General features: G+C 39.7%; 47 protein-coding genes. 24 read left to right on the top strand and 23 right to left on the bottom strand.

The window, feature by feature from the left end:
• Positions 1–81 precede the first annotated feature (81 nt).
• Positions 82–1,314, bottom strand: coding sequence for a tyrosine--tRNA ligase (gene tyrS / locus HMPREF0023_RS15800; RefSeq protein ID WP_008942570.1), 1,233 nt, complete (start codon positions 1,312–1,314; stop codon positions 82–84).
• Positions 1,315–1,375: 61 nt separating this feature from the next.
• Here tyrS and HMPREF0023_RS15795 point away from each other — a divergent pair, with 61 nt between their 5' ends.
• Positions 1,376–2,509, top strand: coding sequence for an anhydro-N-acetylmuramic acid kinase (locus tag HMPREF0023_RS15795; protein WP_004637302.1), 1,134 nt, complete (start codon positions 1,376–1,378; stop codon positions 2,507–2,509).
• A 54-nt stretch (positions 2,510–2,563) separates the two neighbouring features.
• On the opposite strand, the gene erpA is transcribed toward HMPREF0023_RS15795, so the two are convergent.
• The 4 genes from erpA to HMPREF0023_RS15775 form a co-directional block, all read right to left on the bottom strand.
• On the bottom strand, positions 2,564–2,899 hold the full coding sequence (gene erpA / locus HMPREF0023_RS15790; protein WP_005086061.1) for an iron-sulfur cluster insertion protein ErpA: 336 nt from the start codon (positions 2,897–2,899) through the stop codon (positions 2,564–2,566).
• Positions 2,900–3,020: 121 nt separating this feature from the next.
• Positions 3,021–4,025, bottom strand: a complete 1,005-nt coding sequence (locus HMPREF0023_RS15785) for a putative solute-binding protein (protein ID WP_008942569.1) — start codon at positions 4,023–4,025, stop codon at positions 3,021–3,023.
• 288 nt (positions 4,026–4,313) lie between these two features.
• Positions 4,314–5,324, bottom strand: coding sequence for a putative solute-binding protein (locus HMPREF0023_RS15780; RefSeq protein ID WP_005086066.1), 1,011 nt, complete (start codon positions 5,322–5,324; stop codon positions 4,314–4,316).
• 141 nt (positions 5,325–5,465) lie between these two features.
• Entirely contained in the window at positions 5,466–6,467 is a 1,002-nt protein-coding gene (locus HMPREF0023_RS15775) for a putative solute-binding protein (protein ID WP_005086068.1), read from the bottom strand.
• A gap of 229 nt (positions 6,468–6,696) precedes the next feature.
• Here HMPREF0023_RS15775 and HMPREF0023_RS15770 point away from each other — a divergent pair, with 229 nt between their 5' ends.
• Positions 6,697–8,625 (top strand): ATP-binding cassette domain-containing protein, encoded by a 1,929-nt coding sequence (locus HMPREF0023_RS15770; RefSeq protein WP_008942568.1) that lies wholly within the window; start codon positions 6,697–6,699, stop codon positions 8,623–8,625.
• A 333-nt stretch (positions 8,626–8,958) separates the two neighbouring features.
• The gene (locus tag HMPREF0023_RS15765) at positions 8,959–9,516 is read left to right on the top strand and encodes a VTT domain-containing protein (protein WP_004637309.1); all 558 of its coding nucleotides are present in this window, start codon (positions 8,959–8,961) and stop codon (positions 9,514–9,516) included.
• Positions 9,517–9,605: 89 nt separating this feature from the next.
• Here HMPREF0023_RS15765 and gyrB read toward each other — a convergent pair whose 3' ends face one another.
• The 4 genes from gyrB to dnaA all read right to left on the bottom strand — a co-directional run bounded on the left by gyrB (position 9,606) and on the right by dnaA (position 15,901).
• On the bottom strand, positions 9,606–12,074 hold the full coding sequence (gene gyrB / locus HMPREF0023_RS15760; protein ID WP_004637310.1) for a DNA topoisomerase (ATP-hydrolyzing) subunit B: 2,469 nt from the start codon (positions 12,072–12,074) through the stop codon (positions 9,606–9,608).
• 49 nt (positions 12,075–12,123) lie between these two features.
• Entirely contained in the window at positions 12,124–13,218 is a 1,095-nt protein-coding gene (gene recF, locus HMPREF0023_RS15755) for a DNA replication/repair protein RecF (protein ID WP_004637311.1), read from the bottom strand.
• A 27-nt stretch (positions 13,219–13,245) separates the two neighbouring features.
• A complete protein-coding gene (gene dnaN / locus HMPREF0023_RS15750; RefSeq protein WP_008942567.1) occupies positions 13,246–14,394 on the bottom strand; it encodes a DNA polymerase III subunit beta in 1,149 nt (382 codons plus the stop codon).
• 112 nt (positions 14,395–14,506) lie between these two features.
• Complete coding sequence (gene dnaA / locus HMPREF0023_RS15745) at positions 14,507–15,901, bottom strand: chromosomal replication initiator protein DnaA (protein ID WP_005086074.1); 1,395 nt, start codon at positions 15,899–15,901, stop codon at positions 14,507–14,509.
• A gap of 670 nt (positions 15,902–16,571) precedes the next feature.
• Here dnaA and rpmH point away from each other — a divergent pair.
• The 6 genes from rpmH to HMPREF0023_RS15715 all read left to right on the top strand — a co-directional run bounded on the left by rpmH (position 16,572) and on the right by HMPREF0023_RS15715 (position 21,505).
• The gene (gene rpmH, locus HMPREF0023_RS15740) at positions 16,572–16,706 is read left to right on the top strand and encodes a 50S ribosomal protein L34 (protein ID WP_000831329.1); all 135 of its coding nucleotides are present in this window, start codon (positions 16,572–16,574) and stop codon (positions 16,704–16,706) included.
• Positions 16,707–16,733: 27 nt separating this feature from the next.
• Positions 16,734–17,129, top strand: a complete 396-nt coding sequence (rnpA, locus tag HMPREF0023_RS15735) for a ribonuclease P protein component (protein WP_004637316.1) — start codon at positions 16,734–16,736, stop codon at positions 17,127–17,129.
• 9 nt (positions 17,130–17,138) lie between these two features.
• Entirely contained in the window at positions 17,139–17,462 is a 324-nt protein-coding gene (yidD, locus tag HMPREF0023_RS15730; RefSeq protein WP_005086077.1) for a membrane protein insertion efficiency factor YidD, read from the top strand.
• Between the two features lie 2 nt (positions 17,463–17,464).
• The gene (gene yidC, locus HMPREF0023_RS15725; protein WP_008942565.1) at positions 17,465–19,225 is read left to right on the top strand and encodes a membrane protein insertase YidC; all 1,761 of its coding nucleotides are present in this window, start codon (positions 17,465–17,467) and stop codon (positions 19,223–19,225) included.
• Between the two features lie 91 nt (positions 19,226–19,316).
• Positions 19,317–20,672 (top strand): tRNA uridine-5-carboxymethylaminomethyl(34) synthesis GTPase MnmE, encoded by a 1,356-nt coding sequence (mnmE, locus tag HMPREF0023_RS15720; RefSeq protein ID WP_005091952.1) that lies wholly within the window; start codon positions 19,317–19,319, stop codon positions 20,670–20,672.
• Between the two features lie 134 nt (positions 20,673–20,806).
• A complete protein-coding gene (locus tag HMPREF0023_RS15715; RefSeq protein WP_026056277.1) occupies positions 20,807–21,505 on the top strand; it encodes a DsbC family protein in 699 nt (232 codons plus the stop codon).
• 53 nt (positions 21,506–21,558) lie between these two features.
• Here HMPREF0023_RS15715 and HMPREF0023_RS15710 read toward each other — a convergent pair whose 3' ends face one another.
• From HMPREF0023_RS15710 to guaD, 3 genes are all read right to left on the bottom strand, one after another.
• Positions 21,559–21,810 (bottom strand): GlsB/YeaQ/YmgE family stress response membrane protein, encoded by a 252-nt coding sequence (locus tag HMPREF0023_RS15710; RefSeq protein WP_004637321.1) that lies wholly within the window; start codon positions 21,808–21,810, stop codon positions 21,559–21,561.
• A 224-nt stretch (positions 21,811–22,034) separates the two neighbouring features.
• Complete coding sequence (gene hpt / locus HMPREF0023_RS15705; RefSeq protein WP_005091958.1) at positions 22,035–22,562, bottom strand: hypoxanthine phosphoribosyltransferase; 528 nt, start codon at positions 22,560–22,562, stop codon at positions 22,035–22,037.
• Between the two features lie 226 nt (positions 22,563–22,788).
• Positions 22,789–24,105 carry a guanine deaminase gene (gene guaD, locus HMPREF0023_RS15700; protein ID WP_005091959.1) on the bottom strand — a complete coding sequence of 439 codons (1,317 nt, stop codon included), beginning with the start codon at positions 24,103–24,105 and terminating at the stop codon, positions 22,789–22,791.
• Between the two features lie 182 nt (positions 24,106–24,287).
• On the opposite strand from guaD, the gene HMPREF0023_RS15695 reads away from it, so the two are divergent.
• Positions 24,288–24,878: a nucleotidyltransferase family protein gene (locus HMPREF0023_RS15695; protein ID WP_005091961.1), complete on the top strand. Its 591-nt coding sequence runs from the start codon at positions 24,288–24,290 to the stop codon at positions 24,876–24,878.
• 59 nt (positions 24,879–24,937) lie between these two features.
• On the opposite strand, the gene HMPREF0023_RS15690 is transcribed toward HMPREF0023_RS15695, so the two are convergent.
• Positions 24,938–25,891 (bottom strand): TerC family protein, encoded by a 954-nt coding sequence (locus tag HMPREF0023_RS15690; protein ID WP_005091964.1) that lies wholly within the window; start codon positions 25,889–25,891, stop codon positions 24,938–24,940.
• Positions 25,892–26,183: 292 nt separating this feature from the next.
• Positions 26,184–27,110 carry a LysR family transcriptional regulator gene (locus HMPREF0023_RS15685; RefSeq protein ID WP_005091967.1) on the bottom strand — a complete coding sequence of 309 codons (927 nt, stop codon included), beginning with the start codon at positions 27,108–27,110 and terminating at the stop codon, positions 26,184–26,186.
• 106 nt (positions 27,111–27,216) lie between these two features.
• Here HMPREF0023_RS15685 and HMPREF0023_RS15680 point away from each other — a divergent pair, with 106 nt between their 5' ends.
• Genes HMPREF0023_RS15680 through HMPREF0023_RS15665 form a run of 4 tightly spaced genes read left to right on the top strand, consistent with a single transcriptional unit; the run spans position 27,217 to position 31,039 of the window.
• The gene (locus HMPREF0023_RS15680) at positions 27,217–28,449 is read left to right on the top strand and encodes an acyl-CoA dehydrogenase family protein (RefSeq protein WP_026056276.1); all 1,233 of its coding nucleotides are present in this window, start codon (positions 27,217–27,219) and stop codon (positions 28,447–28,449) included.
• Positions 28,450–28,459: 10 nt separating this feature from the next.
• Complete coding sequence (locus tag HMPREF0023_RS15675) at positions 28,460–29,581, top strand: phosphotransferase family protein (protein WP_005091972.1); 1,122 nt, start codon at positions 28,460–28,462, stop codon at positions 29,579–29,581.
• Positions 29,578–30,276: a histidine phosphatase family protein gene (locus HMPREF0023_RS15670; RefSeq protein WP_005091974.1), complete on the top strand. Its 699-nt coding sequence runs from the start codon at positions 29,578–29,580 to the stop codon at positions 30,274–30,276. Before HMPREF0023_RS15675 ends, HMPREF0023_RS15670 begins: the two co-directional genes overlap by 4 nt.
• A gap of 19 nt (positions 30,277–30,295) precedes the next feature.
• A complete protein-coding gene (locus HMPREF0023_RS15665) occupies positions 30,296–31,039 on the top strand; it encodes an SDR family oxidoreductase (protein WP_005091975.1) in 744 nt (247 codons plus the stop codon).
• 259 nt (positions 31,040–31,298) lie between these two features.
• On the opposite strand, the gene mpl is transcribed toward HMPREF0023_RS15665, so the two are convergent.
• Together mpl and HMPREF0023_RS15655 are read right to left on the bottom strand one after the other, a co-directional pair.
• Entirely contained in the window at positions 31,299–32,660 is a 1,362-nt protein-coding gene (gene mpl, locus HMPREF0023_RS15660; protein ID WP_005086091.1) for a UDP-N-acetylmuramate:L-alanyl-gamma-D-glutamyl-meso-diaminopimelate ligase, read from the bottom strand.
• Positions 32,661–32,795: 135 nt separating this feature from the next.
• Complete coding sequence (locus tag HMPREF0023_RS15655; RefSeq protein WP_005091977.1) at positions 32,796–33,323, bottom strand: hypothetical protein; 528 nt, start codon at positions 33,321–33,323, stop codon at positions 32,796–32,798.
• Between the two features lie 74 nt (positions 33,324–33,397).
• On the opposite strand from HMPREF0023_RS15655, the gene HMPREF0023_RS15650 reads away from it, so the two are divergent.
• From HMPREF0023_RS15650 to HMPREF0023_RS15635, 4 genes are all read left to right on the top strand, one after another.
• Complete coding sequence (locus HMPREF0023_RS15650) at positions 33,398–33,754, top strand: DMT family protein (protein WP_257787235.1); 357 nt, start codon at positions 33,398–33,400, stop codon at positions 33,752–33,754.
• Positions 33,755–33,891: 137 nt separating this feature from the next.
• Positions 33,892–34,404 (top strand): 5-(carboxyamino)imidazole ribonucleotide mutase, encoded by a 513-nt coding sequence (purE, locus tag HMPREF0023_RS15645; RefSeq protein ID WP_005086095.1) that lies wholly within the window; start codon positions 33,892–33,894, stop codon positions 34,402–34,404.
• A gap of 69 nt (positions 34,405–34,473) precedes the next feature.
• Positions 34,474–35,595 carry a 5-(carboxyamino)imidazole ribonucleotide synthase gene (locus HMPREF0023_RS15640; RefSeq protein WP_005091979.1) on the top strand — a complete coding sequence of 374 codons (1,122 nt, stop codon included), beginning with the start codon at positions 34,474–34,476 and terminating at the stop codon, positions 35,593–35,595.
• Positions 35,596–36,164: 569 nt separating this feature from the next.
• The gene (locus HMPREF0023_RS15635) at positions 36,165–37,463 is read left to right on the top strand and encodes a lytic murein transglycosylase (RefSeq protein WP_005086097.1); all 1,299 of its coding nucleotides are present in this window, start codon (positions 36,165–36,167) and stop codon (positions 37,461–37,463) included.
• A gap of 40 nt (positions 37,464–37,503) precedes the next feature.
• Here the strand turns inward: HMPREF0023_RS15635 and HMPREF0023_RS15630 are convergent, their stop codons facing one another.
• The 4 genes from HMPREF0023_RS15630 to HMPREF0023_RS15615 form a co-directional block, all read right to left on the bottom strand.
• Entirely contained in the window at positions 37,504–37,887 is a 384-nt protein-coding gene (locus HMPREF0023_RS15630) for a hypothetical protein (RefSeq protein WP_008942558.1), read from the bottom strand.
• Positions 37,888–37,989: 102 nt separating this feature from the next.
• Positions 37,990–38,793 (bottom strand): matrixin family metalloprotease, encoded by an 804-nt coding sequence (locus HMPREF0023_RS15625; RefSeq protein WP_005091984.1) that lies wholly within the window; start codon positions 38,791–38,793, stop codon positions 37,990–37,992.
• A gap of 369 nt (positions 38,794–39,162) precedes the next feature.
• Positions 39,163–40,077, bottom strand: a complete 915-nt coding sequence (locus HMPREF0023_RS15620; protein ID WP_005091986.1) for a matrixin family metalloprotease — start codon at positions 40,075–40,077, stop codon at positions 39,163–39,165.
• 423 nt (positions 40,078–40,500) lie between these two features.
• A complete protein-coding gene (locus HMPREF0023_RS15615) occupies positions 40,501–41,412 on the bottom strand; it encodes a matrixin family metalloprotease (protein WP_008942555.1) in 912 nt (303 codons plus the stop codon).
• A gap of 163 nt (positions 41,413–41,575) precedes the next feature.
• Between HMPREF0023_RS15615 and HMPREF0023_RS15610 the strand changes: the two genes are divergently transcribed.
• Positions 41,576–42,460, top strand: coding sequence for an MBL fold metallo-hydrolase (locus HMPREF0023_RS15610; RefSeq protein WP_005091989.1), 885 nt, complete (start codon positions 41,576–41,578; stop codon positions 42,458–42,460).
• A 283-nt stretch (positions 42,461–42,743) separates the two neighbouring features.
• Here HMPREF0023_RS15610 and dnaK read toward each other — a convergent pair whose 3' ends face one another.
• The 3 genes from dnaK to HMPREF0023_RS15595 form a co-directional block, all read right to left on the bottom strand.
• Positions 42,744–44,687, bottom strand: coding sequence for a molecular chaperone DnaK (gene dnaK / locus HMPREF0023_RS15605; RefSeq protein WP_005086107.1), 1,944 nt, complete (start codon positions 44,685–44,687; stop codon positions 42,744–42,746).
• A 188-nt stretch (positions 44,688–44,875) separates the two neighbouring features.
• Positions 44,876–45,421: a nucleotide exchange factor GrpE gene (grpE, locus tag HMPREF0023_RS15600; protein ID WP_005091991.1), complete on the bottom strand. Its 546-nt coding sequence runs from the start codon at positions 45,419–45,421 to the stop codon at positions 44,876–44,878.
• 159 nt (positions 45,422–45,580) lie between these two features.
• Positions 45,581–46,474, bottom strand: a complete 894-nt coding sequence (locus HMPREF0023_RS15595) for a LysR family transcriptional regulator (protein WP_017394688.1) — start codon at positions 46,472–46,474, stop codon at positions 45,581–45,583.
• A 107-nt stretch (positions 46,475–46,581) separates the two neighbouring features.
• Here HMPREF0023_RS15595 and HMPREF0023_RS15590 point away from each other — a divergent pair, with 107 nt between their 5' ends.
• The 5 genes from HMPREF0023_RS15590 (at position 46,582) to HMPREF0023_RS15570 (ending at position 50,534) form a co-directional block, all read left to right on the top strand.
• Positions 46,582–47,436, top strand: coding sequence for an MBL fold metallo-hydrolase (locus HMPREF0023_RS15590; RefSeq protein ID WP_004637354.1), 855 nt, complete (start codon positions 46,582–46,584; stop codon positions 47,434–47,436).
• Between the two features lie 389 nt (positions 47,437–47,825).
• The gene (locus HMPREF0023_RS15585; RefSeq protein WP_005091993.1) at positions 47,826–48,056 is read left to right on the top strand and encodes a hypothetical protein; all 231 of its coding nucleotides are present in this window, start codon (positions 47,826–47,828) and stop codon (positions 48,054–48,056) included.
• A gap of 286 nt (positions 48,057–48,342) precedes the next feature.
• Positions 48,343–48,543 carry a hypothetical protein gene (locus HMPREF0023_RS15580; protein WP_005086118.1) on the top strand — a complete coding sequence of 67 codons (201 nt, stop codon included), beginning with the start codon at positions 48,343–48,345 and terminating at the stop codon, positions 48,541–48,543.
• A gap of 235 nt (positions 48,544–48,778) precedes the next feature.
• Complete coding sequence (locus HMPREF0023_RS15575) at positions 48,779–49,849, top strand: alpha/beta hydrolase (protein WP_017396809.1); 1,071 nt, start codon at positions 48,779–48,781, stop codon at positions 49,847–49,849.
• A gap of 130 nt (positions 49,850–49,979) precedes the next feature.
• On the top strand, positions 49,980–50,534 hold the full coding sequence (locus HMPREF0023_RS15570; protein WP_004637358.1) for a peptidylprolyl isomerase: 555 nt from the start codon (positions 49,980–49,982) through the stop codon (positions 50,532–50,534).
• The last annotated feature ends 260 nt before the right edge of the window (positions 50,535–50,794 follow it).

The raw sequence follows: 50,794 nt of genomic DNA, 5'->3' as shown, positions 1-50,794 counted from the left end.
CTAGTGTTTTCGTTGTTTTTATCATCTATTTACGTATAAAAAGCAGGCTCATGGCCTGCTTTTTATTTTTTTCTTTATGGCTTAATCGGTAAAAGTCACACGTGCAATGGCTTTTTTACCAGATTGGATGATTAAAGTGACATTCTCTTTTACAGAATAGCTCATATCGACCACATTCCAATCGACTTTAACAGCACCACGACCCACCGCATCTTTAGCTGATGCTGCATTTGGGTTTAAACCTGCAACACGAAGAATGGTTGCAATAAATAACTCACCACCAAACTCACCACGAGAAATGATTACTTCTGGTGTGTCTTCGGGTACTTCGCCTTCTGTTACACGGTTGCCTGCGCTCTTATGTGCATTTTCAGCCGCTTCTGCATCATGGAAACGCTCAACCAGCTCAAGCGCCAAAATACGTTTGATCTCTTGTGGATTACGACCTGCTGCCATTTCATCAAGTAGAACCTTGATTTCATCGAGTGACTTAAAGCTAAGTAGATCAAAGTAACGTTCAATCAAGCTATCTGGCATCGACAAGATTTTTTGGTACATCGCACCTGGTGTGTCAAATACACCAATATAGTTGCCTAAAGATTTAGACATCTTATTGACGCCATCTAAACCTTCAAGAATTGGCACAGTAATACACACTTGTGATTCTTGACCATAACGACCTTGTAAGGTACGGCCCATCAGCAAATTAAAAGTTTGGTCTGTTCCGCCTAACTCGACGTCTGCTTCAAGCGCAATTGAATCATAACCTTGTACTAATGGATATAAAAACTCATGAATTGCGATCGGTTGATGATTGTTATAACGCTTGGTGAAGTCATCACGCTCTAACATACGCGATACGGTTTGTTGGCTCGCCAATTGAATCAAATCAGCTGCCGTTCTTTGATTAAACCATTCTGAGTTAAAACGAACTTTGGTTTTATTTGGATCTAAGATTTTAAAGACCTGTTCTTGATAGGTTTTCGCGTTAGCAAGAACTTGTTCTTTAGACAAAGGCGGACGCGTTGCACTTTTCCCAGATGGATCGCCAATCATCGCAGTATAATCACCAATCAAGAAAGTGACTTCATGCCCTAAATCTTGGAAGGTTTTTAATTTATTGATGAGAACCGTATGTCCTAAGTGTAAATCAGGTGCCGTAGGGTCAAAACCTGCTTTTACACGCAGTGGACGATTCTCTTTGAGTTTCTTCAGTAAATCTTCTTCAGAAATAATCTCATGCGTGCCTCGTTGGATGAGAGCAAGCTGTTCTTCGGCGGGCAAGAAATTTGACATCACAAAACCTAAACACATCAGTTATTCAATTTGTGCGATATACTAACATTTTTTCAGCATCTTGCAGGGGAAGTTGTTTATGAGCGCAATCTATATTGGTGTAATGACTGGCACGAGCATGGATGGTGTTGATATTGTTGCAACTTCATTCGAACCTTTAACTTTGCACGCCACATTGACCGTCCCATTTGATCCAGAATTACGTGATGAGTTGATGGCATTAACGCTACCAGACGATAACGAAATTGATCGTATGGGAAAAGCAGATGTTGCATTGGCACAAATGATTGGACAGGGTGTCAATCAACTGATTGAAATGAACGGTTTAGACCGATCACGAATCAAAGCCATTGGTTCACATGGGCAAACTATTCGTCATCGTCCTGAATATGGTTTTACCTTACAAATTGGTGATCCCAACATCATTACTGAAATTACTCAACTTCCTGTCATTTCAGATTTCCGTCGTCGCGATATGGCGGCAGGTGGGCAAGGCGCACCTTTGGTTCCAGCATTCCACCAAGCATTGTTCCAACATGACAGCATTCACCGTGTCATTCTCAATCTAGGTGGTATTGCCAATGTCAGTATGCTACCTGCAAACAATCCAAATGCCGTTTATGGTTTCGATACTGGCCCAGCCAATATTCTAATGGATGCATGGTGCCAACGTCATACTGGAAATGCTTATGATGAGAATGGCGATTGGGCAGCTTACGGACAACCAATTCGTTCACTTTTAGATCGCTTACAAAATCATGAATTTTTTGCTAAAGAACCACCTAAAAGCACAGGCCGAGAGGACTTTAATTTAGAATGGCTCGATGACCAAATAAGTGATTGGCGCAATGATCTCGACTATGATGAACTGGAAGATACCCCAGAAAATGTGCAAGCAACGCTGATGAAACTCACCACACGTGCCATTAAAAAAGCCATTTATCGAAGCAAGGATTTAATGCCAACAGGTGAAGTTTATGTCTGTGGTGGTGGCGCATATAACTCGCATTTGCTAGAACAACTACGTTGGCGTTTACGTAAGCATAATTGGTCAGTCCAAACGACGGATGCTTTAGGTTTAGCCCCAACATGGGTAGAAGCAACAGCATTTGCTTGGCTAGCAATGCGCTTTATTCAACAACTGAGTGGTAATTTAGCTACGGTTACAGGTGCATCTGGTGATCGTATTTTAGGAACAATTACGGCGGTCTAAGCATAAAAAAGCCTCTCAGACTTTCTCATCGAGAGGCTTTTAAACAAATCTATCTTAGATTGAAAATGACGAACCGCAACCACAAGTGGTCGTTGCATTCGGGTTTTGCACCACAAAACGCGAGCCTTCCAGACCTTCTAAATAATCAACCACTGAACCCACTAAGTATTGATAACTTAAAGAATCAACCAAAACTTTGACATCGCCATTGCTGAATTCCGCATCATCTTCGTTGACCGTTTCAGCAAAGTTAAAACCATACGAAAAACCCGAACAACCTCCACCCGTGACGTAAACACGTAACATCAGGTCATTATTACCTTCACTTTCGCGCAGTTGGCGAACTTTTTTAGCAGCATTATCTGACAATTCGAGAGCTTGGGCGGTCATGGATGTTCCTCAGACTTCAATATGTCTTTCATAAATAAAAGACCCAATATTTAGTATAGCATACCTAATATCGGGTCGGTCTTTGAACTTTTAAAGTGTCGTTACAGACTTTTTCACAAGATTATTTGTAATTTTCGTCCTGTAAAGCGCACTCAAAATTCTTGGCATCTTCACGGCAACGGAATTGCCATAATAACTTCATCATACGCTTATCGTAGATACCGCGTTTGGTTAAATCAATACGTGCCTCACGCATTAATTTCTGATATCCAGGTTTGTCAGAAGCTGGTATTTCCATCCAATACTTTTGTGGAATGTCAGCTTTCATTTTGCCTAAAATATCAAAGGCCCGTGGTAATTGAGAACTCACCCATTGTCTGGATTTTTGCCCAAAACCTTCTGGGAATTTATCGGAACGAATAATAATATTTCCCGTTACTTGCAAAATTGGATAATTTACAATCGCACCTTTTGTACCTAAGCCTTTATGTAACTCTAATGGTTTAAATGCAGCAGCTGGTGCACCAATGATATCAACCTGACCATTGTTAAATTTTGCCCCGAAGTTAGTCACATCTGAACTTACCGCTTGCGCACCCACTTGAGCTGCCATAATTTTTTGAGCATCATCATAATCTAATACAGCGATTTTCTTGCCTGCAGCCTTCGCGACCGTATTAATATTACGATCATTGACCATCAAATAAGCATCCCCGACAGGAATAACGCCCACCACTTCATATTGACCGTTCACCATTGCTTTAGCAAAGGTTGGGCTGGCTAGACCTTGCATGACTTTGACTGCAAATTTTAGGTCTGTAATCGCGCCAATCGCGTCGAGTGATCCTGTAAATTTGTTAAACTGACGACCACGCATGCCTGTGATACTGACAGCATCACATTTGCCAGCCTTAAAATCTTCTGCAAGTACGGCTTCATTTTGTCCCACACGCAACTCAATGTCCGCACCCCACGATTTGGCAGCAATCTGATAGTCTTTCATCAAAGCATAGACATCACCATTTCGACCCACTAAATCAAATACACAAAGGGTTTGCTTTGCTTGTGTAGCGACAGAAACAGTGGCGATGCTTGACGCAAGTAAAATTGTTTTAAACCATTGCATGTTATTTTTTCCTTTGCATCTAGTTTGAGTGTTGTTGCATAGCCTTAAGCTTGTGAAGAACAAATGAAGTCCCTCAGAAAAAGGCTTTCAAATGAATATATGTTTAAATTCGGTATTGTTTCATCATCCTGATCAAACATATTTTTAAATCATCACGATTTCATCTGATTTTTATGCTTCTATCATCACGGTGTTTCGTCATGAAGACAATGACCTTAATGACATAATCAAAAAAACAAAAAGCCTAGATAAATCTAGGCTTTAAGTATGCTTTTTTGCAATTCTGGATTATTCACCAGGTAATGCACATTCGAAGTTCGCTTTATCAACTGAACAACGTGCTTTCTTTAAAACAGACATCATGCTGGCATCATAAATACCACGTTTGGTTAAATCCATACGACCATCACGTAATAGTTTTTGATATTTAAGTTTGTCTTCAGCACTTAAATCCATTCTGTATTTTGCAGGAATTTCCGCTTCTAAACGCTTGATCATTGCAAATGCTTTCGGCAATTGTTTTACATGCCAATCACGTGACTTTTGACCAAAACCTGCTGGGAATTTCTCAGGACGAATCACTAAATCTGCAGTTACGTGCAAGACAGGGAAGTTAAACATCGCACCATTGGTACCTAGACCTTTGCTTAATTCTAATGGTTTATAAGCATAAGCAGGCGCACCCACCATATCTACCTGACCATTGTTAAACTTAGCAGCAAAGTTAGAAATATCTGAAAGTACGGCTTGCGCACCTACGCGTTGTACCATGATTTTTTGTGCATCATCATAACCAAGCACAGCAAATTTCTTACCTGCTGCTTTTTCAATTGAGTTGATACTCTTATCACGCACAAAGATATACGCAGAACCTAAAGGTGCAATACCAGCGATTTCGTATTTATTGTTTCCTAAGTTGGTGGTCATTTTAGCAGCATTACGTGCATCTAATACAAACGTAATTGCGCGTTGCGCAATTTCATTGCTCGTTACACCACCTAATGAGTCAATTGAACCAGCAAATTTATTGTATGGACGTGCACGCATTGAAGTCATTGCTACAGCGTCACACTTACCAGCTTTGAAGTTGTTATCTGCAACAGCTTCATCAGTCAATGCAACCAAATTTACATCAGCGCCCCAACCCTTAGCAGCCAATGCCCAATCCTGCATCATTTTGAATGACTCACCAGATCTACCCAATAAGTCAAATACACATACGTCTACTTTGTTTGCTTGAGCTGACGCAGAAAAACCCATGATAGATGCGGTGATCGCAGCGAACGCAATTTTTTTCATTTTTTCTTCCTTCTACAAACTTATGTCTGTCTCCTTGTACAAGGCAAATATTAATCATGTTTTATGGAAAAAAATAGAGTTAGTACTCTATTTTTTGTGTCAATATTGCTACATTTTGTCATTTTTTAACCAGATTATGGTTTATTCACCGCTTAAAGAACATTCAAAATTTGTTCGTTCAACCGTACACCGCGCACGTTTCAACACATTCATCATGGTTGCATCGTATACACCTTCTTTGGTCAAATTCATTCGCCCATCACGTAACATTTTTTGGTAACGAACTTTATCTTCATTCGATAAATTGATACGAGCTGCATCCATACCCGCTTCTAAACGTTGTACCATCGCAAAGTTACTTGGTAATTTTCCAACAAACCACTGACGTGATTGCGCGCCAAAAGAACTAGGAAATTTTTCTGGGCGAATAATCAAATCTCCTGTGATATTTACGACTGGAAAATTAAACAAAGCACCATTTGCTAAACCTTTGTTAATCTCTAAAGGTTTATAAGCATAAGCAGGTGCAGCAATTACATCCACTTGGCCACGGTTAAATTTTTGCACGAAGTCTGAAATATTAGAGGGTACTGCAACCAGATCAATACTTTCCACGATGGCTTTTTGCGCTTGATCATAATGTAAATATGCGAATTTCTTGCCTTTGGCCTTTTCAATGGTATTAATATTTTTATCACGCACAAAAATATAAGCTAAACCAACTTGAATAATCCCTGCAACTTCAAATTTCTCACCATTGAAAGTCGCCACTAAACGGTGTTGATTACGTTTATCGAGCACAAATGAAATCGCTTTTTGTGCAATTGCATTACTAGTGACTGCACCCACAGCATCAATCGAACCCGCAAATTTATTGTATTTTCGCGCACGCATAGAGGTCATATACACTGCATCACAACGTCCTTGGTCAAAATCGCGTTCCGCTTTTTCCTCATCCTGATAAGGAATTAGTTCAATATTTGCTTTCCATGTTTGTGCAGAAAGACGCCATTCTTCAAGAAGTTTATAAGACTCACCTGCTCTTCCTAATAAATCGAATACACAAACTTTTTGTTTTGCTTGTACTTGTGAGCTCATCGCAAATAAAGCCGCAGCCCCCAATAACCAAAGTCCTTTTTTCATCTTGTTTTCCCTTCTGTACTGTTCTGCATGTTTTTCCATCAATGCAAAATCAATATAGTCAAATTTTGATCAAATTAACAGTATTTTTATATACATACATCGGATTATTATCAGTTTTAATCATATTCATCACACTTTTTTAAAGCTCTTTTTCGATTGCTATAGAAAAGTTTGCATTCATTGGGATAGCCCTTAAAATGCTGCTATCTATTCGCTATGCTGCATACTTATGATCCAGTTTGACCAAGTTTCACTACGCCGTGGTGGCCGAATTTTATTTCAAAAGGCCTCTATGCAACTTCATCCGGGTTGGAAAATTGGCTTAACGGGTGTAAACGGTGCTGGTAAATCGACCTTATTCGCAGCGCTCTTGGGTGATTTGGTTGCTGACGAAGGTAACTTAATCCGTCCTGCGGTATGGACAGTTGCGCACATGGCACAAGAAATTAAGGCCTTGGAAATGCCTGCGCTTGACTTTGTTCTTTCAGGCGATGAGGAATACTGGAGTATCAAAGAAAGATTAGCTCACCCCGATCAATTGAGTAACGATGATCTAGCCCAACTGCATGGGCGTTTTGATGAGATTCATGGTTATGTCGCTCCAGCAAAAGCGGCTCAATTGATGGCTGGTTTAGGCTTTTTAGATCATCAATTAAGCTTAAATGTCGCCAGTTTCTCTGGTGGTTGGCGCATGCGTTTAAACTTAGCACGTACTTTGATGAGTCGTTCAGATCTCTTACTACTAGATGAACCGACCAACCATTTAGATTTAGATGCTATCTTGTGGTTAGAAGACTGGCTCAAAGCTTATGAGGGGACACTGGTTCTTATTTCTCATGACCGTGATTTTCTTGACGCAATTACTGATCATATCCTTCATATCGAAAACCAAGAATTGACCCTGTACACAGGTAATTATTCAACTTTTGAAACCACCCGCAGTGAACGTTTAGCACAACAACAACAAGCTTTTGAGAAACAGCAAGAAACTCGTGCACATTTACAAAAATTTATTGATCGATTTAAAGCGAAAGCCACCAAAGCACGTCAAGCGCAAAGCCGAATCAAACAACTAGAACGAATGCAACAACTTGCTCCAGCCCATGTAGATACGCCCTTTACATTTAGCTTCCGAGAACCGACCAAAATGAGTTCTCCGCTATTAAGTTTAGATGCAGCCAGTATTGGTTATAGCGACAAAATCATTGCAGAAAAAATTCGCTTACAAATCACGCCAAGCTCACGTATTGGCTTATTAGGAATGAACGGTGCTGGTAAATCAACACTGATCAAAACTTTAGTGGGTGATTTAGCATTATTGTCTGGTGAACGTAAAGCATCTGAACTACTCAATATTGGTTACTTTGCGCAGCATCAAATGGATGCTTTAGATGCCAATGCCAGTCCGATGTTGCAACTTGCACGGATTGCGGATAAACAAATCAGTGAAGCATCATTACGAGCTTTTCTGGGTGGGTTTGGTTTTAGTGGCGAACGTATGGATACACCATGTGAAAGCTTCTCTGGTGGCGAACGTGCGCGCTTGGCTTTAGCACTCATCGTTTGGCAACGTCCAAATGTTTTAATTTTGGATGAACCCACCAACCATTTAGATTTAGATATGCGTCATGCACTCAGTATGGCCTTACAAGATTTCGAAGGCGCTGTGGTACTGGTTTCACATGAACGCCAACTTATTGCCAGTGTCTGTGATGAATTATTGTTAGTACATGCAGGGCGTTGTACTGAGTTTGATGGTGACCTACAAGACTATGCAAAATGGTTACGAGAAGCACGTCAACAACAAATCAATGCCCAAAATGCATTACAACAACAAGCGACCAATCAACAAGCAAGCAGCGTGAAAGTTGATAAAGAAGCACAACGTAAAGAAGCTGCTCGACGTCGTGAAGTCACCCGTCCTTTGCGTAAAAATATTGAAAAAGTCGAAGCTCAAATTGAAAAGATTCAGCCTCGTTTAGTCGATATTGAACATGCATTGGCTGATAGTGCATTGTACGAAGCTAATCGCAAAGATGATTTAATCAAGCTCATGAATGAACAAAGTGAATTAAAAAACAAACTAGAGCAATATGAAGAACAATTGCTCACCTTTATGATGGAGTTAGAAGAATTAGAAGCGTCATTTACGCATTAATTTAAAAATATAGATCCATATATTTACTGCATAGAAATATATGGATCTTAGATACATGTAGATATTTAAAAACCTTTAAGCCTGTTCCCAAGCTCAAATCAACATCCCCGTAACATAAATCTGTATTGAATAATGTTATTCTTTTATCTCACTTTTTAATCTCGATTAAAATTTGAATTTTCTCAAAAAATTGAGCTTTGGCTTCAGGCTAGATATACTCAAGCCCCATTATTGTAATGTTATCACCTACGAATGAATCTTGAGGGTTAGATTCGTTTAATATTTTTTGTACTGCAATTTGCTGAGTACGTTATTTGGGACACTACAAACTGAATGAACTCTTTAGACTTTCTTTTTAATTTCGAACACTTCCTGCCAATCCTAGTTCAAGAATATGGTTTATGGATTTACGCTATTCTCTTTCTGATTATTTTTTCTGAAACAGCTTTTGTTTTCATGTTCTTCTTACCCGGTGATAGCCTATTACTTGCTGTTGGCGCTTTGTGTTCAGTAGTCGAAATTATGCATCTTGGCTATATGATTACACTGCTTTTTTTCGCTGCTGCATTGGGTTATATGGTGAATTTCCATATTGGTCGCCATTTTGGTGATCGAATTTTCAATACAGAATCTCGCTTCATCAAACAAGAATACCTACAAAAAACCAATGTGTTTTTCTTAAAGCATGGTGGGAAAACTATCCTTCTTGCCCGCTTCATTCCTTTTGCACGCTCATTTGCACCGCTAGCAGCAGGTTCAAGCAATATGAATTATACGCACTTTGTAGTTTACAATATCCTAGGTGCGTTGCTGTGGATCAGTGTTCTAGTTACTGCAGGTTATTTATTTGGTCACGCGATTATTCAAGTGAGTGATTTGGTAGATAGTTAATCCTTTAGTGTTCCACGTGAAACCTTCCCTGCTAGTTTTCAAAAAAAAAGACGATGCTCCAAGGCATCGTCTTTTTTTACATCCAGAATTTAAGCGTCAATATCTGCATTGAGTGCGTTTTCTTCAATGAAGGCACGACGAGGTTCAACATCATCACCCATGAGACATGAGAACATACGATCCGCCTCAATCGCATCATCAATGGTCACTTGCAACATATTGCGATTTTCAGGATCCATCGTGGTTTCCCAAAGTTGCTCAGCATTCATTTCACCCAAACCTTTATAGCGTTGAATCATCATGCCACGGCGAGAGTCTTGTAAAATATGCTGCCAAACCTGATGGAAACTTGCCACTTGGATACGACGCTCACCTTTCTGTAAGTAAGCCCCTTCTTCAAGTAACTTAAACCAGCTCTTTGAGTTTTTAAGTAAGCGCGCATATTCTGCTGAATTTAATAATCCAGCATCTAATAAATAAGCATGCGGTAAGTTATGGACGTACACCGTGACACGTGGCCAATAATGTGCTGATTTCTCACCTTGAGCATTTTCACGCTCAAATGCTTCTAAACTGATTTCAGGACGAAGGTTCGGCTGCAATGCTTCAATGGCTGAACGCAATTGCTCTGCCCAAGTTTCAACATACTCACGTTCGTGGTTATGATCGATTTTAAATGCATCTAGTTCTAACAGACCATCTAACAAACTTGCTGGATAACGTTGTGTTAAACGCTGTAAGCTCTTTTGTGAAACTTGATAATCTGCGATCACACTCGCCAATGCTTCCCCACTAATCGCAGGTGCATCCGCACTCACATGTAACGCCAACTCATCAATTGCATTTGAAATAAGGAAGGTTTCAAGCGCTTCATTATCTTGAAGATATTGCTCTTGCTTGCCTTTTTTCAATTTATACAATGGCGGTTGAGCAATATAAATATAACCGCGTTCTACCAACTCAGGCATTTGGCGGAAGAAGAAGGTCAACAACAGAGTACGAATATGTGAACCATCCACGTCCGCATCGGTCATGATAATGATTTTGTGATAACGTAATTTGTCAGGATTATATTCTTCACGACCAATACCACAGCCTAACGCCGTGATTAAAGTGCCCACTTCTTGACTTGAAATCATCTTGTCAAAACGCGCACGTTCAACGTTTAGAATTTTACCTTTCAGCGGTAAAATTGCCTGCATTTTACGGTTACGACCTTGTTTAGCGCTCCCGCCCGCAGAGTCACCCTCAACCAGATATAGTTCAGACAAAGCTGGATCTTTTTCCTGACAATCTGCCAACTTACCTGGTAAACCTGCAATATCCAAAGCACTCTTACGACGAGTCATTTCACGTGCTTTACGCGCCGCATCACGAGCACGAGCAGCATCGATAATCTTGCCAGCGATTGATTTCGCAGCTTGCGGGTTTTCTAACAAATAGGCAGAAAACTCTTTGTTCATCGCCTGCTCAACCGCAGGTTTAACTTCACTCGACACCAACTTTTCTTTGGTTTGTGAAGAGAATTTAGGATCAGGCACTTTAACTGAGATAATTGCCGTCAAGCCTTCACGGGCATCATCCCCAGACACCACAACTTTTTCTTTTTTGAGCAGGTTTTCATTTTCCATGTAGCTATTTAAGCCACGGGTTAATGCTGCACGGAAACCAGCTAAATGCGTACCACCATCTTTTTGTGGAATGTTGTTGGTAAAACAACGTACATTTTCTTGATAGCTATCATTCCATTGCAACGCCACTTCCACACTGATGCCATTATCTGCATCGGTAGTGAAATGAAAGATTTCATTGAGATGCGTTTTACCTTCGTTGATATATCGAACAAACTCAGATAAACCACCTTCGTAGTCATAGACATTTTCAAGATTAACACGTTCATCACGCAATACAATGCGGACACCCGCATTCAAAAATGATAACTCACGCAAACGACGCGCCAAAATATCGACATTGAAAATGGTTTGACTAAAGGTTTCAGCACTTGGCCAAAAACGCACAATCGTACCCGTACGATCAGTTTCACCAATCACGCGTAATGGGTATTGTGGATCACCATGATGATATTCTTGCTGGTGTTCCTGCCCAGCGCGATGGATCGTCAATTGCAATTTACTGGATAAGGCATTTACGACTGAAACACCAACACCATGCAAACCGCCTGAAACTTTATAACTATTGTCATCAAATTTACCGCCTGCATGCAGAATCGTAAGAATCACCTCTGCAGCAGAAACCCCTTCTTCAGGGTGAATATCGGTTGGGATACCACGACCATTATCCGAAACACTCACTGATTCATCTTCATGAATCGTGACTAAAATTTCATCACAGTGCCCTGCCAATGCTTCATCGATGGCGTTGTCCACTACCTCGAATACCATGTGATGTAAACCTGTACCGTCATCAGTATCCCCGATGTACATGCCAGGACGTTTACGAACCGCGTCTAATCCACGTAATACTTTAATACTAGAGGAATCATAAGCCTTTTCATTTGTTTGTTCTGTTTGAGAGACTGATTGAGACTCTGAACTCATGGTTACTCCCTAGTAAATATCGAATCTATCCAAAAATGAGGAAATAAAATTATGGCGCAGCAGGACTGACTTGACCGTGAACAACATGGAACAATTGAAAAGAAATCGACAAATCATGTAAGTGTTTTAATACCGACGTATGGTCTAAGGTGGTCATAAAAACCTGACTTCCTAATTGACTCAATCGCTCCATTAAGCGTTGTTGTGCAGCTAAATCTAACTCTGCTGTCAGATCATCTAATAATACCACAGTTTCCTTATTACTCGCATGTAGCATTGCAATTTGTGACAGTTTTAATGCCATGATTAACAACTTTTTTTGTCCTCGTGATAACACATGAGCAGCATCACTGCGCATGGCATCGCCCTTGGTTTTTAAGCGTAAATCAGCACGATGCGGCCCATACTCAGTATAGCGTCGATCCAAATCTTTTTGATGTTGCTGTACTAAATCTTGCAATAGCCCTTGCTCAGTATGAAACCCTGCATGGTATTCCAATTCGATTTCGATATCAGGCAAAAGTTGCTTTAAATCTTCCTTAAAAAATAAATTCCATTGCTCTAAAATACCGACTCGCTGCGAGTGCAAAATTTCACCATAATCGCTCAACATTTTGTTCCATGGCTCCAAATCAGCCAAGGTCAAATTCCGCCGTGTTTTAAGTAAGCTATTACGCTGCTTAAGTGCACGAGAATAATATTGCCAAGCAAAGTAAAACTCAGGTTCCACGTGGAACATCAACCAATCTAACAACTGTCGCCTAGGCTTGGCACCTTGATCAATAATATCGGTACTTTGTGGATCTAAATGTTGCAATGGTAATCGCTTGGCTAATTGTCCTTGTGTTGCAATGGTATCTCCATTGATTTTAATCAACTGTTCACCAGAAGCCAGTTTTCGCATCCCCATCCGCTCATGAACTGATTGTGCAAAGACAATCGCATCATCAGCCTCATACTGAATGTAATGCTTTGGAATATGAGTGCGAAATGAACGACCAGTAGCCAACAAATGGATCGATTCCAAAATTGAGGTCTTTCCAGAACCATTGGCTCCGTAAAAAATATTAAACGGTTGCAACTCAGTGAGTGCAACCGTTTTTAAATTTCGTACACGCTCGATATTTAAACGCGTAATTTGCATGCTTTAAACTCAAATGATCAATGTTGATTAAACACGCATTGGCATCACAACATAAGTTTGATCAGGATGAGCAGGATCTTGTACAAGCACCGATTGATTTGCTTCGGTCATGCTCATTCTTACATCATCCCCATCAAGAACACTCAATACATCCAAAATATATTGGGCATTAAAGGACATCTCTAAAGGCGCATCTTGATACTGGATAGCCAAATCTTCAACAGCTTCATCTTGTTCTGGGTTATTGGCGCGTAACTGTAATGAATCTTGATTGAAGTTTAAGAAAACTCCTCTCAGTTTTTCATTACTCAAAATCGCCACACGCTGTAAGGATTGCTTGAAAACATCATGTGCGATGAGAACATGCTTATCGCCACCTCTTGGAATCACACGACGATAGTCTGGGAACTTACCATCAATCAGCTTCGTGGTAAAACGTACTGTGATATCGCTCTGCTCTTTGTCTCGGCTCGGCGTGTTGATGGTCACATTTAATAATTCACGACCAATCAACAAGGTCAACTGTTCATCTTCGATACTCAGCAAACGTTGTAATTCACCAACAGCCTTACGTGGCACAATTGCTTGCATTGGAGCGGATGCAGTCGAAGAAGCTAAAACTTCACACAATGCCAAACGGTGCCCATCTGTTGTTACAGTTCGCAATTGATTCTGATCAATTTCTAGCAAAGTACCTGTGAGATAAAAACGTACATCCTGAACCGCCATAGCAAACGCTGTTTTTTCAAATAAGCGTTTTAACTCACGTTGGGTCACTTGAACTTGTGTCCCCTGACTATTTTCAGTAGTGAGCAAAGGATAATCTTCAGCAGGCAAGGTGCCCAAAACGAAACGACTATTACCTGATTTTAAAATACAGCGCTGATCTTCCGTAATTTGTAGATCAACCAAGGCAGCTGTAGGTAGAGATTTACAAATTTCGACCAATTTACGCGCAGGAACAGTTGTTTCACCCGGCTCCAAACACGCACCTTCGGCTAAATTTGTGCTTGCCACCAACTCAACTTCCAAATCAGAACCTGTAATGGTTAACGCATGCGGTGTAGTTTGAATTTTGACATTCGAAAGAATATTCAATGTATGACGACGTTCTACAGCCCCCACCACATGAGATAAAACATTGACTAAACTTTCTTTAGCGATTTTCAAACGCACGGTTTATTCCTCTTACAACGGAAGCTGATTACGAATATTAGCAGTGTACTATGCTGCACTTAAAAATAGTTTGCAACTAGGAAAATAGAGTCAGTTGCAATAATGCTCAAAACTAACTTTGCAACAAACGTAGTAAATTTTTATAGTCTTCATTAAAAATTGGATCTTCTTCGCGCAAACTCACCACTTTCTCGCAAGCATGCATCACGGTACTATGATCACGGCCACCAAATGCCATGCCGATTTCAGGAAAACTATCGCCTGTTAACTCACGTGCCAAGCCCATCGCCAGTTGACGAGGTCGTGCGTAAATACGCGTACGCTTCGGTCCAATCAATTCTTTTAATGGAATACGGAAATATTCACTGACCACACGTTGGATATTTTCCACACTAATGGTTCTCGCACGAATTGCCAAGACATCTTTCAACGATTCTCGCACCACATCCAAATCGATTGCAGTCCCTTTAAAACGCGAGATCGCTACGACTTTATTCAGTGCACCTTCAAGCTCTCGTACATTGGCAACCACTTGTTGGGCAATAAATAAAGCACAATTTCGAGGTAAATCTACACCACTATTTTCAGCTTTTTTTAACAAAATCTCGATACGAGTTTCGATGTCTGGTGGTTCAACTCCCACTGACAATCCCCAAGAAAAACGGGAAACTAAACGCGGGTCTAATTCCGTTAACTCTTTTGGATAACGGTCTGAAGTCAAAATGATTTGCTTTGATTCATCCAGTAAAGCATTGAAGGTGTAAAAGAACTCAACCAAGCTCGCTTCTTTACCTGCTAATAAATGAATATCATCAACCAATAATAAATCTAAAGAGCGGCAATTCTTTTTAAACTCTTCAACTTTTCCTTTTTGCAATGAACTAACAAAGTCCTGCACAAAACTTTCAGAAGTCATATACATCACACGAGCGTTGGGTTTAGCTTGTAGTAAAGCATTACCTACAGCTTGCATAAGATGCGTTTTACCAAGACCTGTCGGTCCATATAAAAATAATGGATTATGTTGTGAAGCTCCCAACTGGGTTAAAACCTTACGGCAGGTTTCTGCTGCCATTTGGTTAGAGCGACCTTCAACAAATAGTGAAAAAGTAAATAATGGATTGAGTTGTCTTTTCTTAGGAATCTTGTTGGCATTTTGGCTCGGCTGTACCAAATCAGCCTCTTTCTTTATTTTTGTCGGAATTGGAGTACTTGTATTCAATGCAGCAGTTGTGGTCGCAGGTTGTTCACTACTCGCTAGAATAGTACCAGGACGCGAATCAACCAAAATCTCGACTTGGCGTACTCGACCTTCCGACAATTGCTCAGCCAAAATAGAAATCAACTCAAGATGATTATCTTGGATATAACGCGTCCAATAGGGGTTAGGTGCGTATAACCGCATCACATCATCAACTTCTTCCGCAACCAAAGGACGAATCCACATCGCAAAGACGTTATCAGATAGCTCTTGTCGCAAGCGAGTTAAGCAGTCTGTCCAGAGCATGTGCATCCCCTATTTATCCATTTTTAAATTTAAAAAACAAAAAACCACCACCCTTGCATTCCGAAGGGGTCGCCATTCTAACCAAGTTATCCACATCTGTCAGGAAAATTTCAGATACTTTCGATGAAAAAGAAAGCATTCGTGAATTAAATTTAAATTCAAAGCACTTGTGAATAACTTTTAGCACATCCTGTGGATAGTTTTAACCACTAAGTTATCCACAATCTATAAAATCAATAAAAACAGAGTTACCCACAAGGTAACCATATGTTTAATGATGAAAATATGTGGTTCTCCACAGAAAATACCCACCCTAATAGTAATAAATTTAAATTTTAAAATTTGAATTTATTTATAAATCGAACCCGAAGTGTGGATAACTGAGCATATCGAAATTTAAATTCAAAATCCAAAGAATAAATTTAAAACATTTGCTTTATTGTGGGTAAGTCTATGGATAGGCTGTGAATATATCTTATTGTTGATATAATTTAAATAGATAGCTTGTGTATGTTTTTTGTTTTCAAGAATGGAGAAGATAGTGCACGACCAAAATATGAAAGAAAAAGTACAAGATAAAATGTAAAGTTTTTGATTTTTGATTGACAGCGTAAACATTGCACAATAAAATCGCGGACCTTTATAGAAAGATCATTTTGGGAGTTTCGATATGAAACGTACTTTCCAACCATCTGAATTAAAGCGTAAACGCGTTCATGGTTTCCGTGCTCGTATGGCAACTAAAGCTGGTCGTCAGGTTTTAGCTCGTCGTCGTGCGAAAGGTCGTCATAGCTTAACTGTTTAATACTGTTAAGCTGACCAGATTTGGGTGATGACACTTTACAGTTTTGGCACTGAATTTCGTATTCGTTGTGCTGCAGATTACAAAAGTGTATTTGATGGTGCGCTTTTTAAAGTGCATCAGCCCCATTTCCTTTTTTTAGCAAAATTAACCGAACAGCCAAATAGCCGTTTGGGTATTGTCGTTGCTAAAAAAAAGGTGCGTCGTGCACATGAACGAAATCGGGTAAAACGTCTTGCTCGTGAGAGCTTTCGTTTACATCAAGCACAATTTAATGCTGATATCGATATTGTGGTAATGCCTAAAGTAGGTATAGACACAATTTCAAATCAAGAATTACATCAACAATTAGATTTTGCTTGGCAAAAATTACAACGTTTAGCAAAAAAGCATTCTAAAGTCGCTACCACCGCCCTCCAAAATTAGAGATCTCCAATGGTACGTATCCTGCATTGGTTGATAAGATGCTACCAAATCGCAATTAGTCCATTATTGGGGCCACGTTGCCGCTATATTCCAACTTGTTCTCAATATGCTATAGAAGCTTTACAAACGCATGGGGCAGTTAAAGGAGTCTGGCTGTCAACTAAACGCGTTTGTCGTTGTCATCCTTGGGGAGGGTCGGGTTATGACCCAGTGCCGCCTAAAGCAGTTCGTTTTATTTCGTTTCATCAAATAGATTCTCAAATGCATCACGTTGCTGTACCCTTTCGTGATCGTTTATGTAAGCAAAATTTCTCTAATCATTTGGGATATTAGTTATGCAACAATGGGCCAGATTTGCAATTCTTGGAGCCATGTTTGTTACCGCATATTTGCTTATTTTGGCTTGGCAAAAAGATTATGGTCATGCTGCACCAGCTCCGCAACAACAAGCGGCAGTGGTCAGTGCACATGATGTGTCTGCAGATTTGCCAAACGCTCAAAATGCAACAGCGGCTTCAGACTTGCCACAAGCAAATGTGACTGCATCACAACAAGCCACAGAAACTACCTCTGTGAATCAGCAACTGATTTCAGTACAAACCGATCTCTATCATCTTTGGATTAATCCAAAAGGTGGTGACATTGTTCGTATTGAGTTATTGAGCCATGATCAAAGCAAAAATGGTGATCAACCATTTGTCATGCTGGAAAATGATGCGAACCGTACTTACGTCGCTCAATCGGGCTTAATTGGATTAAATGGACCAGATAGCAGCCGAAATGGTCGTCCAATGTATGATGTTGAAAAAACAGCATATACAATGGAAGATGCCAAAAAAATGGCGACGACAGATGGTGCAAGCAGTCAAGTTTTGACTGTTCCATTGGTCTTTAAAACACCTGAAGGCGTTGAAGTGATTAAAACTTTCACTTTCACTCAAGGTGAATATCCAATTACCGTTAAACACCAAGTCGTTAACCGCAGTCAGCAAAACTGGCAAGGTCAAATGTTTGGTCAGTTAAAACGTGATAACTCAGATGATCCAGGTAAATCTGACCAAGGTATCTTTACCTTAGGGACCTTCTTGGGTGGCGCATGGGGTACACCTGATGCACATTACAATAAACTCAAGTTTTCAAACTTCTCTGATGAGAAGTTAAATCTTGATGCGAAAAATGCTTGGGTTGCGATGGTTCAGCACTATTTCGTGAGTGCATGGATTCCAGGTAATTTAAAACTGACGCAAGCGGATGGTCAGCCATATACTGCTAAATTAGAATCACGTCAGTCTGCGGACAAGATGAATATTATTGGCTTTACTTCTCCGACCATTAATGTGCCTGCAGGTACATCGATGGAAGTTGATGCAAAGTTCTATTCAGGTCCAAAGATCCAGTCTGAGCTGAAAGATTTAGCTGTAGGTTTAAATCAAACCGTAGATTATGGTTGGTTATGGCCGATTGCAAAACTATTGTTCCTTGGCTTGCAATTTTTCCATAACATCGTGGGGAACTGGGGTTGGTCAATTATTCTTTTGACGATCTTAGTGAAGCTGATTTTGTGGCCACTTTCATCGAAAAGCTATCGTTCGATGGCAAAAATGCGTGTCATTGCACCTGAAATGCAACGCATGAAAGAAGAGTTTGGCGATGACCGTATGCGTTTCTCTCAAGAAATGATGGCATTGTATAAGCGTGAACAAGTAAATCCATTATCGGGTTGTTTGCCGTTGTTACTGCAAATGCCAATTTTCCTTGCCCTGTATTGGGTACTCATGGAAAGTGTGGAATTACGTCATGCACCTTGGTTGCTATGGATTCAAGATTTATCGGCGATGGATCCTTGGTTTATTTTGCCGCTACTCATGGGGGTTACCATGTATGTGCAGCAAATGCTCAATCCACAACCGACTGATCCAATGCAGGCAAAGGTTTTCCGTTTGATGCCAATCATCTTTACGGTATTTATGTTGTTCTTCCCAGCAGGTTTAGTCCTTTACTGGATCGTCAACAACGCCATTACGATTCTGCAACAGTCATTTATCAATAAGAGTGTAGAAAAAGATCGTCTCAACAAGGTTGAGTCAGCGTCTTAATTCTCCAACTTTTACTGAATAAATCCGCTTAAGATGGTAATCTTAAGCGGATTTTTATTTGGCTGAATTTTAGGGTTGTGAAGTGAAAAATATGCAACATCAAACCACAATTGCTGCGATTGCTACACCGTTGGGTCGTGGAGGTGTGGGAGTCATTCGTCTCTCTGGACCGAAGGCTTATATGATTGCCAAAGAACTTACACAAAAACAACTACCTACTGCAAGAATGGCGGCTTTTCGCCAGTTTTATGATGTAGATAATTCAGTGATGGATGAAGGCATTATCTTATGTTTTCCAAATCCCCACTCGTTCACGGGCGAGGATGTAGTGGAAATCCAAGGACATGGTGGTCCAGTCATTCAAAATGCATTGTTGGCGCGCTTGCTTGATTTAGGTGCGACAGCTGCAAAGGCGGGTGAATTTTCCATGCGTGCCTTTGAAAATGGCAAAATGGATTTGGTTCAAGCAGAAGCGATTGCAGATTTGATTGATGCAACCTCACAGGCAGCAGCACGTTCAGCGGTACGTTCTTTACAAGGTGCTTTTTCAACTAAAATTAATACTGTTTTAGAAAAATTGATTCACTTGCGTTTGCATGTGGAAGCCGCGATTGATTTTCCAGAAGAAGAAATTGATTTTTTAGCGGATGGTAAAATTCTAGCGTTATTGGATGATGTACAAGATTCTGTCAAGGCGGTACAACAATCGGCGCGTCAAGGTCAATTGTTACGTGAAGGTTTGCAAGTGGTGATCGCAGGTAAACCGAATGCTGGAAAATCGAGCTTATTAAACGCATTGGCTGGACATGAGCGTGCCATTGTGACCGATATTGCGGGTACCACACGTGATGTTTTACACGAAAAAATCAGTTTGAATGGCCTGCCGATTACTTTAACGGATACGGCTGGTTTACGCGAAACAGGTGATGTTGTTGAACGCGAAGGTATTCGCCGAGCGATCAAAGAGATTGAGCAAGCGGATTTGTTACTGTTGGTATACGACTTAAATCAAGGTGATGAACCGTTGCAATTGGCACATGAATATTTTGCAGATCATCTTGAGCCGAAACGGTTATTGTTGATCGGAAATAAATGCGATTTAACGGGTCAACCAGCAGAAATGACGGATTATCAAGGTTTCCGCCACATTCGGGTTTCAGCAAAACAGGATATGGGGGTTCAGGCGCTCATAGATGCGATTACAGCGCATGCAGGCTTCCAGCCCGAAGAAGATACCTTTATTGCCCGTACGCGTCATCTAGACGCAATGAAGCGCACTCAGCGCTATTTGGCAGAGGCTCGTGAGCAGCTTGTGGTGTTTAATGCAGGTGAGCTTGTTGCAGAGTCTTTACGTTTGGCACAAAACGCCCTCGGTGAAATCACTGGTGATTTTAGTGCGGATGATCTGCTCGGAAAAATCTTTGGTTCGTTCTGTATTGGGAAATGATTCCAATTAGAAAAGTGTTCCACGTGAAACATCTCGGGTATTGGTTTGATTTTGGTTGTGACTCAGTAAGTCGTGCTGTATAGCCTTGTGAGACGGATTACAATAGCGGCTGATTTTTGATTCGAGTGTCAGTCATGTTAAAAAAAATTGGGATATTCTCATTATTGAGCTGTGTTTCTATGATGAGTTTAGCCAATGTGGAAACCTTAAAAAGTAATCTAAATAAAAACTATCCCGATATCCAAGTGACCAATATTCAAGCCACTGAAATGACGGGTTTATATAGTGCAAATCTAGATAATCAAATCATCTACCTCGATGAAAATGCCGAGCATATGTTTATCGGTTCAATGGTGCGTTTAAAAGACCAAAAAAATCTCACAAAAGATTTAGTACTTAAGCAAAATTCAATTGATTGGCAAAAACTCCCTTTACAAGATGCAATTAAAACGGTCAAAGGTAATGGTAAACGTCAGCTCGCTATTTTTTCAGATCCAAACTGTCCGTACTGTAAGCAATTAGAAGCAGAACTGGATAAGCTCAATGATGTAACGATTTATACCTTTATCTATGCCTTAAAACCGCAATCTATCGCTGTTTCTAAGCAAGTTTGGTGCGATGCAAATCCATCCTATGCATGGAAAAATTTACTGCAAAAAAATGTTCAACCTAAAGCAAAAACCTGTGCCAATCCAATTGATCGAAACCTAGCTTTAGGACGTAAATTAGGCGTGAATGGCACACCGACTTTGATTTTTTCAAATGGCTTAAAGATGGTGGGTGGACGTAGTGCTGAAGATATTCAAATGATTTGGAAGGAATTGGGACTATAAATATAAACCTCCCAATTCATAACAATCATGAATTGGGAGTGATTTTTATGCCTCTAGCTCTTCTTGGTAACGAGGTTGTAGATGAATAAAATAATCACAGCACCAACCACAGATGCAATAAATCCAGCCGCTGAATTTTCACCATATAAGCCGAGTAATCGGCCGCCATAGGTTGCCAATAAAGAACCCGAAATACCGAGTAAAGTGGTAACAATAAAGCCAGCTTTGTCATCACCTGGATGGAGCGCTCGTGCAATTAAACCCGCAAAGAAACCAACGACAATTGCTACAATTAGAGACCACATTGTTATTTCTCCTTGTTTTAACAATAGTATTTGTAGTTATCCTGCTTGATGAGGAGAGCTTTTGTCTGTAGCGGATTGCTTATTTATGTCGTATTTTTGTGCAGTGTTGAGATATTTTTAATTAGGATCTAAAAATAAAAAAGCGACGAAATCGCCGCTAAACAGGTGCTTGAGTTACTTTTGCATGGGCAGTTCAAGCACCGATAATACAGATTTTTTATTGATCAAAGACCAATTTCACCGATAAATGGAAGATGACGATATTTTTGATCATAATCGAGACCATAGCCCACAATAAATCGATCTTCGACTTCAAAACCTAAGAATTTTACGTCTAAATCAATTTCACGGCGTGATGGTTTGCTCACCAGCGTACACAATTCAATTGAATTGGGCTTGCGCGTTTGCAACATTTGAATGACTTTGTTGAGTGTATTGCCTGAGTCAATAATGTCTTCGACCACCAATACATCTTTACCGTGAATTTCACCATCCAAGTCCTTCAGAATTTTGACGTCGCGACTAGAAGTGGTACCACCACCATAGCTTGAAACGGTCATAAAATCGAGTTCATGCGGTTTTTCAATCGCACGGCATAAATCTGCCATAAAGATGACTGAACCACGCAATAAACCAATCAATACCAGTTCTTTATCACTTTGAGCATAGTGTGCATTGATTTTTTCACCTAGCTCTTTCACTTTGGCTTGGATCTCTTCACTGGAAATCATTACGCGCATCGCAACAGTCATCGATAGATTCCTAAAAATTTAAAAAATGGGAAAATAAAAAAGGTGTTGACCTGCAACACCTCGAAATCTTGAGTTAATGTGAGAATTTTAAAACAAAATGAGTTTTCATGCATCTTTTGATGATGAAGAATATGTATCATTTTGCCGTGAAGCACTGTCTCGCTTCAACAAAACTGCGCAGCTCATGGCAAAGAGGATCAATCCAATCCTACGCTTATTGAATAATTTAGTTGGTGCTATAGGCTTTTTGTCCATAGATATAGGTTGCCTCGATATTACGGTCATCGCCCATAGTAAACAGCGCAAATAAGCTGTCATCAATTGATTTAGAACGTGATTGACGTAGTTGTTGTAAAGCCGTTGCTTGCAGATTTAGCACGACAAAATCCGCTTCTTTACCGATATTGAAATTGCCGAGCTTATCATCGAGATCAAGTGCTTTTGCACCACCTAAGGTTGCATGATACAGCGACTCAAAAGCAGAGAGTTTATCACCTTGTAACTGCTGCACTTTATAGGCTTCATTGACGGTTTGTAATAAGCTAAATGAAGTCCCTGCCCCAATATCTGTACCCAAACCAACTTTGACTTTTTGTTCCCATGTTTTCTTTAATGGAAATAAGCCGCTACCTAAGAACAGGTTAGACGTTGGGCAAAAGGCAATTGCAGAGTCAGTTTCATGCATGCATTTCCATTCTGCATCTTCTAAATGTACGCAATGCGCGAATACCGAACGCTGACCCGTTAAGCCATAATGATGATAGACATCGAGATAGCCCTTTTGTGCTGGGAATAAATCTTTAACCCATGCGATTTCATCTTTATTTTCACTTAAATGGGTATGTACATAAACATCAGGATATTCTGCTTTGAGTTGTCCTGCTTTTTCTAGCTGTTCTGGTGTAGAGGTTGGTGCAAATCGAGGTGTAATCGCGTATAAGGCGCGACCTTGGCCATGCCACTTTTCGATCAGGGCCTTAGAATCATCATAGGCGCTCTCTACAGTGTCGCACAGTGCTTCAGGTGCATGACGATCCATCATGACTTTACCTGCGATTAAACGCATTTGGTACTGTTCTGCGGCTTCAAATAAAGCATTCACAGACTCAGGATGAACAGTACAAAACACGAGTGCCGTGGTGGTGCCATTTTTAAGTAATTCCTGCACAAAGAATTTTGCAATTTCTTCGGCATAGGCTTGGTCTTTGAACTGGATTTCAGTTGGGAACGTATAGGTATTGAGCCAACTGAGTAATTGTTCACCGTAGGCACCGACCATTTCTGTTTGTGGGAAGTGGATGTGGGTGTCAATCATGCCAGGAATGATCAATTGATCTGGATAATGTTGAATCTCAACATCTGTAGGTAGGTGATCTTGAGCTGCATCCCAAGTGCCAAACCAACGAATTTTGCCTTGTTCAGTGATCAGAATACCATCTTCGATATATCGCACTTGGTCTGCGATTTCAGTCGCTTGGGAAACAGTTTTTTGAATATCTAAGAAGCGACCACGAATAACCGTGATCGGAGTAGCCAACGTCATAACAACCTACAGTTTTACTTTTTTCGGTTGATTGTACCTGATTTTGTCCAGGTTACTGGAATATTCGCCTAAATTAAGCCACTAAAAAGTGTATAAATGTGAGTAAATTTTTTGAGTCAATTCACTTTACCTTGGAGGTCAAGATGAAGAACTGTATGGATAATTTTTGGATTTGAACAATAATGACACTTCATCAAATACACTATCGAAAATTTTTCGCTCATGTAATCCTAAATACTCCTGAACTTTGTGCAATGTTAAAACAACTTGCATGGATCGAGCCGCAAGCTTATATAAGTGCAGGTGTGCTTCGAAATACAGTTTGGGCATGTTTACATGATCAGGCTTTTGACTTAAAAAATAGCGAAATTGATGTAATTTATTACGATGAGCAGGAACGAAACAATCAGGTACAGCAGCGATTAAAGCAAAAATTAGAAGACTTCTTCCCTCAGCAGCAATGGGATGTGGTGAATCAGGCATTGGTGCATACATGGTATCGTAAGGAAAATGGTGAGCAAATTCAGCCGATATCATCGATTGAACATGCTTTATCGTTATGGCCTGAAACAGCAACGGCAATTGCTATTCGTTTTGATAGTGTAGGAGAACTGGAATTCGTTGCACCTTTTGGCTTAGAAGACTTATTTGAATTACGATTGCGTTGGAATTCTGCATTAGTAAGTTATGAAACTTTTAAGCAGCGTGTAAATTCTAAAAAGTGGTTGCAGCAATGGCCTAAATTACAATGTGTTGATCCAACGACAAAATAGACAATATCTGAATAGAATAAAGGGCCTCCAATTGAAGACCCTTTTCATATGCTTTTTGATTATTCTGCTTGATGTTTATTGTGACGTAACGATAGATACGCCGTAATACTCAATACCAAGATGATAAAGCTGAGGGAAATCCAGATCGGCATGTGGAACACATCCAACAACAACATTTTCGTACCGATAAACAATAAAATAATACCTAAGCCATAAGGTAAATAATGCATTTTGGTAGCTGCGCCAGCGAGTAAGAAGAACATTGCACGCAAGCCTAAAATAGCCATTAAGTTTGCAGTTAAAACGATGAATGGGTCAGTCGTTACAGCAAAAATTGCAGGAATCGAGTCCACAGCAAAAATGACATCAGAAGCCTCGACCAGTACTAATACTAAAAATAACGGCGTCGCCCACAAAAGTCCATTTCGGCGGACGAAGAATTTATTGCCTTCTAGTTGAGGTGTGATGCGTAGGTGTTTACGTAACCATTTGAGTAAAGCATTGTCTTCGATATTGCTTTCTTCCTCCTGCCCTTTAAGAAATTTAAAGCCGGTATAGACGAGGAAAGCACCAAAGATATAAAGAATCCATGAAAACTCTTGAACGAACCAAGCGCCAATAAAGATAAAGATGGTTCTAAGTACAATTGCGCCGAGAACTCCATAGAGCAAGATTTTGCGTTGTAAAGCAGGTGGAATCGTGAAAGCAGCAAAGATCATGAGCCAAACGAAGACATTATCGATTGCTAAGGATTTTTCGAGCAGATAACCTGCGAAGTATTCCATGGTTTTTTGATTGGCAATGTTCACCCCAACTGTTTGCTGGAGATACAGCCACAATGCACCACCAAACAGTATGGCGACAGTGACCCAAGCAATACTCCAATAAGCAGCTTGTTTAAAAGGAACATTTTGGTTTTGCTTCTGTTTAAAACCTAAAAAGTCGATGATTAACATCACCGACACAATGCCAAAAAAGGCAAGGTATAGCCATAAATTGCCGATAGTTTCCATCACTACTCCCTATCTGGCAAATGGACATAAAAAAACCTTGACCAGTTGCCAGATGAATTAAAAAAACATCTGTTTCAACATGATCAAGGTCTTGCCTACATCACCATGAGAGATGATGCTCAGAGTCCGACTTTTTGCAAAGTGTAATGACGGAGCTCTGACACCTGAGTTTTAATTGCAACACTCAGGTTTGGAGGAGGCTACTCCCCTTGTCAACAAATACGGTATGGATGATGCCATCCAAATCTGCGCGTAGCATTACATAATTTGAGTAAATCTGCAAATGGATGCTTCATGGTTTCGCATTAAAAATGTTTAGAATTTCATGCCGTAAAAATTGATGGCGAGGGTTTTGTTTGACGTGGTCATGCCAATACATCCCCATCGTGATTTTTGGTAATTCGATAGGTAAGGCATGAATCTGTAATGTTTCCGCATAATGCAGATGATTCAGAATACTTTGTGGAATGGTTAATATCGCATTGGGGTATTGTGCCAAGACTTGTAGTGCTGTTGCGTAATGCTGACAACGCAGAAAAACTTGGCGAGATAATTGTTGGCGATTCAAATAAATATCTTCAAGTAAAACCCCAGTGCGACGAGAAGATACCCCAATATGTGGAGAGGATAAGTAGGTTGCTAGATCCATTTTACTTTGTTGGGTACACACCACAAAATGATCTTGGATGAGTTGTTCAAACTGTAGATGTGCTTGATGAGGTTGTACTAGATCAATCACAAAATCGATCTGCTGGGCAGATAAGTCCGCCAGCATATTTTTACGATCAAGTTTGGAACTTAAAAACTGAATATCGAGATTTAACTGTGCAAAGTGATGTACTAGTCGAGGAAAAATAATTGGCTCAATTTCATCGTGAATCGCAATCTTAATACTTTGCAACATGCTCGGAACAAACTCTTGCTGTGGTACAGCAATCTGTTGAATCGTCAATAACGCCTCTTGGATTGGATGATAAATTTGCTCTGCATAAGGCGTTGGAAGCATCTTTTGTCCACTTCGTACAAATAATTCGTCATTTAACTGTGTACGTAAACGTTGTAAGGCATGACTAACCGCAGATTGGCTAATACAGAGTAACTGTGCAGCTTTAGAAATGCTTTTTTGTTCAAAGATCGCAATAAAAAGTGGGTATAAATTAATATCTATGCGGTGGAATTGCCCGACTTCGAGCGGATTTGTATTATGAATCTGATTCATAGTTTTAAATAAAATAAAATCATTTCATTCATAATAAGTTTTCGCTTAAGGTGAAGTAAAGCAGCGAATCAAGTTTCGTTAAATATTTACCTTGAGGGAAATAATGATGTTTGCATTATCTGAACGCGCGCAGGATTTTATTGCAAGAACGCAAACCTTTATTCAACAAGAAATAGAACCGATTGAAAAAGCCTTTTGGGATGAGGTCCATCATCTCAATGTCGATGGCGACTGGACCAAATGGCAATGGCCAGCCCAACTCGAACAATTAAAAAGCAAGGCCAAAGCAGCAGGCTTATGGAATATGTTCTTGCCAGATGCGGAACTCGGTGCAGGTTTATCGGTTCAAGAATATGCGCATATTGCTGAGTTGACAGGACGTAGCCTCCTTGCACCAACGGTATTTAACTGTAATGCGCCTGATACTGGCAATATGGAGGTGTTATGGCGCTATGGTAGTGAGCAACAAAAGCAACAATGGTTGCAGCCCTTACTTGCTGGGGAAATACGTTCTGTATTCTGCATGACTGAACCTGCGGTTGCGTCGAGTGATGCCACTAATATGCAAGCTACGGCGGTGATTGAGGGTGATGAAATTGTTCTGAATGGTCGTAAATGGTGGTCATCTGGCTTGGGTGATCCGAATGCTAAAGTGATCATTTTTATGGCCTACACCCCTGATTCAAGCAAAGACCGTCACCATCAGCATTCGATGGTTCTGGTGCCGATTGATATCCAAGGTGTGACCATTGAACGGATGTTGCCTGTCTTTGGCGATTATGATGCGCCGCATGGTCATGGACAGGTCAGTTTTGACAATGTACGTGTACCTGTTAGTAATTTTATTGGTGGCGCAGGGCAAGGTTTTGAAATTGCTCAAGGTCGTTTAGGACCTGGGCGCATTCACCACTGTATGCGTTGTATCGGTGCAGCAGAAAAAGCGTTAGAGCTGATGATTGATCGTGGCATGTCGCGTAAAGCCTTTGGTAAAGAAATTCTTAAACTCGGTGGAAATTTAGAACGTGTTGCTGAAGCACGTGTGCAAATTGATCAAGCCCGTTTATTAACCCTTTATGCCGCTTATAAGATGGATACCTTAGGCAATATGGCAGCCCTCACTGAAATTTCTGCAATCAAGGTCGTTGCACCAACCGTATTGCAGAACGTAGTCGATATGGCGATTCAAATTCATGGTGGTGAAGGAGTATCTCGTGATACGCCATTGACTGCATTTTTTAATCAGGCACGAAGTTTACGTTTAGCCGATGGACCTGATGAAGTGCATAAGGGCATGATTGCTAAATTAGAACTGAAAAAACGTGGTTATGGTCGCGGATAAGGATATAAAAATGACAGTAATTGATGTGGGTGGTCAGGTTCGTCATGGCGAAGAACTCGATATTTCCGCTGTTGAAACATGGTTAAAAAAACAAGGTATCGTGCTCGAAGGTCAAGCACAAGTGACCCAATATTCAGGGGGAGCATCAAATTGGACGTATCGTATTCAATATGAAAATACCGATTTAATTTTACGTCGTCCGCCAAAGGGAACCAAAGCTAAGTCAGCACATGATATGGCGCGTGAATACAATGTGCAGAAGCATCTTGCACCGTTCTACCCTGTCCTACCTGAAATGGTTGCATTGTGTCAGGATGACAGTGTGATTGGTTGTGATTTCTATGTGATGCAGCGGATTGAGGGCATCATTCCACGAGCTAATTTACCCAAAGAATTACAACTCGATGAGCAACAAGTTCGGCAACTTTGTTTAAATGTACTCGATAAGTTGATTGAATTACATCAAGTGCCGTATCAAGGCACAGAACTTGAAAAACTGGGCAAAGGTGAAGGCTATTGTCGTCGTCAAGTGGAAGGTTGGGATGGACGTTATAGTAAAGCACTGACCCCGAACGTGCCTGATTTTAGCTTTGTGCGGGAATGGCTAAAGCAACATATTCCAACGGATACGAAGACCTGCGTAATTCACAATGATTGGCGTTTTGATAATGTCATTTTAGATCCACAACAGCCAACTCAAGTGATTGGCGTACTTGACTGGGAAATGGCGACATTGGGTGATCCGCTCATGGATTTAGGCAGTGCTCTCGCCTATTGGATTCAAGAGGATGACGATGCTTTGATGAAATCTAGCCGCCGTCAACCAACCAATCTAAAAGGCATGCTGACACGTCAACAAGTCGTGGACTACTACTTAGAGAAAACTGGGCTGAAACCTGACAATTGGACCTTTTATGAAGTGTTCGGTTTGTTTCGTTTAGCCGTGATTGCTCAGCAGATTTATTATCGTTATTACCATCAACAAACGGATAATCCAGCCTTTAAGGATTTTTGGATCATGATTCATGCCTTACATATTCGGGCACTCAAATTAATTGCACTGAACAATGCTGAAGCACAGCAGTTAATTCCTGAATATGGCGCAAAGCTAAAGGATATTTTAAAAGGATGAGCACAATTTATTTGGTGCGACATGGGCAGGCTTCATTTGGTGCTGATAGCTATGACCAGCTTTCAGCTAAAGGAGAGCAACAGGCACAGGTGGTGGGTGATTTTTTTAAACATACCTTAAAAAAACAGCCTTTAGTGTTTGCTGGTTCAATGCAGCGCCATCAACAAACAGCACAATTGGCTTTAGCGCAAAATTTTCAAGATACCTTGATTCAAACGGAGCCCGCTTGGAATGAGTTTGATCATCAGCATATCTTTGCACAATATGATCCCCGATTTAAACAACCTGAATTATTGAAGCAGGATATTGCTCAAGTGGCGAATCCACGTGCCTATCTTGCCAGTATCTTTGATGGTGCGATAGATCGCTGGATTGGAGAGCAGTATGACCACGAATACCATGAAACATGGTTAGGCTTTCAATCACGGGTCGAAAGTGCCTTACAGGCGTTAAGTCAGCACATGGATGTCACACAACAACGTCAGGCGGTGGTGTTTAGTTCGGGTGGCGTGATTTCTGTAGCAGTCGGCAAGGTATTAGGTTTGAATGCTAAACAGATTTTTGCACTGAATTGGTCAATTGCCAATGCCAGTATCACCACGCTACGTTGGGCTGATGAGCGTTTGCAATTACTGAGTTTTAATGAGCATCATTATTTAAAAGCACACGATGCAGAACTTTTAACATGGATTTAAATAAGAATAGGTGAAGGAAATGACAAAGACGATTTTAATTACAGGTGCAAGTTCAGGTTTAGGCGCTGGGATGGCACGCGAATTTGCGGCTAAAGGCTACAATCTAGCACTGTGTGCACGTCGTTTAGAGCGTTTGGAAGCCTTACAACAAGAATTGCAAAGCCAGTTTGCAATTCAGGTCAAAATCAAAACCCTTGATGTGACTCATTACAATGATGTCTTTACGGTTTTTAAAGCTTTTCAGCAAGAGTTTGGCAGTATTGATCGAATTATTGTCAATGCAGGTGTGGGCGAAGGTCGCCGTATTGGAAAAGGACATTTTGAGGTGAACCGTGCCACGGCAGAAACCAATTTCATTTCAGCATTAGCACAATGTGAAGCAGCAGTAGAAATTTTTAGGGCACAAAATAAAGGGCATTTGGTGGTGATCTCCTCAATGAGTGCAATGCGTGGTTTACCGAAGCATTTGTCGACCTATGCAGCCAGTAAAGCAGCAGTGGCGCATTTGGCTGAGGGGATTCGAGCGGAGTTGTTAGATACGCCAATTAAGGTCTCGACGATTTTCCCTGGTTATATTCGCACTGAATTGAATGAGGGTGCGAAGAAGTTGCCATTTGAAGTGGATGAGAAAACGGGTAGTCAAGCGTTGGTGAAAGCGATTGAGAAAGAGCCTGTGAAGGCATATGTACCGCAGTGGCCATGGTTGCCAATGGGTATTGCAATGAAGATTTTGCCGTTAAAATTGGTAAATAAACTGAGTTAATTGCTATTCAAAATAGATCGGAGATATCTCTATTTGGAAAGTTTGACAGCCTCATATAGGCTGAATCATTGACCTGTTTGGATATAGGCGTTTCCTTACTTTTCATGGCTGAGGAGTTTACTCCGCAAGGTAACAAAAATCCTTTGTTGGACTGATGGTATATCCCTATACCACAGTCCAACGGGCGGCATCCATGCCGCCTTTCACGATAGTGAATACCGTGACAAAATTAGATGATTAAAATAGGCTATTGGCTAAATTACGACAAAGCCGTAATCAATTTTTGGTGTAAACCACCAAAACCACCATTGGACATGATCACCACTGCATCGCCCTCACCTGCTTCATTGACCACACGGGCAATGATCTCATCCAAAGAACGACTCACTTCAGCTTTGTTTGATGAAGCTGCAATCACAGGTTGTAAATCCCAATCTAAACCTTCTGGTTGATACCAAATCACTTCATCGGCCAAACGCGCAGAATGTGCTAAACCATCTTTGTGGCTGCCCATACGCATAGTATTTGAGCGCGGTTCAATGATTGCCCATAATTTACGTTCGCCTAAACGTTTACGTGCACCATCCAAAGTCGTTTCAATCGCCGTTGGATGATGGGCGAAGTCATCATAGACTTCGATGCCACGTACTGTACCTAAAAGCTCCATACGGCGTTTCACACCACCGAAGTTAGATAATGCTTCACAGGCTTGTTCAATGCTGACACCGACATGTTGTGCAGCAGCAATGGTTGCCAAAGCATTGGCAACGCTATGCTGTCCAGTCATGCTCCATTTCACTTCCCCGATCACTTTGCCATTTTCAAGAACTTTAAAATGGCTGCCATCGGCACTGATCAGTTCAGCAGATAAAGCGGCTTGGTCATTTGGCTCAAGACTGGTACGAACCACAGGTGTCCAGCAGCCTTGTTCTAAGACTTCATCAATATTGGTCTCAGTAATTGGAGCAATAATACGACCTTCACTTGGAATGGTACGCACTAAATGATGGAACTGTTTTTGAATCGCAGCAAGGTCATCAAAAATGTCGGCATGATCAAATTCAAGATTATTTAAAATCGCGGTCTTTGGATGGTAGTGAACGAACTTAGAACGTTTGTCGAAAAAGGCTGAATCATATTCATCAGCTTCCACACAGAAGTATTTCCCGCCACCTAAGCGAGCGCTTTCGCTAAAACCAAGCGGTACACCACCGATCAAGAAACCAGGGTTTAAACCTGCTTGATCCAATACCCAAGCCAACATCGTGGTAGTCGTTGTTTTACCATGTGTACCTGCAACACCTAATACATGTTTGCCTTGTAGTACGTGATCAGCCAAGAATTGTGGACCAGAAATATAAGGAAGACCTTCATTCAGCATATATTCAATCGCATCAATGCCACGTTTCATTGCGTTGCCAACGATGACAAGATCAGGATGTGGTTGCAAATGGCTACGGTCATAGCCTTGCATCAACTCAATACCTGCATTTTCGAGTTGCGTCGACATCGGTGGATAAACATTGGCATCTGAACCTGTGACTTTATGTCCTAAATCTCGTGCTAATAGAGCCAAAGACCCCATAAAAGTGCCACAAATACCCAAAATATGCAGATGCATCGTGCTTCTCTCTTATTCAATCACGTAATAAACGTGTGTAATGCAATTAAAAATTTGCTTGAAAAGATAGCAAGGCTGTTATGGAAAAGATAGTCAAAATTCGTTGTTGTTTACTTAAAATTAAAGTCAGAAATGTTAAGATTTCAACGTTACCGTTGCAAAAAAATAGACACTATCCTCTTCACCATTTTGCATAAATTTAACAACTTTATTCAATGGGAATATAAAATTTTCACCATCCGTAAGTACAGCGGCAAGTTCAATTGAAAGGGCTTTGTCTTTAAAAAAATCAGAATTTATTTCTTTTGCTGTCTCATAGTCGACCCAATACCACTTTCTATTTTTATCATTTTTTCTTATTACTTCCCCGACATAAGCTCCTGTGCGTAAAATCGTCTTAAATCTTTGATCATCTGAGATTTGATCTAAATTGGTCTTTCTTAAATCAGATAAATAAGTATCAATCAGTTTTAAGCTTTCAATAGAATAGTCTAGTTTTTTAGGGTTTAAAGTCTCAAACTGATATACAGGGTCATTTTTTTCACTATAAAACATGTCTGCTAAATCTGATAGCGCCTCATTTTGATTGTCGAGATCTAATTCTACTGAATGACTTATACTTATTGAGAAGCACAAAATAGTCGTTAAAAATAATTTTTTCATAGCATCCTTAAGTTTTTGAAACCTTATCCAGGAACTGATTTTAATATAAAATTATTGCAAAATTTTTAGAGTAAATACAATTGAGCCCTACTCTTTTAGCGCTGTGTTTATTGGTGATTTCCAATTGTTTTATGACCTTGGCATGGTATGGTCATTTGAAATATTTACATGATGCGCCGATTTGGCAAGCAATTTTATTGAGTTGGTGTATTGCCCTACTCGAATACAGTTTTATGATTCCAGCGACCAAACTATTGAGTCAACATGGCTGGGGTCTGGGGCAAATGAAAATTACTCAGGAAGTGGTGACCTTGCTGGTGTTTGTCCCATTTTTACTATTTATGTTTAAACAGCCTTTTAAGTTAGATTATGTTTGGGCGATGCTCTGTTTATTGGGCTGCGTCTATTTTGTTTTCCGCAATCACAGCTAATTTTTCTGCGATCAGTTCAAGCGTTCTGTAGTTGGGGATGCTTGAAAAAACCGCTATAATATCTGCCAATTTATTCCTTTGTGTTTGGCGTAAGTCGAGACACTGCCCTCTTTTTTTATCAAGTTTTGGAAAAGCCAATGAATGCGGTCGCAACAGATAGCCAACCTTTAGTCGGGATTATCATGGGTTCTCAATCAGATTGGGCAACACTTGAACATACCGCTAACATGCTCAAACAATTGGGTGTGCCTTTTGAAGCTGAAGTGGTTTCTGCGCACCGTACACCAGATCGTTTATTTGAATATGCTGAAACAGCACGTGATCGTGGTATCCAAGTGATTATTGCAGGTGCTGGTGGTGCGGCACATTTACCAGGAATGTGTGCAGCAAAAACTGATTTGCCTGTGCTGGGTGTACCTGTTAAATCTTCGATTTTAAATGGTGTAGATTCATTACTTTCGATTGTACAAATGCCTGCAGGTATTGCAGTAGGTACATTGGCGATTGGTCAAGCGGGTGCAACCAATGCAGCCATCATGGCAGCGCAAATTCTGGGTTTAACACGTCCTGAGATCGCAAAAAATGTTGCGGATTTCCGTACTGCGCAAACTGAGAAAGTGTCGAGCAAAAATATCCCTGGTCATGAATGAGGATAAGCAAAGCAACGCTTTGCCCGAATGCAAGGCGAAGACTTTGTCTGAGCAAGTAGAGTCATATAAATGAATAAAACCATCGGTATTTTTGGTGGCGGACAACTTGGACGCATGATGGCGCAAGCAGCTCTGCCACTGAATATTCAATGTAGCTTTTTTGAAGCAGAAACGGATTGCCCAGCGGCGATTTTAGGTCCAGTCTTTTCAAGTAAAAATGAGCATGCCTTGCAGGATTTTATTGCCAGTGCAGATGTATTTAGCCTTGAATTTGAAAATACGCCTGTTGCGGATGTGGACGTTTTAACACAAACCAAAACTTTACACCCTCCTCGCCTTGCTTTAGCAACAGCGCAGAATCGTTTGGCTGAAAAATCCTTATTTGATGAATTAGGTATTCCTGTTGCGCCGTATCGTGCAGTAGATAGCTTAGACAGCTTAAAACAAGCAGTAACTGATCTAGGTTTGCCAATCGTTTTAAAAACCGTAACTGGTGGCTACGATGGTAAAGGTCAATTTGTTCTACGTTCAGAAGATCAGATTGATACCGCTTGGGCTGAGCTTGGACCTGCGAAAAGCTTAATCGCTGAAAGTTTTGTGAAATTCAGTCGTGAAGTATCCATTATTGCGGTACGTGGTCAAGATGGTGATGTCAAAACATGGGCATTGGCAGAAAACCACCATCACAATGGTATTTTGTCGCACTCGATTGTTCCTGCGCCAAATAGCACCGATTTACAACCTGTTGCACAAGACTACATCACACGCCTGTTGAATCATCTCAATTATGTGGGTGTATTGACGCTTGAATTGTTTGTGACAGAACAAGGTTTATATGCCAATGAAATGGCATGTCGCGTACACAACTCAGGTCACTGGTCGATTGAAGGCTCAATTTGCTCGCAATTTGAAAATCATATTCGTGCAGTTGCAGGCTTGCCACTCGGTGCAACTGATGTGGTGCGTCCGACAGTCATGGTAAATATCATTGGGCAACATCCAAAATCGGAGGATGTTTTAGCGCTCAAAGGTGCACATTTGCATCTATATAATAAATCTGAACGTGAAGGTCGTAAGTTAGGGCATATTACATTGATGCCGAATAATCGTGATGAGTTAACGTCATTGTGTCGTCAACTTGCTCAAATTTTACCTGTACCATTGGCATTAACAGATGAGATGACCATCTAACTTATCCACAGAACATCAAAAGCGATCTTCGGATCGCTTTTTTGTCACTTTAAATTCATAAAATAAAAGATATAGCTGAAAGAGATTATGGATAACTTTTCTTTAAGCTTTGAATTTAAATATTGGCTGTTTGTTTTGAATTTAAAACTTTGATTTGAGTGTGCGTGTTGATTTAAATTCAAAAATAAAAGTTTTTTAAATTTAAAAGTTTGAAGGAGGTTGAGTTTTGAATTTAAAGTTGTGGTTTGTGGATATCTATTTGATCTAAAACAATAGGAATTAAGTCTATTTCTTTATTTTTTATAAATGTATGGTGTGAAATGAATTCATAAGTGGTTGCTATTTTTGAATTCAAATGATGGTGTAAGCCACAGAGTTGCTTTTGAATTCAAAATATAGGAGTTATCTATTTTTAAATTTAAAAGAAATGATACTTTTGAATTTAAATCTTATGTTTTAAATTTAAAACTCAATTATGAATTCAAAAATTACGATTTCAAACGTTGTAACGTCAATGATCGTGTTATGTTAATCCTGAAATTTAAATTTAAAAATATGGTTTAGACATCATGCACCGTTTTCCTCTTTTTCTAGGCACTGCCTTATTGACCTTATCTTATAACGCTCATGCTGAGTTGATTATCAATGGCGCAAAAGTTTCAACCACGACGACGACGCCAGCGGTAAGCAATACCAGTACATTTAGTCCAACACGTGATTTTCAAAGCTGTATAGCCGGTTTACGATCTCAAGCAATTGCATCTGGTGTTTCGGCTGCAAGTTTTGATCGTTATACCCAAAATCTAAGTGCGGATTATTCAGTGATTGATCGTTTGAATTATCAGCCAGAGTTTTCTACACCGATTTGGGATTATTTATCAGGCTTGGTTGATAATGAGCGTGTACAAGCAGGGCAACAAAAACTTGCGCAACATCGTGATGTGCTTAGACGTGTAGAACAAGCTTACGGCGTGCCTGCTGAAACGGTGGTTGCAGTTTGGGGTGTCGAAAGTAACTATGGTGATATTTCTGGTCGATATCCTTTATTACAGGCATTAGGTACATTGAGCTGTGAAGGTCGTCGTCAAAGTTATTTCCGTGGTGAATTTTTTGCCACCATGCGTATTTTGCAACGAGGTGATGTGACTCAAGATCAACTTTATGGTTCTTGGGCAGGAGCATTTGGTCACACGCAATTTATGCCATCTACTTATGAACGTTTAGCCGTAGATTTTGACGGTGATGGTCGCCGTGATCTCGTATCGAGTATCCCAGATGCTTTGGCTTCGACAGCAAACTTTTTAAAACGTGCTGGATGGCAAACAGGTATGCCTTGGGGTTTTGAAGTGAAAATTCCACAAGGTATGTCGATTTCTGGTGAAAGTCGCCGCAATAAAAAATCACTTAATAATTGGATCGCACAGGGTGTAACACGTGCAGATGGAACAGCTTTGATCCAAGGGAATTTGACAGGAAGTACTCAAGCAGGTTTGATTTCACCTGCAGGTGCGAATGGCCCATTATTTTTAGTGTTTAGAAATTTTGATGCGATATATAGCTATAACGCTGCTGAAAGCTATGGTTTGGCAATCGCACATTTGTCTGATCGTCTGCGTGGTGGAACACCATTTTTAACGGCATGGCCTACAGATGATGCGGGAACATCAAGAGCAGAACGCCGTGAAATTCAACAATTTTTGATTCAGCGTGGTCATGACATTGGTGCAGTGGATGGTTTGATTGGTGATAAAAGTCGCCAAGCCATTCGTCAAGAGCAAACTCGTTTGGGATTAAATCCAACAGGACGCGCAGGGCAGCAAATTTTACGTGCTTTCCGCCAAGAGCAAGCGCGTAAAATGATGCAATAAGCTAATCATGTGAAAAGGTCTGTCAAGTGCAGACCTTTTTTTATGGCGCAGCGTCTAATTTGACGGCTTCTAAAATATCAAAAATAACCGCCGTAACATCCTGACTCAGATCCCGATCATTAAAAATTTCATAAGCCGTAATTGTGACATCAGTATCACTTGGCAGTTGTTTTTGTTCTTCTTCGATTAAATGTTCAATTGGAAGCAAGGTTTGTTTCACTTCCAAATGTAATATCTCATCATGAGGCACATTTTCATCTTCTAATTCAACAATTTGTTCGTTGAAATAAGGAATCAAAATCGAGTGAAGAAAAGGGCTAATATCTTCAATATTTAGGATTTCGATATCACGAGTCTGCTCAATCGTACTGATGTGGTCGTTCACTTCAATGAGGATATGATAATAACTCATGCTGATCTCCATTTAGATTAAAATGATGCTTTCACACCACAATAACATGAATAAATCAAAACAATCGACCCATTCTTGTTATCTCATAAAAACATCAGCTTAATCGATTTATCTTCAGTGAGACAAGCCTAATAGCGCTAAATCTGTGTCAGTTAACCTAAAGTCTTTTGCATCTTGTACTTTGATTCTCGGATACATCAAAGATTGTGGATCTTGAGTATGTTTCAGACCTAAAGCATGTCCGAATTCATGTGCCAAGGTGAGGCGTAGGTCATCAATTGAAGAAAACTCATAAATAAAGATTTGTTTTCCTTGAAATTGTCCCTTGTGTAAAACTTGTGGAGCAAACGTTTGATTAAATTGCTCGATGGCTTGCGTCAGTTGCTGATAAAGTTGTTTCGACTTTTGAGTTTGCAGATCAAACTGTTGGGTGAGTCGTTGATGTTGTTCTACGCTTTGTTGATAGATTGGCGTTTCTATTTGATGTTCATGTTTTAATGATTCCAGATGTGCCGTCGAAATAGCAATTTGTCTTTTAAGTTCTTGTAGTTGTTGGTTTTCATTTAACCAAATCTGTTGTTGCTGTTCCAGTTGATGTAAATTTTCCGAACGTTTCATGCTGCGAATCTGGCGTTGATCCATCACCAAATGAATCGAAAATTCAGCATTTGGATCATAAACGAAATAGTTTTGACCCGTATCTTTTTCCCAAATCGCGGCTGCTTGTTTGCTGATTTCAATCATTTGCTGTTGCGTGATATTCAAGCGAGGATCAAAATCAGCAATACGATAACGGAGTGGATGACCAGTACCATATTTTATGGGCGTAGAATTCTGTACCGAGGAAATTTGAGCAAAAGAGGCTGTATGACCTAACATGAACATACATGTTGCCAATAGGAGAGGGAGCAAACGCATAACAGGAGAAATAAAACAAGAAAAAGGATGTATTTTAATCAGCTTTCATGATTAGTCAATTTGGGGAAAGGTATTTAAATTGATTGATTTAATAAAAAATCATTGAAAATAAATAAAGATACAAGTGTATAAAAATTAATCTATTAAATATAATTTATAGTCAATTTTGGTGATGGATTAATCAAAAATAGCCCGATAACAGAGATTTATTTTTTATGATCTGAGATTTAGATAGGGATTAATCGTTAAAATTTTAGATCGTGCTATGCCAGTCAATTTCTAAAAATTATTTCCTATTTCATTTAATATAAAAAACTGTTTGATCAAAAGATAATCAAAAACAACTGTAACTTTACGGTTTATTTGAGATTAGTGCATGGCTTTAACTAGGGCTTTATCACTTTGTGTTAGTGCAAAGCGTTGTAAATTTTGTTGTTGTATAACAGGATACATGAGTGAAGTCGGATCATCGGTATGTGACAAGCCTAAGGCATGCCCAAATTCATGTGCCAATGTTAAACGAAGATCATCGGTTGAGCTAAACTCGTAAATCGTGATTTGTTTGCCATTAAAATTTCCTTTATGGAATAGACGCGGTTTGAATACCTGATTGAATCGCTGTGCTGATGATACAAGTAGATGATTATTATCATTTAATTTTTTGATTTCTTGGTTGAGTTGTTGAGCTTTTAGATTGTGTAGATTCACCTCTTGTTGTAAAGCTTTGGACTGTTGATGTAATGCTTGCTGACGTTGTGCCAATTGATCTGCTAAGGATTTAGATGAAGAGCGCTGTTGGTTGAAGTGTTTTACATCTGCATTATATTGCTGAAATTGGGCTTGTAGTTGATTCTGCTTGATGGCCAGCAATGCATTATTTTTTTCAAGCTCTGCTCTAGCTTGTTGCAACTGTTGATTTTGCTGCTCCCATCGTTGCTGCTGTTGATGAATTTGATCGAGGCTTTGCAGACGATGACTGCTTTGTTGTTGTCGCTCATCATAAATCAAATGAATGCTGAAATTCGCTTCAGGGTCATAAATAAAATGCTGTTTACCCGTTTCTTGGTGCCAAATATCCGCAGCTTGTTGGGTAAGTTGAATCACTTGCTGAATACTTAAATTAAAGCGGGGATCAACCTCTGCGATACGATAAAATATAGGCGTTTGAATAGCTTTATGGTCATGTTTATGGGTGCTATGTGACGTATTTTGGGCATGGCCAAGGTGCGGAATCCCCATGCATAAACATGCAATGATATTCAGTGCGGTAGTTAAATTTCGCATGACCTTTATCCCCAAATAAAACTTATTTTTGGATAATTTTGTAAATAGGTCAAAAAGCTATCTAATTAATAAATAAAATAAAAAATGTGATTTTATTTGAGTAAATATAATAATTGATCGAATAATAGGCAAAATATAAAATCAAGAATTTGGTTTTCTATTTGCACATAAATTTATAAATATCAGTCCATTAATGTTAAAGAGCAGAATTTTAAGCGCAAAGTAGCTAAAAAATGCTCATTTGTTATCTTTTGTAAAAAAAATTATAAACTGAAAATATTTTGCTCTTTAACTGCAAAATTGTTGATTTATGACATTAAAGGTCGCTGGCTGTTTTAGCTGTGAGTTACTTATTTGCTTATATTAACGCTTCAAAAGCAGCTGAAGTTTTACGACAGTGTTAAGTCCGAGATTTTATGCTGTCTACCGAGCCATCAATAGATCACGATCTGTCTGGGTTAGTTGAAAGTCAGTAAAGTTCTGTTCTTTCAAAATCGGATGCATCAATGCTTTGGGATCATCAGTATGCTGTAATCCTAAAGCATGACCGAATTCATGGGCTAGCGTTAAACGTAAATCATCTTTGGACTCAAATTCATAGATAATAATTTGCTTACCATTAAATAAACCTTTATGAAATAAATGAGGCTGAAAGCGTTGTTTATATTCTTTCACAGCATCATGTAATTGCTGGTCAAGCGCATTTAGTTCATCTACTTTTTGATTTAAATTATTGATTTTTTGATTAAAGTTGGTGAGTTCTTGTTTTAATGCATCGACGTTGTATTGTAAGTTTTGTTGTTTTTGCTGTAGATGTTGTTGATAGGCACCAGTCATTAAGTTGAGATGTGCATTTTTTTTCTCTTGATTATATTGTTGGATTTGCTGATCTAGTTGTTGACGTTTTAAGCTTAAAGATTGTTTCGTCTCAACTAGTTCTTGTTCAATATGATCCAATTGCTTTTTTTTATCACGCCACTGTTGTTGATTAAATTCTAATTGGCTTAAATGGGCACGTCGTTGTTCGCTTTCAATTTGTCGTTGATCGTACATTAAATGAATGGCCAGTTGCGCATTTGGATCATATACAAAGTAATCTTTACCTGTTCCATCTTTCCAAATTTGAGCTGCTTGATGGCTGATTTCTTGTACTTGTTCTAGGCTAAGTTTAAAACGAGGATCAACTTCAGCGATACGATAACGAAGACGCGTATCAAAAGGATGTGTTATGCGATCAAGCAGAGAATTAAATTTAAGCTGCGGGTGCTGATGGCTTTGATAACCAGACCATAAGATAAGGAAGAGTAATCCTGAAAAAATCAACAGACGAATCATTTTAGTTTCTTCTGAAATACGGCGCTCAATTGAGTTTATTAATCGTGCTTGCAGATCAGACTATAACAAAAATAGCGAGTATCGGGAAATGATATGATTAAACGGCAGATTTTGTTTTAATGCCTTATATAAGATAGATAAATAAAAAGATTAAGGAATAAAAATGCTGAAATATTTACTCAAAACTCCTGACATAGCATGGTCTGCGACGTCACCGGCCTTAGCAAATACTGAGAATTTAACCATTAAATATTTAGGTACAGCGGGTTTTATCCTTTCGGATCGAAATCGTACAGTCGTACTTGATCCTTTTATTAGTCGTCCCACTCTATGGCATACACTGACTCAACCTTTGCTCAGCGATCCAATATTGGTTCAGCAATATATTCCTCGCGCAGATGATGTACTGATAGGACATGCACATTATGATCATATTTTGGATGCGCCTGAAGTATGTAAACAAACAGGGGCACGATTAATTGGTTCTCAAGCGAGTTTAATGTATGGGCGATCGGCAGGTTTGTCTGAACAGCAAATGCTTGAAACAAAAGGGCGGGAAATTATTCAATGTGGTAAATGGCAAGTTGTTGGGTTGCCTTCGATTCATGGCAAAGCATTGTTTGGTCGGGTGCCATTACCAGGTGATATGACTACGCCGCCACCGTACCCACCAAAGTTTCATCAATTACGGCATGGGCAGGTATTTAATTGGTGGATTAGTACAGGCAAACTCAGTGTGGTGCATATTGATTCTGCCGACTTCATTGAACAAGAATTGCAGGGTAGGCAGGCAGATATTGTTTGCTTATGTGCCATTGGGCGTAAATATCGTCCAAACTATGTTCAGGATGTCGTAAGACTCCTCAAGCCAAAATATATTATTCCATGCCATTGGGATACGATGGTAACGCCAATTGATCAACCACCCCAGTTATTACCTGATGTGAATATCCCTGAGTTTTTAGGCGAAATTAAGGCTTGTGGAGTAGTACCTTTGTTTATACCGATTTTGGGTGAACTGTATTTCGATCAATCTAAATCTACTTAATAGTTACTTTCTATAAATAAGATTTAATTCATTTATGAAAGTCACAGCCTCAAATTTTGTGTAAAGTTTAAATGTTTTGCGTAGGCAAGATCCTACTTTGTTTTTGGACAAAGTAGGCAAAACCATTTGTTGGGCTGACAGTACATCCATGTTACCGCAGCCCAACAGGGCGGCTTCCATGCCGCCTCTACTGTAGCTAAAACTAATTTGAATTTAAGTATGGATATAAAAATTTAATGCAAAAAAAACCGCGCTTTCGCGCGGTCTTTTTTAAAGAGACAAATTATTTTTTGTCATCTTTTACTTCTGTGAACTCAGCATCTACAACGCCATCGTCCGCTTTTTGTTGTTGACCAGCATCACCACCTTGGAATGCATTTGGATCAAAACCTTCTGCGCCGCCAGCACCTTGTGCTTGTTCATAAGCACGTTGAGTGATTGGCATCAAGATGTTTTGTAAAGCTTCAGTTTTCGCTTTGATGTCTTCAACATCATTTTCTTTAGTTGCTGCTTCAAGCTCAGAAACCGCAGTAGCGATTGCAGTTTTTTCATCTTCAGTCACTTTGTCACCTAGATCTTTAACTGCTTTGTTAGAGCTAGATACTAAAGCATCCGCTTCGTTACGTGCTTTCGCTAACTCTTCAAATTTACGGTCTTCTTCAGCATTCGCTTCAGCATCTTTAATCATTGCTTCGATTTCAGCATCAGACAAACCTGAGTTTGCTTTGATCTGGATTGATTGCTCTTTACCAGTGCTCTTATCTTTAGCCGATACTTTTAAGATACCGTCAGCGTTGATGTCGAACGATACTTCAATTTGCGGTACGCCACGTGGAGCAGGTGGGATATCGCCTAATTGGAAGTTACCCAACAATTTGTTTTGTTGAGCCATTTTACGTTCACCTTGGTAAACAGAAATATCTACAGCAGGCTGGTTGTCAGCAGCAGTAGAGAACACTTGTGATTTCTTCGCAGGAATCGTGGTGTTCTTCTCAATGATCGGAGTTAATACGCCGCCCATTGTTTCGATACCTAAAGTTAACGGTGTTACGTCTAATAAAAGTACGTCAGTTTTGTCACCAGACAATACCGCACCTTGAATCGCTGCACCAATCGCAACTGCTTCGTCAGGGTTCACGTCTTTACGTGGCTCTTTACCGAAGAATTCTTGTACTTTTTGCTGAACCATTGGCATACGAGACTGACCGCCCACCAAAATCACGTCAGAGATGTCAGAAGTCGAAAGACCAGCATCTTTAAGCGCGATTTTACAAGGTTCGATTGTACGAGCAACTAAATCAGCAACTAAACCTTCAAGTTTGGCACGCGTTACATTGATCACTAAGTGTTTAGGACCAGTTGCATCAGCCGTGATGTATGGAAGGTTGATTTCAGTTGCATTTGATGAAGAAAGCTCGATTTTTGCTTTTTCAGCAGCTTCTTTCAAACGTTGTAACGCAAGTGGATCATTTTTCAAGTTCACACTTTGTTCTTTCTTAAATTCTTCAACCAAGAATTCAATTAACGCGTTATCAAAGTCTTCACCACCAAGGAAAGTATCACCATTAGTTGATAACACTTCGATTTGTTGGTCGCCATCAAGGTCTGCGATTTCAATGATTGATACGTCGAATGTACCACCACCTAAGTCGTAAACTGCAACTTTACGGTCACCTTCTTTTTTGTCCATACCGAACGCAAGTGCCGCAGCAGTTGGCTCGTTAATGATACGTTTAACATCAAGACCTGCAATTTTACCCGCATCTTTAGTTGCTTGACGTTGCGCATCGTTAAAGTAAGCAGGAACTGTAATAACTGCTTCAGTCACTGTTTCACCTAAATAGTCTTCTGCAGTTTTCTTCATCTTTTTCAAGATTTCCGCAGAGATCTGTTGAGGCGCTAATTTTTTGTCGTTTACTTCAACCCAAGCATCGCCATTGTCTGCTTTGATGATTTTGTAAGGTACAAGACCGATATCTTTTTGTACCGCTTGATCTTCGTAACGACGACCGATTAAACGCTTGATTGCGAATAATGTGTTTTTCGGGTTGGTTACAGCCTGACGTTTTGCACTTTGACCAACTAAGATTTCACCATCTTTATATGCAATGATCGATGGAGTGGTACGTGCACCTTCAGCGTTTTCGATTACTTTTACTTTATCGCCTTCGAGTACAGCAACACATGAGTTGGTAGTACCTAAGTCAATACCAATAATTTTTGCCATTTGGGATGTTCCTCTAAAATTTTGTGAATCCCCGATTTCTCCAGTAATAAAGGGGAGAGTCAAAAGGGGATTTTCTTGTTATTCGATATGAGAGTTAATCGGTTTTTTTCAAGCATTTTTATGAAAAAAAATCAAAAAACTCTCAAAATTTTGCATTTTTGAGCAAATAAAGGCTTTGCTCCAGAGGGTTATTGACCCACCATCACCATTGCTGGGCGAAGTAAGCGACCATTTAAGGTATAACCTTTCTGTAACACTGTACCGATTTCATTTGCTTTGGCATTTGGATCGATACCTACAGCTTGGTGTAGATCCGCATTAAAACCATTTTGTGTATCTGCTTCGACTACCCCAAATTTTTCAAGTGTAGTGAGGAGTGATTTCAACGTTAGTTTGACACCTTCAAGCACAGGTGTTTCTTCTGCGCCAGCGGCTTGAATTGCACGTTCGAGATTATCGACAGAATCCAATAATTCTTTGGCGAACTTTTCCAGCACAGTATCTTTGTGCTTTTCAGATTCACGTTGAATACGTTCAACACTCTTTTGTGCCTCGTAAACCGCATTGGCCGTACGTGCTTTTTCGAGTTTCAAGCTTTCTTCAAGTTGGGTGATGTGCGCTTGTAAATCTTCAACGCTAAGCTCGTTAGCTTGCTCTACACCTTCAGCTTGAGTTTGTTCAGCTTGTTGCTCATTTTGAATGTCTTGAGCTTGCTCATTGTGCTCATTAGCCATTGATGATCTCCGTTTAAAAAAGTTCTCAAACATGTACAGTCCTTTTGGCGTGAATGCTCATCGGGTTAAACCTGAACTGCCACATCTTGGTCATTCATTGATACGGATGAGGTATGGGCAAGGCGACAAAATTCAAGCGTTCAGGTGAATTTAAATCTTTTAATTTTGCTGATTTAAGTAAAAATTTAAGTTTTCGATCACAAATGCAATAAATTCTTGGGTGATTTTGGGCAAATGTTGTCTTGATGCATAGACTAACGACAAGGTGAGATCGGGTGCAGAAAAATCTGTAAATACCTGTTGCAAGCGTTGTTGAGCAATATCTTGGCGTACAAGCAAGGTCGGAAGCATGGCAATTCCTTCTGCTTTGAGACACATTTGATAGAGTGCAATCACATCATTGCTTTTAAACGTAACATTTAAAGGATAGTTCTGCGGTTGCTGATCTGTATCAAACAGAGTCCAGTATTGATTATGAGTATGATGAGCAATACAGTCATGTTGAATCAATTGGCTTGGGTGTGACAGGGGAGTGTGATCTTGTAAATAATGCGGGTGCGCACAAAAGATAGACTCAATTTGACAGACGGGACGAGCAATTAAACCCTCTGCCACTTTTTGGGTAATTCGCAAAGCAAGGTCAACCTGAGCATCCATCAGATCAATTGTATTTTCAGTAAGATATACATCAAAATGAATATGGGGGTAGCGTTTTTTAAACTGTTTAATGCATTCATTCACACCGAGCTGAAATAGAAATAGACCACAAGTAAAACGAATCGTGCCACTATGCTGTTCGGGTGCAGCCAAACCTTCAAGTAACTGTTGTTGCTGTAGGATATTTTCACAATAAAGCAGCGCTTTTTCGCCCGCAGGGGTCAGTGAAACTTTACGCGTATTACGTTGAAATAGTCGTGTCGAAAATGTAGCTTCAAGATGCTCTAAATAGCGAGACACCATGGCTTTAGAATAATTTAAATGTTGCGCCGCTTTGCTGAGATTACCTTGATGAGCAATACAGACAAACACTTGAATGGCTTTTAATGTATCCATATTAATGATCATTGTTGCAAGATATGCAACATTTTATCTTAATTTAGGGTGTTTATTTGGCAATAATTGCAACGTAAAGTGTGTCTTATCAGATAGGAGACATATAAATGAACCTTAAACCTTATGCATTGGCATTGACAGCATTTGCTGTAACTTCAACAAGCTTTGCGCAAGACTTAAAAATCCAAAATTTCTTAGCAAAACCTGAACACTTTGGCGTGACTTCAACCTTGATCGAAGGTGATAAAGAAGTGTTATTGGTCAATGCGCAATTTTCTAAATCAGAAGCTTTACGAATTGCTGCAGACATTCTGGATAGCGGTAAAACCTTAAAAACGATTTTCGTGAGTTATGGTGATCCAGATTTTTACTTTGGTTTAGATGTCTTTAAGCAATATTTTCCAAATGTTCAGATTGTTGCGACACCAGAAACGGTAAAGCATATTCAAGATACACAAGCACTAAAAGTAGCGTATTGGGGACCAAAGATGGGAGCCAATGCGCCGAGCAAAATTATTGTTCCGCAGCCTTATACGGCTAAAACTTTAAAATTCGAAAATGAAAATATCGAAATCAAAGGTAAAAAGGAACTGACTTATTTGTGGATTCCAAGTGCTAAAGCTGTTGTTGGTGGGATTCCTGTCTCGTCAGGTATTCATTTGTGGATGGCGGATACACCCAATACGAAAGATCGTAATGAAGTCGTACAAACTTTAGAAAATATTAAGGCATTAAATCCTCAAGTGGTTGTGCCTGCGCATATGAAAGCGGGTGCTGCTGAAGGCTTAGACGCAGTTAACTTTTCAATTGATTATCTAAAGCAATATGAAAAAGCAGTGAAAGCCAGCAAAAATTCGGCTGAGTTAATTCAAATGATGCAAAAACAATATCCAGCTTTAGGTGAGTCAAGTAGCCTTGAGTTAGGAGCTAAAGTAGTTAAAGGTGAAATGCAGTGGCCTTAATCTAGTGCTCAAGATCAAAAAAGTCGTGGTTTTCCACGGCTTTTTTTATTTGCGCTACATTTATTTTTAATCAGAATTACGCAATTGTAAGCTTATGAGAGGATTGTGCGGTGTTTCTATGAATTATAAAAACATAAGCTGATCATATTATTGGGTTATTCAAAATGCACCCAAATTGATTAAGTAATTAAATTATTTGTGATTTGTGGTGAACATTTAAAAGTATTAGAGCGTGAATAATAAAGTGAACTGATTTAATAAAAATTGCAAAAACATCCTGCATAAATAACAAACTGCAACTAATCCTCATCACGTTCGAGAAAAAAATTGTGAATCATAGGCAACGCAAAGACAACTTTGCTTTTTGTCATAATGAAAGGAAATACGTAATGAAAAAGTTAGCATTGATTTCTATGGTGGTATCTGGTGTTGCATTAACGGCAATAGGTTGCTCAACTCAAGGTGGTCTAGAGGCATCAGGTTCAGCGCAAACAAGTGCAAGTCCAACGGGTGTTCAAGGTGGCGTTGGTATTCAAGCGGATACATCTATGGGCGTTGATCATAGCGGTGCATCGGCAGATGTATCTGGCGCAGTAGATGCTGAGGCTTCAGCGCAGTAATTTATCATGACCTTTAAACACAATAGATCATCACATTGATGCCAATAGATCGATCGAATCATATACTGCTATATATGCTGTGTTAGAGGTACTGAGTAAATTGAAAAAACTAGAATCATTGGCTTGATTCTAGTTTTTTGTTGTGGTGATTTAGCGTTTTATCAAACTGCGAAATTTGCCAAACTGACAATAAATAAATCCAATCCGGTCTATACACTCATACTTAAAATCGTAATGATGAGGATGTGCAACAAAAGTGCACATAGAAAATAGTAAAGGAAAAAATATGAAGCAATTTGCTCTAGTCTCTGTGTTAAGTCTAATGGTCATCAGCATGATTGGCTGTGTTTCTGTTGAAGCAACAGGTTCAACCAATGTTGGAGTTGGTTCTCATGGTGTTCAAACAGGAGGGGGCGTCAAAGCGCAGGTTCAACCTGGACAAGTTGGTGTTAATATTTCAGGTTCAGCTGCAGCAGGCCGAAAATAAAATTGTGTATATAAAACTCAAAAGTATTGAATATTCACTTTTGAGTTTTGTTTCAAATACGTCATAGATTAATCAATTGGCCTAAATAATGATCATGGATAAGCATAATGGTTAATGACTTTTGAAAACCAACACTATAGCGTACAAAATATTTTTAAATTCTTGATCTATCGCTTTGGATAAGCATATAGTCGAGAGGAAAAGAACGATGGATAGCGTAAGAAGGGGACAAAAAGTGACGGCATTACCTCAAAAAATACAAACCATTTTAGATCATGGACAAGGTCCTGCTGCACGAGCACTCGATAAGTTACCTACATTTGTACAAGAGTCTTTAGCTAAAATTTTAGGTTACCCACACCAATATCCTGATTTGGATGCATTTACCAAATGTTTGATGGCTGTTCAAATTAAACAAGGGCGCATTGGTTTTATTGGTGATGATCCGATTGAATCTCGACGCCAATTTGATGCGCAGATGCTCGCGATACTTAATAAATCGACATTTATTGAATCTGTTGAAGATATTCGTTTACCTTTACAAAGCGGTACAGTTTTCGCAAGACATTATCATCCAGCACCCAATAAGAAACTACCGATGATCGTGTTCTATCATGGTGGTGGTTTTGTTGTCGGTGGTTTGGATACGCATGATGAAGCATGTCGCCTCATTGCCAAATATGCGAAAGTTCAGGTCATGAGTATTGATTATCCGCTTGCTCCAGAAGTTTCACCTAAACTGCTTATTCAATCATGTGAAGATGCTTTAGCATGGGTATATCAAAATCGCCGTCAGTTAAAGATCTATAAAAATCGTATTGCGGTCGCGGGGGATAGTGCTGGCGGAAATATTAGTACAGTTGTTGCACAACATTCAGTGGGTAAGGCCTATGCGCCTCAAGCACAGTTACTAATCTATCCTGTGGTTGATTTTAAAAGTAGACACCCATCATTTTATGCTTATGGTGAAGGTTTAGTCTTGACCAGTAAAGATGTGGATTATGTGACAGCGTATTATGCCACAGAACACAATGTTGCTTTGGATAACCCATTAATTTCTCCAACCTATGGTGGTTTAAGAAAACTTGCACCTGCTTATGTGATCACAGCAGGGCATGATTTACTTCATGATGAAGGTGAAATTTATAGTCATAAACTTAGACAAAATGGCGTTAAAGTGAAATATATTGATTATCCAGACCAAACACATGGCTTTATCAACTTAACGCCTATTTCATCCAAAGCAAGACGCAATACCGTCGAAATTGCACGGAACTTTAGAAAGTTCTGGGACAAACACAGTTAAGCCGCCACGTACTGTAGTGCTATGTTTCACGTGGAACATGGCACTTAACAAATAAAAATAGTAAAGACCGATATGTAAAACTAAAATTAGGCTTCACGGTTAATTCTATTCTTAGACTGAGAATATAAAGATGAAAAAGTTATTTATTACGGCTAGTTTATTACTCGCAAGCAGCCATTTATTTGCAAATACCATGGTTGAAATGAAAACGAGTATGGGGAATATCGAAATTGAGCTTTTTGATGATAAAGCACCAGTTTCGGCAAAAAACTTTGAAAGTTATGTAAAAAGCAATTTTTACGCAGGGACGATTTTCCATCGTGTGATTCCTGGCTTTATGGTTCAGGGCGGTGGCTTAGATGCCAATATGGTAGAAAAGACAACCAAAGCACCAATCGTAAACGAAGCAAGCAATGGTTTGAAAAATACACGTGGTACTTTAGCAATGGCGCGTACGCGAGATCCAAACTCTGCTACAAGCCAATTTTTCATTAATGTTGTAGATAATAGTTTTCTAAATCGATCTGCAATGGATGCAGGTTATGCTGTTTTCGGTAAAGTGACCAAAGGTATGGAGGTCGTTGATAAAATCGTGAGTGTGCCTACGGGTAATCAGGGATTGCATCAAAATGTACCTAAACAACCTGTTAAAATCATTAGCGTTCAAATAAAGAGCAAAAAATAGAAAAGTGAAGCAGAAATATAAATAAAGTATTTCTGCTTTTATTTCATATACTTGCTATCAGTTTTAAATAGTTTGAATTGATTTTGTGCACAAAAAAAGAACACTTAATAAAACAAGGATTTAAAAAAGCTTGCATGCCTTTAAAAAACTCCTATAATGCACCTCATCCCGACGCGATACACGAAAATATCTTAGCTTACAGGGTTAAGATGGTAGGTAGTGTTTTGCGTTAATTTCTTACTGATGAGGTAAGAAATTAA

This window comes from Acinetobacter sp. ATCC 27244, assembly GCF_000156555.1.
Lineage (GTDB): Bacteria > Pseudomonadota > Gammaproteobacteria > Pseudomonadales > Moraxellaceae > Acinetobacter > Acinetobacter haemolyticus.
The sequence above is the reverse complement of the archived record's forward strand: the minus strand, read 5'-3'. Positions and strand labels throughout refer to the sequence as shown.

What these genes read in the sequence shown, in the direction of transcription:
- tyrS (WP_008942570.1), bottom strand. Translation starts at nt 1,314, where the DNA reads ATGTGTTTAGGTTTTGTGATGTCAAATTTCTTGCCCGCCGAAGAACAG.
- HMPREF0023_RS15795 (WP_004637302.1), top strand. Translation starts at nt 1,376, where the DNA reads ATGAGCGCAATCTATATTGGTGTAATGACTGGCACGAGCATGGATGGT.
- erpA (WP_005086061.1), bottom strand. Translation starts at nt 2,899, where the DNA reads ATGACCGCCCAAGCTCTCGAATTGTCAGATAATGCTGCTAAAAAAGTT.
- HMPREF0023_RS15785 (WP_008942569.1), bottom strand. Translation starts at nt 4,025, where the DNA reads ATGCAATGGTTTAAAACAATTTTACTTGCGTCAAGCATCGCCACTGTT.
- HMPREF0023_RS15780 (WP_005086066.1), bottom strand. Translation starts at nt 5,324, where the DNA reads ATGAAAAAAATTGCGTTCGCTGCGATCACCGCATCTATCATGGGTTTT.
- HMPREF0023_RS15775 (WP_005086068.1), bottom strand. Translation starts at nt 6,467, where the DNA reads ATGAAAAAAGGACTTTGGTTATTGGGGGCTGCGGCTTTATTTGCGATG.
- HMPREF0023_RS15770 (WP_008942568.1), top strand. Translation starts at nt 6,697, where the DNA reads ATGATCCAGTTTGACCAAGTTTCACTACGCCGTGGTGGCCGAATTTTA.
- HMPREF0023_RS15765 (WP_004637309.1), top strand. Translation starts at nt 8,959, where the DNA reads ATGAACTCTTTAGACTTTCTTTTTAATTTCGAACACTTCCTGCCAATC.
- gyrB (WP_004637310.1), bottom strand. Translation starts at nt 12,074, where the DNA reads ATGAGTTCAGAGTCTCAATCAGTCTCTCAAACAGAACAAACAAATGAA.
- recF (WP_004637311.1), bottom strand. Translation starts at nt 13,218, where the DNA reads ATGCAAATTACGCGTTTAAATATCGAGCGTGTACGAAATTTAAAAACG.
- dnaA (WP_005086074.1), bottom strand. Translation starts at nt 15,901, where the DNA reads ATGCTCTGGACAGACTGCTTAACTCGCTTGCGACAAGAGCTATCTGAT.
- rpmH (WP_000831329.1), top strand. Translation starts at nt 16,572, where the DNA reads ATGAAACGTACTTTCCAACCATCTGAATTAAAGCGTAAACGCGTTCAT.
- rnpA (WP_004637316.1), top strand. Translation starts at nt 16,734, where the DNA reads ATGACACTTTACAGTTTTGGCACTGAATTTCGTATTCGTTGTGCTGCA.
- yidD (WP_005086077.1), top strand. Translation starts at nt 17,139, where the DNA reads ATGGTACGTATCCTGCATTGGTTGATAAGATGCTACCAAATCGCAATT.
- yidC (WP_008942565.1), top strand. Translation starts at nt 17,465, where the DNA reads ATGCAACAATGGGCCAGATTTGCAATTCTTGGAGCCATGTTTGTTACC.
- mnmE (WP_005091952.1), top strand. Translation starts at nt 19,317, where the DNA reads ATGCAACATCAAACCACAATTGCTGCGATTGCTACACCGTTGGGTCGT.
- HMPREF0023_RS15715 (WP_026056277.1), top strand. Translation starts at nt 20,807, where the DNA reads ATGTTAAAAAAAATTGGGATATTCTCATTATTGAGCTGTGTTTCTATG.
- HMPREF0023_RS15710 (WP_004637321.1), bottom strand. Translation starts at nt 21,810, where the DNA reads ATGTGGTCTCTAATTGTAGCAATTGTCGTTGGTTTCTTTGCGGGTTTA.
- hpt (WP_005091958.1), bottom strand. Translation starts at nt 22,562, where the DNA reads ATGACTGTTGCGATGCGCGTAATGATTTCCAGTGAAGAGATCCAAGCC.
- guaD (WP_005091959.1), bottom strand. Translation starts at nt 24,105, where the DNA reads ATGACGTTGGCTACTCCGATCACGGTTATTCGTGGTCGCTTCTTAGAT.
- HMPREF0023_RS15695 (WP_005091961.1), top strand. Translation starts at nt 24,288, where the DNA reads ATGACACTTCATCAAATACACTATCGAAAATTTTTCGCTCATGTAATC.
- HMPREF0023_RS15690 (WP_005091964.1), bottom strand. Translation starts at nt 25,891, where the DNA reads ATGGAAACTATCGGCAATTTATGGCTATACCTTGCCTTTTTTGGCATT.
- HMPREF0023_RS15685 (WP_005091967.1), bottom strand. Translation starts at nt 27,110, where the DNA reads ATGAATCAGATTCATAATACAAATCCGCTCGAAGTCGGGCAATTCCAC.
- HMPREF0023_RS15680 (WP_026056276.1), top strand. Translation starts at nt 27,217, where the DNA reads ATGTTTGCATTATCTGAACGCGCGCAGGATTTTATTGCAAGAACGCAA.
- HMPREF0023_RS15675 (WP_005091972.1), top strand. Translation starts at nt 28,460, where the DNA reads ATGACAGTAATTGATGTGGGTGGTCAGGTTCGTCATGGCGAAGAACTC.
- HMPREF0023_RS15670 (WP_005091974.1), top strand. Translation starts at nt 29,578, where the DNA reads ATGAGCACAATTTATTTGGTGCGACATGGGCAGGCTTCATTTGGTGCT.
- HMPREF0023_RS15665 (WP_005091975.1), top strand. Translation starts at nt 30,296, where the DNA reads ATGACAAAGACGATTTTAATTACAGGTGCAAGTTCAGGTTTAGGCGCT.
- mpl (WP_005086091.1), bottom strand. Translation starts at nt 32,660, where the DNA reads ATGCATCTGCATATTTTGGGTATTTGTGGCACTTTTATGGGGTCTTTG.
- HMPREF0023_RS15655 (WP_005091977.1), bottom strand. Translation starts at nt 33,323, where the DNA reads ATGAAAAAATTATTTTTAACGACTATTTTGTGCTTCTCAATAAGTATA.
- purE (WP_005086095.1), top strand. Translation starts at nt 33,892, where the DNA reads ATGAATGCGGTCGCAACAGATAGCCAACCTTTAGTCGGGATTATCATG.
- HMPREF0023_RS15640 (WP_005091979.1), top strand. Translation starts at nt 34,474, where the DNA reads ATGAATAAAACCATCGGTATTTTTGGTGGCGGACAACTTGGACGCATG.
- HMPREF0023_RS15635 (WP_005086097.1), top strand. Translation starts at nt 36,165, where the DNA reads ATGCACCGTTTTCCTCTTTTTCTAGGCACTGCCTTATTGACCTTATCT.
- HMPREF0023_RS15630 (WP_008942558.1), bottom strand. Translation starts at nt 37,887, where the DNA reads ATGGAGATCAGCATGAGTTATTATCATATCCTCATTGAAGTGAACGAC.
- HMPREF0023_RS15625 (WP_005091984.1), bottom strand. Translation starts at nt 38,793, where the DNA reads ATGCGTTTGCTCCCTCTCCTATTGGCAACATGTATGTTCATGTTAGGT.
- HMPREF0023_RS15620 (WP_005091986.1), bottom strand. Translation starts at nt 40,077, where the DNA reads ATGCGAAATTTAACTACCGCACTGAATATCATTGCATGTTTATGCATG.
- HMPREF0023_RS15615 (WP_008942555.1), bottom strand. Translation starts at nt 41,412, where the DNA reads ATGATTCGTCTGTTGATTTTTTCAGGATTACTCTTCCTTATCTTATGG.
- HMPREF0023_RS15610 (WP_005091989.1), top strand. Translation starts at nt 41,576, where the DNA reads ATGCTGAAATATTTACTCAAAACTCCTGACATAGCATGGTCTGCGACG.
- dnaK (WP_005086107.1), bottom strand. Translation starts at nt 44,687, where the DNA reads ATGGCAAAAATTATTGGTATTGACTTAGGTACTACCAACTCATGTGTT.
- grpE (WP_005091991.1), bottom strand. Translation starts at nt 45,421, where the DNA reads ATGGCTAATGAGCACAATGAGCAAGCTCAAGACATTCAAAATGAGCAA.
- HMPREF0023_RS15595 (WP_017394688.1), bottom strand. Translation starts at nt 46,474, where the DNA reads ATGGATACATTAAAAGCCATTCAAGTGTTTGTCTGTATTGCTCATCAA.
- HMPREF0023_RS15590 (WP_004637354.1), top strand. Translation starts at nt 46,582, where the DNA reads ATGAACCTTAAACCTTATGCATTGGCATTGACAGCATTTGCTGTAACT.
- HMPREF0023_RS15585 (WP_005091993.1), top strand. Translation starts at nt 47,826, where the DNA reads ATGAAAAAGTTAGCATTGATTTCTATGGTGGTATCTGGTGTTGCATTA.
- HMPREF0023_RS15580 (WP_005086118.1), top strand. Translation starts at nt 48,343, where the DNA reads ATGAAGCAATTTGCTCTAGTCTCTGTGTTAAGTCTAATGGTCATCAGC.
- HMPREF0023_RS15570 (WP_004637358.1), top strand. Translation starts at nt 49,980, where the DNA reads ATGAAAAAGTTATTTATTACGGCTAGTTTATTACTCGCAAGCAGCCAT.